Annotated in this window: 55 protein-coding genes, 1 tRNA gene and 1 pseudogene (2 of these 57 running past the window's edge); 22 read left to right on the plus strand and 35 right to left on the minus strand. The window is 62.4% G+C overall.

What is annotated here, in order from left to right:
- The 3 genes in view from AC3RCJ_RS23835 to AC3RCJ_RS23845 are tightly spaced (at most 60 nt apart) and all read left to right on the plus strand, a layout consistent with a single transcriptional unit that may run on beyond the window.
- Window positions 1-298, plus strand: partial view of an NUDIX hydrolase gene (locus tag AC3RCJ_RS23835; RefSeq protein ID WP_492963681.1) — the 3' portion only. The gene continues 281 nt to the left of window position 1, outside the view; the window shows 298 of its 579 coding nt (coding positions 282-579); its start codon lies beyond the left edge, outside the window; its stop codon occupies window positions 296-298.
- 30 nt (window positions 299-328) lie between these two features.
- Window positions 329-1045: a leucyl/phenylalanyl-tRNA--protein transferase gene (aat, locus tag AC3RCJ_RS23840; RefSeq protein ID WP_492963679.1), complete on the plus strand. Its 717-nt coding sequence runs from the start codon at window positions 329-331 to the stop codon at window positions 1043-1045.
- A gap of 60 nt (window positions 1046-1105) precedes the next feature.
- Entirely contained in the window at window positions 1106-1828 is a 723-nt protein-coding gene (locus tag AC3RCJ_RS23845) for an arginyltransferase (protein WP_492963677.1), read from the plus strand.
- A 114-nt stretch (window positions 1829-1942) separates the two neighbouring features.
- Here AC3RCJ_RS23845 and AC3RCJ_RS23850 read toward each other — a convergent pair whose 3' ends face one another.
- The gene (locus tag AC3RCJ_RS23850) at window positions 1943-5257 is read right to left on the minus strand and encodes a S41 family peptidase (RefSeq protein ID WP_492963675.1); all 3315 of its coding nucleotides are present in this window, start codon (window positions 5255-5257) and stop codon (window positions 1943-1945) included.
- Between the two features lie 203 nt (window positions 5258-5460).
- Between AC3RCJ_RS23850 and AC3RCJ_RS23855 the strand changes: the two genes are divergently transcribed.
- The 3 genes from AC3RCJ_RS23855 to AC3RCJ_RS23865 all read left to right on the plus strand — a co-directional run bounded on the left by AC3RCJ_RS23855 (window position 5461) and on the right by AC3RCJ_RS23865 (window position 10274).
- Window positions 5461-6510 (plus strand): quinone-dependent dihydroorotate dehydrogenase, encoded by a 1050-nt coding sequence (locus AC3RCJ_RS23855; protein ID WP_492963673.1) that lies wholly within the window; start codon window positions 5461-5463, stop codon window positions 6508-6510.
- Entirely contained in the window at window positions 6510-7556 is a 1047-nt protein-coding gene (locus tag AC3RCJ_RS23860; RefSeq protein ID WP_492963687.1) for an aldo/keto reductase, read from the plus strand. Before AC3RCJ_RS23855 ends, AC3RCJ_RS23860 begins: the two co-directional genes overlap by 1 nt.
- A 294-nt stretch (window positions 7557-7850) precedes the next feature.
- A complete protein-coding gene (locus AC3RCJ_RS23865; RefSeq protein ID WP_492963671.1) occupies window positions 7851-10274 on the plus strand; it encodes a TonB-dependent receptor plug domain-containing protein in 2424 nt (807 codons plus the stop codon).
- Window positions 10275-10358: 84 nt separating this feature from the next.
- Here the strand turns inward: AC3RCJ_RS23865 and AC3RCJ_RS23870 are convergent.
- Window positions 10359-10454 (minus strand): annotated as a pseudogene (locus tag AC3RCJ_RS23870) (FxDxF family PEP-CTERM protein); the annotation flags it as partial.
- Between the two features lie 355 nt (window positions 10455-10809).
- On the opposite strand from AC3RCJ_RS23870, the gene AC3RCJ_RS23875 reads away from it, so the two are divergent.
- The 3 genes from AC3RCJ_RS23875 (at window position 10810) to AC3RCJ_RS23885 (ending at window position 12238) form a co-directional block, all read left to right on the plus strand.
- Entirely contained in the window at window positions 10810-11142 is a 333-nt protein-coding gene (locus AC3RCJ_RS23875) for a hypothetical protein (RefSeq protein WP_492963669.1), read from the plus strand.
- Between the two features lie 134 nt (window positions 11143-11276).
- Window positions 11277-11888: an immunity protein Imm33 domain-containing protein gene (locus tag AC3RCJ_RS23880; RefSeq protein ID WP_492963667.1), complete on the plus strand. Its 612-nt coding sequence runs from the start codon at window positions 11277-11279 to the stop codon at window positions 11886-11888.
- Window positions 11885-12238, plus strand: coding sequence for an MmcQ/YjbR family DNA-binding protein (locus tag AC3RCJ_RS23885; protein ID WP_492963665.1), 354 nt, complete (start codon window positions 11885-11887; stop codon window positions 12236-12238). Before AC3RCJ_RS23880 ends, AC3RCJ_RS23885 begins: the two co-directional genes overlap by 4 nt.
- On the opposite strand, the gene AC3RCJ_RS23890 is transcribed toward AC3RCJ_RS23885, so the two are convergent.
- From AC3RCJ_RS23890 to AC3RCJ_RS23925, 8 genes are all read right to left on the minus strand, one after another.
- A complete protein-coding gene (locus AC3RCJ_RS23890; protein WP_076568188.1) occupies window positions 12235-13167 on the minus strand; it encodes a CysB family HTH-type transcriptional regulator in 933 nt (310 codons plus the stop codon). The two genes, AC3RCJ_RS23885 and AC3RCJ_RS23890, sit on opposite strands and share 4 nt — an antisense overlap.
- 12 nt (window positions 13168-13179) lie before the next feature.
- Window positions 13180-14253 (minus strand): sulfate/molybdate ABC transporter ATP-binding protein, encoded by a 1074-nt coding sequence (locus AC3RCJ_RS23895; protein ID WP_492963663.1) that lies wholly within the window; start codon window positions 14251-14253, stop codon window positions 13180-13182.
- A 1-nt stretch (window position 14254) separates the two neighbouring features.
- Entirely contained in the window at window positions 14255-15181 is a 927-nt protein-coding gene (cysW, locus tag AC3RCJ_RS23900; protein ID WP_492963661.1) for a sulfate ABC transporter permease subunit CysW, read from the minus strand.
- Window positions 15178-15987, minus strand: a complete 810-nt coding sequence (gene cysT, locus AC3RCJ_RS23905) for a sulfate ABC transporter permease subunit CysT (RefSeq protein WP_492963685.1) — start codon at window positions 15985-15987, stop codon at window positions 15178-15180. The genes cysW and cysT overlap by 4 nt, the downstream gene beginning before the upstream one ends.
- 322 nt (window positions 15988-16309) lie before the next feature.
- Window positions 16310-16948, minus strand: coding sequence for a peroxiredoxin (locus AC3RCJ_RS23910; RefSeq protein WP_492963659.1), 639 nt, complete (start codon window positions 16946-16948; stop codon window positions 16310-16312).
- 43 nt (window positions 16949-16991) lie between these two features.
- Complete coding sequence (locus tag AC3RCJ_RS23915; RefSeq protein WP_492963657.1) at window positions 16992-17558, minus strand: RBBP9/YdeN family alpha/beta hydrolase; 567 nt, start codon at window positions 17556-17558, stop codon at window positions 16992-16994.
- 51 nt (window positions 17559-17609) lie between these two features.
- Complete coding sequence (locus AC3RCJ_RS23920; RefSeq protein WP_492963655.1) at window positions 17610-18614, minus strand: sulfate ABC transporter substrate-binding protein; 1005 nt, start codon at window positions 18612-18614, stop codon at window positions 17610-17612.
- Between the two features lie 130 nt (window positions 18615-18744).
- Window positions 18745-19128, minus strand: a complete 384-nt coding sequence (locus tag AC3RCJ_RS23925) for a diacylglycerol kinase (RefSeq protein ID WP_070281337.1) — start codon at window positions 19126-19128, stop codon at window positions 18745-18747.
- A 154-nt stretch (window positions 19129-19282) separates the two neighbouring features.
- Between AC3RCJ_RS23925 and AC3RCJ_RS23930 the strand changes: the two genes are divergently transcribed.
- Window positions 19283-20062 carry an IclR family transcriptional regulator gene (locus AC3RCJ_RS23930; RefSeq protein ID WP_046685991.1) on the plus strand — a complete coding sequence of 260 codons (780 nt, stop codon included), beginning with the start codon at window positions 19283-19285 and terminating at the stop codon, window positions 20060-20062.
- A 153-nt stretch (window positions 20063-20215) separates the two neighbouring features.
- On the opposite strand, the gene pbpG is transcribed toward AC3RCJ_RS23930, so the two are convergent.
- The 3 genes from pbpG to AC3RCJ_RS23945 all read right to left on the minus strand — a co-directional run bounded on the left by pbpG (window position 20216) and on the right by AC3RCJ_RS23945 (window position 23139).
- A complete protein-coding gene (pbpG, locus tag AC3RCJ_RS23935) occupies window positions 20216-21289 on the minus strand; it encodes a D-alanyl-D-alanine endopeptidase (protein ID WP_492963653.1) in 1074 nt (357 codons plus the stop codon).
- A 177-nt stretch (window positions 21290-21466) separates the two neighbouring features.
- Complete coding sequence (locus AC3RCJ_RS23940) at window positions 21467-22186, minus strand: nitroreductase (protein ID WP_492963651.1); 720 nt, start codon at window positions 22184-22186, stop codon at window positions 21467-21469.
- A gap of 35 nt (window positions 22187-22221) precedes the next feature.
- Window positions 22222-23139, minus strand: coding sequence for a DMT family transporter (locus tag AC3RCJ_RS23945; protein WP_492963649.1), 918 nt, complete (start codon window positions 23137-23139; stop codon window positions 22222-22224).
- Window positions 23140-23488: 349 nt separating this feature from the next.
- Here AC3RCJ_RS23945 and phaP point away from each other — a divergent pair, with 349 nt between their 5' ends.
- Window positions 23489-24052, plus strand: coding sequence for a TIGR01841 family phasin (gene phaP, locus AC3RCJ_RS23950; RefSeq protein WP_492963647.1), 564 nt, complete (start codon window positions 23489-23491; stop codon window positions 24050-24052).
- 120 nt (window positions 24053-24172) lie between these two features.
- On the opposite strand, the gene AC3RCJ_RS23955 is transcribed toward phaP, so the two are convergent.
- The 7 genes from AC3RCJ_RS23955 to AC3RCJ_RS23985 form a co-directional block, all read right to left on the minus strand.
- Window positions 24173-24892, minus strand: a complete 720-nt coding sequence (locus tag AC3RCJ_RS23955; RefSeq protein WP_492963645.1) for an ABC transporter ATP-binding protein — start codon at window positions 24890-24892, stop codon at window positions 24173-24175.
- Window positions 24889-25662: an ABC transporter ATP-binding protein gene (locus tag AC3RCJ_RS23960; protein ID WP_492963643.1), complete on the minus strand. Its 774-nt coding sequence runs from the start codon at window positions 25660-25662 to the stop codon at window positions 24889-24891. Before AC3RCJ_RS23960 ends, AC3RCJ_RS23955 begins: the two co-directional genes overlap by 4 nt.
- 14 nt (window positions 25663-25676) lie before the next feature.
- Complete coding sequence (locus AC3RCJ_RS23965; protein ID WP_492963641.1) at window positions 25677-26894, minus strand: ABC transporter permease subunit; 1218 nt, start codon at window positions 26892-26894, stop codon at window positions 25677-25679.
- Window positions 26895-26915: 21 nt separating this feature from the next.
- Complete coding sequence (locus tag AC3RCJ_RS23970; protein ID WP_492963639.1) at window positions 26916-27845, minus strand: branched-chain amino acid ABC transporter permease; 930 nt, start codon at window positions 27843-27845, stop codon at window positions 26916-26918.
- Window positions 27846-28145: 300 nt separating this feature from the next.
- A complete protein-coding gene (gene ispH / locus AC3RCJ_RS23975) occupies window positions 28146-29093 on the minus strand; it encodes a 4-hydroxy-3-methylbut-2-enyl diphosphate reductase (protein WP_492963637.1) in 948 nt (315 codons plus the stop codon).
- A gap of 11 nt (window positions 29094-29104) precedes the next feature.
- Entirely contained in the window at window positions 29105-29560 is a 456-nt protein-coding gene (locus AC3RCJ_RS23980) for an FKBP-type peptidyl-prolyl cis-trans isomerase (RefSeq protein WP_492963635.1), read from the minus strand.
- A gap of 334 nt (window positions 29561-29894) precedes the next feature.
- Window positions 29895-30146: a hypothetical protein gene (locus tag AC3RCJ_RS23985; RefSeq protein WP_492963633.1), complete on the minus strand. Its 252-nt coding sequence runs from the start codon at window positions 30144-30146 to the stop codon at window positions 29895-29897.
- Window positions 30147-30320: 174 nt separating this feature from the next.
- Between AC3RCJ_RS23985 and radC the strand changes: the two genes are divergently transcribed.
- From radC to rpmG, 3 genes are all read left to right on the plus strand, one after another.
- Window positions 30321-30995 carry a RadC family protein gene (gene radC / locus AC3RCJ_RS23990; RefSeq protein ID WP_492963631.1) on the plus strand — a complete coding sequence of 225 codons (675 nt, stop codon included), beginning with the start codon at window positions 30321-30323 and terminating at the stop codon, window positions 30993-30995.
- 246 nt (window positions 30996-31241) lie between these two features.
- Window positions 31242-31478, plus strand: a complete 237-nt coding sequence (gene rpmB / locus AC3RCJ_RS23995) for a 50S ribosomal protein L28 (protein ID WP_010400928.1) — start codon at window positions 31242-31244, stop codon at window positions 31476-31478.
- Window positions 31479-31500: 22 nt separating this feature from the next.
- Entirely contained in the window at window positions 31501-31668 is a 168-nt protein-coding gene (gene rpmG / locus AC3RCJ_RS24000) for a 50S ribosomal protein L33 (protein WP_010400929.1), read from the plus strand.
- 140 nt (window positions 31669-31808) lie between these two features.
- Here rpmG and AC3RCJ_RS24005 read toward each other — a convergent pair whose 3' ends face one another.
- From AC3RCJ_RS24005 to AC3RCJ_RS24025, 5 genes are all read right to left on the minus strand, one after another.
- The gene (locus tag AC3RCJ_RS24005) at window positions 31809-33017 is read right to left on the minus strand and encodes a DesA family fatty acid desaturase (RefSeq protein WP_492963628.1); all 1209 of its coding nucleotides are present in this window, start codon (window positions 33015-33017) and stop codon (window positions 31809-31811) included.
- A gap of 133 nt (window positions 33018-33150) precedes the next feature.
- Window positions 33151-34509: a mechanosensitive ion channel family protein gene (locus tag AC3RCJ_RS24010; protein WP_492963626.1), complete on the minus strand. Its 1359-nt coding sequence runs from the start codon at window positions 34507-34509 to the stop codon at window positions 33151-33153.
- Window positions 34510-34631: 122 nt separating this feature from the next.
- The gene (locus tag AC3RCJ_RS24015; protein WP_492963624.1) at window positions 34632-35951 is read right to left on the minus strand and encodes an RsmB/NOP family class I SAM-dependent RNA methyltransferase; all 1320 of its coding nucleotides are present in this window, start codon (window positions 35949-35951) and stop codon (window positions 34632-34634) included.
- A gap of 21 nt (window positions 35952-35972) precedes the next feature.
- Window positions 35973-36581 carry a phosphoribosylglycinamide formyltransferase gene (gene purN / locus AC3RCJ_RS24020; protein ID WP_492963622.1) on the minus strand — a complete coding sequence of 203 codons (609 nt, stop codon included), beginning with the start codon at window positions 36579-36581 and terminating at the stop codon, window positions 35973-35975.
- 156 nt (window positions 36582-36737) lie between these two features.
- A complete protein-coding gene (locus AC3RCJ_RS24025; RefSeq protein WP_492963620.1) occupies window positions 36738-37136 on the minus strand; it encodes a barstar family protein in 399 nt (132 codons plus the stop codon).
- Between the two features lie 401 nt (window positions 37137-37537).
- Between AC3RCJ_RS24025 and AC3RCJ_RS24030 the strand changes: the two genes are divergently transcribed.
- The 4 genes from AC3RCJ_RS24030 (at window position 37538) to AC3RCJ_RS24045 (ending at window position 40895) form a co-directional block, all read left to right on the plus strand.
- Window positions 37538-38050, plus strand: a complete 513-nt coding sequence (locus AC3RCJ_RS24030; protein ID WP_492963618.1) for a glycine zipper 2TM domain-containing protein — start codon at window positions 37538-37540, stop codon at window positions 38048-38050.
- A 97-nt stretch (window positions 38051-38147) separates the two neighbouring features.
- On the plus strand, window positions 38148-38936 hold the full coding sequence (locus AC3RCJ_RS24035) for a class I SAM-dependent methyltransferase (RefSeq protein WP_492963616.1): 789 nt from the start codon (window positions 38148-38150) through the stop codon (window positions 38934-38936).
- 47 nt (window positions 38937-38983) lie between these two features.
- Window positions 38984-40750 carry a GspE/PulE family protein gene (locus AC3RCJ_RS24040; protein ID WP_492963614.1) on the plus strand — a complete coding sequence of 589 codons (1767 nt, stop codon included), beginning with the start codon at window positions 38984-38986 and terminating at the stop codon, window positions 40748-40750.
- Window positions 40751-40819: 69 nt separating this feature from the next.
- A tRNA-Lys gene (locus AC3RCJ_RS24045) sits at window positions 40820-40895 on the plus strand.
- A 71-nt stretch (window positions 40896-40966) separates the two neighbouring features.
- On the opposite strand, the gene AC3RCJ_RS24050 is transcribed toward AC3RCJ_RS24045, so the two are convergent.
- The 4 genes from AC3RCJ_RS24050 to AC3RCJ_RS24065 are packed head-to-tail and all read right to left on the minus strand — an operon-like array spanning window position 40967 to window position 43732.
- Window positions 40967-41773: an aldolase/citrate lyase family protein gene (locus AC3RCJ_RS24050; RefSeq protein ID WP_492963683.1), complete on the minus strand. Its 807-nt coding sequence runs from the start codon at window positions 41771-41773 to the stop codon at window positions 40967-40969.
- 5 nt (window positions 41774-41778) lie between these two features.
- Window positions 41779-42582, minus strand: coding sequence for a 2-oxo-hept-4-ene-1,7-dioate hydratase (gene hpaH / locus AC3RCJ_RS24055; protein WP_492963612.1), 804 nt, complete (start codon window positions 42580-42582; stop codon window positions 41779-41781).
- A gap of 14 nt (window positions 42583-42596) precedes the next feature.
- Window positions 42597-43283, minus strand: a complete 687-nt coding sequence (locus tag AC3RCJ_RS24060; protein ID WP_492963610.1) for a flavin reductase family protein — start codon at window positions 43281-43283, stop codon at window positions 42597-42599.
- Complete coding sequence (locus tag AC3RCJ_RS24065; protein WP_492963608.1) at window positions 43283-43732, minus strand: VOC family protein; 450 nt, start codon at window positions 43730-43732, stop codon at window positions 43283-43285. Before AC3RCJ_RS24065 ends, AC3RCJ_RS24060 begins: the two co-directional genes overlap by 1 nt.
- A gap of 185 nt (window positions 43733-43917) precedes the next feature.
- Here AC3RCJ_RS24065 and AC3RCJ_RS24070 point away from each other — a divergent pair, with 185 nt between their 5' ends.
- The 3 genes from AC3RCJ_RS24070 (at window position 43918) to AC3RCJ_RS24080 (ending at window position 46509) form a co-directional block, all read left to right on the plus strand.
- Entirely contained in the window at window positions 43918-44481 is a 564-nt protein-coding gene (locus AC3RCJ_RS24070; protein ID WP_492963606.1) for a MarR family winged helix-turn-helix transcriptional regulator, read from the plus strand.
- Between the two features lie 84 nt (window positions 44482-44565).
- Entirely contained in the window at window positions 44566-46032 is a 1467-nt protein-coding gene (gene gabD / locus AC3RCJ_RS24075; RefSeq protein WP_492963604.1) for an NADP-dependent succinate-semialdehyde dehydrogenase, read from the plus strand.
- 66 nt (window positions 46033-46098) lie between these two features.
- Window positions 46099-46509, plus strand: a complete 411-nt coding sequence (locus tag AC3RCJ_RS24080) for a hypothetical protein (protein WP_492963602.1) — start codon at window positions 46099-46101, stop codon at window positions 46507-46509.
- On the opposite strand, the gene AC3RCJ_RS24085 is transcribed toward AC3RCJ_RS24080, so the two are convergent.
- A complete protein-coding gene (locus tag AC3RCJ_RS24085) occupies window positions 46510-47013 on the minus strand; it encodes a hypothetical protein (RefSeq protein ID WP_492963600.1) in 504 nt (167 codons plus the stop codon). It lies immediately after the preceding gene.
- A gap of 3 nt (window positions 47014-47016) precedes the next feature.
- The gene (locus AC3RCJ_RS24090) at window positions 47017-48063 is read right to left on the minus strand and encodes a lysozyme inhibitor LprI family protein (protein ID WP_492963598.1); all 1047 of its coding nucleotides are present in this window, start codon (window positions 48061-48063) and stop codon (window positions 47017-47019) included.
- A gap of 174 nt (window positions 48064-48237) precedes the next feature.
- Here AC3RCJ_RS24090 and AC3RCJ_RS24095 point away from each other — a divergent pair, with 174 nt between their 5' ends.
- Complete coding sequence (locus AC3RCJ_RS24095) at window positions 48238-50391, plus strand: prolyl oligopeptidase family serine peptidase (protein ID WP_492963596.1); 2154 nt, start codon at window positions 48238-48240, stop codon at window positions 50389-50391.
- Between the two features lie 59 nt (window positions 50392-50450).
- Here AC3RCJ_RS24095 and AC3RCJ_RS24100 read toward each other — a convergent pair whose 3' ends face one another.
- The 4 genes from AC3RCJ_RS24100 to AC3RCJ_RS24115 form a co-directional block, all read right to left on the minus strand.
- Window positions 50451-51743, minus strand: a complete 1293-nt coding sequence (locus AC3RCJ_RS24100; RefSeq protein WP_492963594.1) for an MFS transporter — start codon at window positions 51741-51743, stop codon at window positions 50451-50453.
- Window positions 51744-51899: 156 nt separating this feature from the next.
- Entirely contained in the window at window positions 51900-52631 is a 732-nt protein-coding gene (locus AC3RCJ_RS24105; protein WP_492963592.1) for a BON domain-containing protein, read from the minus strand.
- A gap of 93 nt (window positions 52632-52724) precedes the next feature.
- Window positions 52725-53408 carry a hypothetical protein gene (locus tag AC3RCJ_RS24110; RefSeq protein ID WP_492963590.1) on the minus strand — a complete coding sequence of 228 codons (684 nt, stop codon included), beginning with the start codon at window positions 53406-53408 and terminating at the stop codon, window positions 52725-52727.
- A 153-nt stretch (window positions 53409-53561) separates the two neighbouring features.
- Window positions 53562-54840 carry the 3' portion of a dipeptidyl-peptidase 3 family protein gene (locus AC3RCJ_RS24115; protein WP_492963588.1) on the minus strand. It continues 455 nt past the right edge of the window, so the window shows 1279 of its 1734 coding nt (coding positions 456-1734); its start codon lies off the right edge, out of view; it ends in the stop codon at window positions 53562-53564.

Below are 54840 nucleotides of genomic sequence, written 5' to 3' on the forward strand. Positions count from 1 at the left end.
GGGCGCGCATATCGAACTGGGCCCCCTGTTTTCGCTGCTCAACGTGCAGCGCGTGCACCAGGTACACCTGTTCTACCTGGCGCGCTTGCGCGACCTCGATTTCGCGCCCGGCATCGAAAGCCTGGAAGTGCAGCTGTTTACGGAAGCGCAGATTCCCTGGGATGACCTGGCCTTCCCCACCATCCGCGCCACGCTGGAGCTGTTCTTTGCCGACCGCGTGAAAATCCGCGAGGGCGGCAGCTACGGCTTCCATACGGGCGACATCACGCGGCCGATGGCGCGCGCCGACGCCGAGTAAGTCCCCTTCACCCGCCATCCTTGACGCCGCATGATTCCCTGGCTCGACATCCATACCCCGTTTCCCGACGTTGCACGCGCCCTGAAAGACGAGGCGCCCGGCCTGCTGGCGGCCGGCGCCGACCTGTCGCCCGCGCGCCTGCTCGACGCCTACCGGCACGGCATCTTCCCCTGGTTTTCCGAAGGCCAGCCCATCCTCTGGTGGAGCACCGATCCGCGCATGGTGCTGATGACGGACGATTTCAAGGTCTCCGACAGCCTGCACAAGGCCATCCGCAAGGTCGAGCGCAGCGCCGCCACGGACGGGCGCTGGCAGCTGCGCTTCGACGGCGATTTCGAGGCCGTCATGCGCGCCTGCGCGGCGCCGCGCAAGGATGGCCCGGGCACCTGGATCTCGGACGAGATCATCGCCGGCTATACGGGCTTGCACAAGCTGGGTTACGCGCACTCGTCGGAGCTGTGGCTGGACGGGGAACTGGTGGGCGGCGCCTACGGCGTGTCGATCGGGCGCATGTTCTACGGCGAATCGATGTTTGCCAGGGTCTCGGACGGCTCGAAGATCGCGCTGGCCCACCTGGTCCGCTTCCTGAAGGCGCGCGGCGTGGCCATGATCGATTGCCAACAAGAAACACGGCACCTGGCTTCGCTGGGCGCGGCGCCCATTTCGCGCGCGCGTTTCCTGGCCCACCTGCGCGGCGCGATTGAAGCAGCGCAAATCACCGACTGGCATGCTGCGCCATCCGCCTAAAAAAGCTATGATATCTCCAAGCAGACTTCCATTGCCGCGGACAGCGCAGACAGGATCAGCATGACGCACCTGAACGAATTACCGTTTGCCACCCTGCAGTTCTACACGACGGCGCCCTACCCGTGCAGCTACCTGGACGACCGCCAGGCCCGCTCGCAGGTGGCCACGCCCTCGCACCTGATCAACAGCGACGTGTATTCGGAACTGGTGCGCAATGGCTTCCGGCGCAGCGGCATCTTCACCTATCGGCCGTATTGCGACGGCTGCCAGGCCTGCATCCCCGTGCGCGTGGTGGCCGGCCAATTCGCGCCCAACCGCAACCAGCGCCGCGCCTGGAACCGGCACGCCAGCCTGCAGGCGGGCGTGGCCACCCTGTCCTTCCTCGACGAACACTACGAGCTGTATCTGCGCTACCAGAGCACGCGCCACGCGGGCGGCGGCATGGACCAGGACAGCCGCGACCAGTACGCGCAGTTCCTGCTGCAAAGCCGGGTCAATACGCGCCTGGTCGAGTTCCGCGAGCCGGACGGCACCCTGCGCATGGTCAGCATCATCGACGTGCTGGCCGACGGCCTGTCGTCCGTCTACACGTTCTTCGATCCCGACGTGGCGGGCGCCTCGTACGGCACCTACAACGTGCTGTGGCAGATCGCCCAGGCGCGCGAACTGAACCTGCCGTATATCTACCTGGGCTACTGGATCGAACAAAGCCCGAAGATGGCGTATAAAATCAATTTCAAGCCGCTGGAAGCGCGCATCAAGGGGCAGTGGGTGGTCCTGTAAAATCGGGTAGGTCGGATTAGCGGCGGTACGCCGCGTAATCCGACGCTGCAAAGCCAACAATGGTGTCGGATTACGCTGCGCCTCGGCGGCGCCGCTAATCCGACCTACGCCTTGTTACCTGCTCTTGTCCGGAAACGCCGGACGCGGCGGCCGCGCGGGTGACGGATTCTTCGCCAGTTCGGCCTGGATCACCTCGATGGCCTTTTCCAGCTGCGGATCGCGGCCGGCGATCACGTCGGCCGGCGTTTGCTCGACTTCGATATCGGGCGCCACGCCTTCGTTTTCCACGCCCCAGCCGTTTTCGCGCGTCCAGAACGCCAGGTTCGGCGCCGTGATCGTGCCGCCATCCATCAGCACGGGAAAGCCGAGGATGCCCACCAGGCCGCCCCAGGTCGCCTTGCCGATCAGCGGACCCATATTATTCTTGCGGAACATCCACGGCAGCAGGTCGCCGCCCGAACCGGCCGTCTCGTCGATCAGCATGGCGCGCGGCCCCTGGATCGACGCGGACGGCGTCTTCATGTCGGCGCCATAGCGCATGGTCCACCAGGCGATTTCCTTCTTCTGCAGGATCTCGAGGTAGTAATCGGCCAGACTGCCGCCGCCATTGAAGCGCTCGTCGACGATGATGGCCTGCCTGTCCGCCTGCGGGAAGAAATAGCGCTTGAAGTAGGTATGGCCCAGGCTGGCCGTGTTCGGCACGTAGACATAGGCCACCTTGCCGCCCGTGGCGGCGTTCACCTTGCGCATATTGCCTTCGATCCAGTCGCGGTTGCGCAGCGCATCCTCGGTGGGCACGGGCACCACGGTGATGGTGCGCGCGCCCTTGCCGTCGGCCGACGGCCCCACGGTGAGGTCGATGGCCTTGCCGGCCGTGTTTTCAAAGGCGCTGTACAAGTTGGTGGGCGGCGCCAGCGGACGGCTGTCGACGGCCAGCAGGTACTCGCCCGCCTTGACGTTCAGGCCCGGTTCCGTCAGCGGCGCGCGCAGGGCGGGATTCCAGTTCAAGCCGCCGTACACCTTCTTGAAGCGGTAATGGCCGTCGCTCACCTCGTAGTCGGCGCCCAGCAGGCCCCCGGGCACCTTCTTCGCCTCGATAAAGTCGTCGCCGCCGCCGCCGCGATGGTGGCCCACGGCCAGTTCGCTGCACATCCACTGGATCAAACGATTCAGGTCCGCGCGGCTGGACAGCTCCGGCAGGAACACGGCGTACTTGTCGCGCATGGCCTTCCAGTCCACGCCATGCATGCCCGGATCATAGAAATAATCGCGGTTGATGCGCCACACCTCGTTGAAGATCTGCGTCCACTCGGCGCGCGGGTCGGCCTTCACCTCGATGGCGTCGACCTTGATCTTGCCTTCGCCGGGCGCCAGCAGCTTGCCCGTGGCGGACCCCATGGCCCAGTTGTCCTTCTGGCGGTACAACAGCTTCTTGCCGTCGGCCGACACTTCGAAGTCGTCCGCCTCGGCCACCACGGTTTCCGCCTTGCGCTCCTTCAGGTCGAAGCGCTGCACGGCCTTCTTGCCGTCGTTTTCACGCAGCAGGAATATCTGGCCGGCGGCGCCCGCCGCCAGGCCGGAGAACTGCGCGGCCGGCAGCGGCAGGTCGACGATGCGCGTGGCGATGCCGTCGAAATCGATGCTGATCGGCGCTACCGGCGCCACCACCACTTTCGGGTCGTCGCGGCCCGTCTTCGGATCGATCTTCGGCTCGTTCTTCGGCTCCGCTTCCGCCTTCGCCATGTCTTTCCTGGTTTCCGCGCTGGCGGCCTTCTCCTCGTCGCTTTCCTTGATCAGCGGCGACGGCAGGTCGCGCCGCAGCACGGCCATCCATACCGTGCGCGTCACCAGGTTGTCTTCGTTCTGCTGCGAGAACCAGTTGTTGCTGGGGCCAGCATTCGTCGAGGCGAAGAAGTACAGGTACTTGCCGCTCTTGTCGAACACGGGTTCGGCCACGTCGGACAGGCCATCGGTGACGGGCATGGACTTGTTCTGCTCGACGGAATAGATATAGGCGCTGCGCGTGTAGGTGGGCGAATTGAGCGTGTAGGCCAGCCAGCGCGAATCGGGCGCCCACGAGGCGCGCATGCTCTTGTCGATGCCATACATCGGCTCCGTGGCTATTCTTTGCACCTTGCCGTTGCCGATGTCGATCACGTACATGCTCCAGCCATTGTCGGCAAACGCGATCTTTTTGCTGTCGGGCGACCAGACGGCATTGTCATAGAAGCCGCTGCCATTGAGCTTGAACTTGCGCACGGCGCCCTTGCCGTCCTGCGCGCGCACATGCAGTTCATATTCACCCGACTCGTCCGAGAAATACGCGACCGAGCGGCCATCGGGCGACCAGATCGGCGTGCGCTCGTTGGCACCGGCCGTCTGCGTCAGGTTGCGCACGTCGCCCTTGTCGGCCGGGATGGTGACGATCTCGCCCCGGTACTCGAACGCCACCCTGGCGCCCGACGGCGAAATCGACGCGTCGCGGATGTACTTCGCATTCTTCACCCAGCGCGGGCGCGTCAGCCCCAGGTCGCTGGCCACGGCTATGCTCAGCTTGTGCGCCTGGCCGCTGGCGATGTCGAACGAGTGCAGATAGCCGGCCTGCTCATAGACGATCCTGCCGCCCGCCGCCGACGCATTCAGCACGGGGAAATCCGTGTGCCGCGTCAGCTGGCGCACGGCTTTCGTCTTCACGTCATAGGCGAACAGGTTGAATTCGCCGTTGCGGTCCGAGCGGAAGTACACGCTGTCGCCTATCCACATCGGATCGACGTCGTTCGAGCGCGTGGTCGGCTGGGGGATTTTCTCGATCGACTTGTCGCTCGACGAAAACAGCCACAGCCAGGAATTGGTGCCGCCCCGGTAGCGCTTCCACTGCTTGAAGGCGGGCATCAGCGGGTTGTAGGCGATGCGCTTGCCGTCCGGCGAATAGGTGGCGCGCGAAGCATTCGGTATCTCCAGCTGGGTTTCCACGCCGCCCGTAACAGGCACGGTAAACAGCTTCTGGAAGCGGTTGTTGAAGGCGGCGCGGGGCGAGGTAAACATCACGGCCTGGCCATCGGGCGTAAACGATTGCGCCAGATCAACCCCCGGGTGGAAGGTCAGGCGGCGCGGCACGCCGCCCGCCGCGGCGATCACATACACATCGGTATTGCCATCGATTTGCGCGCTATAGGCGATCAGGCTGCCGTCGGGCGAAAACACGGGGTTGGATTTTTCACCCAGGTCGGACGTCAGGCGCCGCGCGCCGCCGCCGTCCAGATTCGACAGCCACAGGTCGCCCGCGTAGATGAAGGCGATGTGCCGGCTGGAGACGGCCGGTTCGCTCAGCATGCGGGTGTCCTGGGTATTGGGCAGGGCGAGGGCCGGGTGGCTCAGCAGCAGTGCGCTGGCAGCGGCGATGGCCGTAAGGATGCGTGTCTTTTTCAATCGATGTCTCGCTTATGAAGTCAACAGAACAGAGAAAAAACAGGAAGGTCCATGGCCGGATGCGGATTATCAGGGAATCAATGTTGCATTCGACCAAAGAGAACTATACACCCGGCAGCCGCGCGGAACACGGTAAAATACCGCAAATTACATACCGGCTGCCAGCCCTTCCCGGCAGCCCGCACCCCTACTCAAAGCGCCCCATGTCTGAAAAATTCCTGTATTCCCTCGCCCGTCCGCTGCTGTTCTCGATGGATGCCGAAGCGGCCCACCATCTCACCCTGCCGGCCCTGAAACGCGCCAGCGCGCTGGGGCTGACCAAGCTGGCCGGCAAACCGGCGCCTGACCCGCGCACGGTGATGGGCATCACGTTCCCGAACCCGGTCGGCCTGGCCGCCGGCCTGGACAAGGATGGCGCCTACATCGACGCGCTGGCCGACCTGGGCTTTGGCTCCATCGAAGTGGGCACCGTCACGCCGCGCGCGCAGGCGGGCAATCCGAAACCGCGCATGTTCCGCCTGCCGCAGGCGCAGGGCATCATCAACCGCATGGGCTTTAACAATGGCGGCGTCGATGCGTTTGTGGCCAATGTGCAGGCCTCGAAGTTCTACCAGGAGCGCGCCGGCGTGCTGGGCCTGAACATCGGCAAGAACGCCGACACGCCCATCGAGCGGGCCGCCGACGACTACCTGCTGTGCCTGGAAAAAGTCTACCCGTATGCCAGCTACGTGACGGTAAACATCTCGTCGCCGAATACCAAGAATCTGCGCCAGCTGCAGGGCGCGTCCGAACTCGACGCCCTGCTGTCGCAGCTCAAGGAAGCGCAGGCGCGCCTGGCGGACAAGCACAAGCGCTACGTGCCGCTGGCCCTGAAGATCGCGCCGGACATGGATGGCGAACAGGTGAAAAGCATCGCCGACTCGCTCACGCGCCACCGCATCGACGGCGTCATCGCCACCAACACGACCCTGTCGCGCAGCGCCGTCGAAGGCATGCCGCATGGCGCGGAAGCGGGAGGGTTGTCCGGCGCGCCCGTGTTCGAGCTGTCGAACAATGTGATCCGTTTGCTGAAGGCGGAACTGGGCGAGGCCCTGCCCATCATCGGCGTGGGCGGCATCATGCAAGGGCAGGACGCGGTGGCCAAGTTCGAGGCGGGCGCGCAGCTGGTGCAGCTGTATAGCGGCCTGATTTACGCCGGTCCGGCCCTGATCAAGGATTGCGCGCGCGCGCTGCACGGCAAACAGGCGAAATGATCAACAAGATCAAGCTGGGCGCCAGCAGCCTGGAAGTGAGCCGGATCTGCCTGGGCACGATGACCTTCGGCGAGCAGAATTCGGAAGCCGAAGCGCACAGCCAGCTCGATTACGCGCTCGAGCGCGGCATCAACTTCATCGACACGGCCGAGATGTATCCGGTGATGGCCAGCGCGCAGACGCAGGGCAGCACGGAACGCTACATCGGCAGCTGGCTGAAGAAAAGCGGCCGGCGCGGCGATATCGTCCTGGCCAGCAAGGTGGCGGGACCGAACTCGCGCATGCACTGGATACGCAAGGGCAAGACGGACCACGACGCGGTCAACCTCCGCGCCGCCGTCGAAGACAGCTTGCGCCGCTTGCAGACGGAGCACATAGACCTGTATCAGTTGCACTGGCCCAGCCGCAACCTGCCCATCTTCGGCGCCAGCGTCTATAACCCGCGCAAGGAACACGCCTCGGTCGCCATCGAGGACACGCTGGCCGTGCTGGGCAAGCTGGTCGACGAGGGCAAGATCGGCCACATCGGCGTGTCGAACGAATCGTCGTGGGGCGTGTGCGAATGCATCAAGCAAGCCGAACTGAAAGGCTTGCCGCGCATCGTGTCGATCCAGAACCTGTACAACCTGACGGCGCGCCATTTCGAGACCAGCCTGCTCGACGAAACCTGCCACCGGGAAAATGTCAGCTTGCTGGCCTACAGCCCGCTGGCATTCGGCCAGCTGACGGCGAAATACCTCGACGATCCGCAGGCCAAGGGCCGCCTGACGCGCTTTCCGGCCGGCTGGAGCCCCCGCTACGTGCGCCCCGCCACCATCGCGGCGGCCAGCCAGTATGCGGCGCTGGCCCGCGCGCACGGCTTGACGCCGGCGCAGCTGGCGCTGGCCTGGTGCTACTCGCGCTGGTTCGTCGCCTCGACCATCATCGGCGCCACCAGCGTGGCGCAGTTGCAGCAAAATATCGACGCGCATCAAGTCAGCTTGTCGCCGGAACTGGTGGCGGCCGTCGACGCCATCCACGCCAAGCTGCCCAATCCGGGGCAGTAAGCGCCCTGCGCCTGGCGGCGCATGCCGCCGCCAGGCGAGCAACTCTCACGCACATAGTCGTTTTTATACAACAGCCAGCAATTTACTGCTGTGCAGCATTGCAGCCTTGCCAAGCCGGTCGTATGCTGGAAACGAGGCCATATGCGCTACGCGCGCCATGGCGGCGTGGTTCAGACATTTATTGCATATCAATAGACAGAACTATTCGTAAGCACGCCATGTGCCCACTGTTAATCTGATTGCATCACCGGACCGCCATGGTCCGCGCAACCACCAACCGAAGAGATATTGTCGATGAGTTCAAGCACCGCCCGCTCCCAGCTTCCCGCCGTCCCCGTGAAAACCGTGCTCGCCGCCAGCCTGATCGCCTGCTTCAGCCTGCCCATGCAGGCGCAAGCGCAGCAGGAACTGCCGGCCGAAGGCGAACTGCAATCGGTGGTCGTCACCGGCACCTTCGCCAAGAACCGCCGCACCATCGATTCCGAGTCGCCGATCGACATCCTCACTTCGCGCGACCTGCAAAGCACGGGTTCGGGCGAGCTGGCCACCGTGCTGGCGCGCCTGCTGCCATCGCTGAACTTTGCCCGCGCCACGGGCGCCGACGCCAGCGACGCCGTGCGTCCGGCCCAGCTGCGCGGCCTGTCGCCCGACCAGACCCTGGTGCTGGTGAACGGCAAGCGCCGCTACACGTCCGCCGTGGTCAACGTCAACGGCTCGCTGGGCCGCGGCTCGGCGCCCGTCGACCTGAACGCCATTCCCCTGGCCGCCATCGACCACGTGGAAGTGCTGCGCGATGGCGCGGCGGCCCAGTACGGTTCCGACGCGATTGCCGGCGTGATCAACATCATCCTGAAAAAAGGCGCGGCCGGCGGCGACATCGAAGTGGGCTATGGCCAGACGCAGGAACGCGACGGCAAGCAGAAATCCATCAAGGGCTCGGCCGGTTTCGCCCTGGGCGACGACGGCTGGGTGCGCGTTTCGGCCGAAGTGGCCGAACGCGACCCGACCAACCGCGCCGGCGCCGATTTCCGCAATCCGCTCGAGCCGCGCTACGGCAAGGTCAACCAGCGCTACGGCGACCCGGAAAGCAAGCCGGCGACGATATTCCTCAACAGCGAATACCGCATCAATGACAATGTGGACTGGTACGCCTTCGGCAACTATGGCAAGCGCGACACCTCGGCCGCCGCCACCTGGCGCACGGCCCTGATCACGGACCCGAATAATGCGAAGCTGTTCGTCCAGCGCACGCCGCTCTTCCCGGAAGGCTTTTTGCCATTGCAAAACAGCACACTGACGGACCAGTCCCTGGTGACGGGCTTGCGCGGCGAAGCGGCCGGCTGGCGCTGGGATGCCAGCCTGAACTACGGCAGCAACAAGTTCGAACTGGACCTGGACAACACGGTCAACCAGTCGCTGGGCGCCAACAGCCCCACGCATTTCCATGCGGGCTCGTTGAAAAACGAACAGACCGTATTGAACCTCGATGCGGCGCGCGAATTTCCCGTGTCTTACTTGACGGGCCCGCTGACGGTAGCCGTGGGCGCCGAAGCGCGCCATGAAAAGTACAGCATCGGCGCCGGCGATCAAGCATCGTACACGGGCGGCGGATCGCAAGGCTTTGCCGGCTTCCGTCCTGTCAACGCGGGCAGTCACTCGCGCCACAACGAATCGGTCTATGTGAACCTGGAAGCGGAAGCGACGAAAAACCTGTCCGGCGGCGTGGCCCTGCGCCATGAGCGCTACAGCGATTTCGGCAGCACCACCTCGGCCAAGGGTTCGGCCCGCTATGCGTTCACGGACGCGCTGTCCCTGCGCGGCACCGTGTCGAGCGGCTTCCGCGCGCCGTCGCTGGCGCAGCAGTACTACACCATTACCACCACCAACTTCCAGGTCGTCAACGGCGTCAACACGCCGATCGAAACGGGCACCTTCGCCGTCAACACGCCGCAGGCGCGCGCTCTGGGCGCCCAGGATCTGAAACCGGAAAAGGCACGCAACTACAGCCTGGGCCTGCAGTTCCAGCCGACCCGCAACTTCACGACGACGGTGGACGCCTACCGCATCGACATCGACAATCGCATCCTGTTCTCGGCCAATCTGGTCCTCAACAATGCATTGAAAAACGTCCTGGCCGCACAAGGCACGCCTGTGGGTTCGGGACGCTATTTCACCAACGCCGTCGATACGCGTACGGAAGGCGTGGACATCGTCAGCACCTACCGCATCGACCTGCAGGACAAGGACCGCCTCGACCTCACCGTGGCATACAACCACAACAAGAGCACGGTACGGAGAATCGCCGACAATCCGGCCATCCTGACGGCCAACAACCTGAAACTGATCGACCGCCAGAGCATCGACCGCATCACGGTGGCGTCGCCGAAGGACAAGTTCAGCCTGGCCGCCGATTATGGCTTCGGCATCTGGAACGTACATGGCGTCGTGACGCGCTACGGCAGCTTCACCGTGCCGCAGAACGACGTCAAGCTGGACCAGACCTACGACCCGCAATGGGTGCTGGACGTATCCGGTTCCGTGAAACTGGGCAAGAACTGGCGCCTGGTGGCCGGCATCGACAACGTCAGCAACCGCTACCCGGCGCAAGTGACCAGCAACGGCAACCTGAACGTCAACGGTACCCAGCCCTACAGCATCTTCGCGCCGAACGGCTTCAACGGCCGCTATTACTACGCCAAGGCTGGCTATAGCTGGTAAATACGGCTCCGCCATGCAAAAAGCCCGCGCATCGTGCGATGCGCGGGCTTTTTTTCATGTCTTGCGCCCGCGGGCGCAGCAGGCTCAGGCGCGGCGGCGGCGCGCGACAAAACCGACCAGGCCCAGGCCCAGCATCAGCATGCCGTAGGTCGCTGGCTCAGGCACCGCCGAGACCGAACTGTAGGCGCGGAAATTGCTCAGGCCACGCGGCAGGTTGCCGATGCTGAAGACCGTATTGGCGGCAACAGGGCTATCCCAGTGGAACAGCAATTCGCCACGGCCATAATGCACGGCCAGGTAGTCAAAGCTGGAGCTGATCTTGAACGAACCGGACTTGCCGCTTTCCAGATCGCCCTGGGCGGTAGGGAGCAAGGAGCCGGTGCCGCTCGATGGCAGGCCAAACTGCGTATTGAGCAAGGACCTGATCGCGGCCGCGCTTTGCGCGTTGGGCGGGTTGGCACCGTCGTAGACCCAGACCGTAGCGGCGGCCACCGGGCCATAGGTAACGGCTTTTCCGCCCACCAGGAAACCGCTCATGGCCGGATCCGTGATTTCCACCCATTTCGCCGCTTGGGCCAAAGGCGCCACGCAAGCCGATATGCCCAGGCAAAGACCCAGCAAAGCATGTTTGGTCGTGTTCATATATTCCCCTAATTCAAATATTTCAATAAATACAATCTTGATTATTTTTTTGTCATATTACGTAGCGCTGAGCAAAAGATATCACCCAAGAAATCAAAATGCAATAAAAGAAACTTATTTGACCATTGGCATTTCCAATCGAACCCATCAATATACGTCCAAGCCGGGCTATGGCAAGGGCATGCTTCAGGCCGGCGAAGGCCGGACACCGCCGCTGGCAGCATGACTGTTGTAGATCCGCACAACCTCAGCCCGGCAATCGTGCCAGCCAGGCAGCGGGCTGGCCTGGACGGTATCTGTGGTCATCCTGGCATGTAATCGGCTACCATGGACAGTCCTCCACTTTGACGACGGATAACCATGCCCAGCTGGCATCTGGCCGACGCAGCCGACCTGGCGGCGCGCCACCGCTACACCTTCTACAAATCGCCACCGGAAGCCATCGCCCGGGTGCGCCCCGGCGAGGTGGTCAAGCTGATCTTCGCCTTCCACAGCGACGACCCGCAGGCGCCGGGCGCCGAGCGCATGTGGGTACTGGTCGAGACGGTGGACCCCAGCGGCCGCTTCACGGGCAAGCTCGACAACATGCCCGGCTACATCGCCGATTTGCAGGCGAAAGACCCCATCGCCTTCGAAGCGCGCCACATCATCAATACGCAGCATGACGATGACGATAACCTCGTCAACCGCTATGCGGGCCTGTGCTTCGTGACAAAAAGAGTGCTGGAAGACGGCGCGCCCGTCGGCTATCTGTACCGCGAGGAGCCGGACAACGACGACGACAGCGGCTGGCGCTTCACGGCCAACGACGAGAGCGACGATTACGTCAACGACAGCGCCAACGTGGCCCTCGTCTCGCTCGGTGCCGTGCTCGGCGTGGACGACCGCTTCATTGCGCTGCTGGACGCTCCCGCCGGCGCGGCCTATGCCTTCGACCACGACACGCAACAATTCATGGCGGTGAACGAATGACGACAGATGAACTGAAAGACTTTTGCGCGGCGCAGCCGGGCGCGCAAGCCGTGCTGCACGGCGCGCCGTCGAATATCCTCGTGTTTGCGGTGGCGGGGAAAAAATTTGCGTATTTCAAGACCAGCGCACCGGAACAGTGGCGCTTCAGCCTGCGCGCCAGCGCGGAACGCTTCATCGAACTGACGGACATGCCGGGCGTGAAACCGGCCCGCTACATGGGCCGTTTCCACTGGGTCAGCATCGTCGACGTGACGCGCTTCCCTTCCGCCTATCTGACGGAGCTGGTGCAGGATTCCTACGCGCGCGCCGTCGCCAGCCTGACCCGCGCGCAAAGGGCGGCCATCGCCTAGAGCGCTTCCTCTCCCGCCATGGCGCGGTCGATATCGGCGCGCGTCAGGTCCGGCGCCAGCTGCAGGATGAATTCATAGGCATACGAACGCAGGTAGGCGCCGCGGCGCACGGCCAGGCGCGTCGTGTTCGTGGCGAACAGGTGCGACGCTTCCACGGCCCTTAACCCCTTGTCGCGGCCATGGTCGAAGGCCATCGAGGCGACGATGCCCACGCCCAGGCCCAGCGCCACGTATTGCTTGATGACGTCGGAATCCATGGCCGTGAGGATGATGTCGGTGGCCACGCCCGCCTTGGCGAAGGCGTCGTCGATATGGCCGCGGCCCGTGAAACCCTTGTCGTAGGTAATCAAGGGATACTTGGCCAGGTCTTCCAGGCGGATGGGCGAGTGTTCGAGCAGCGGATGGCCGTCCGGCACGACGATCAGATGGCTCCAGCGGTAGCACGGGAAGGACACGAGGTCGGGGAACTGGCTCAGGCCTTCCGTGGCGATGCCGATGTCGGTCTTGCCCGAGAGCACCCATTCCGCGATATGCTCGGGAGCGCTTTGTTGTAGCGCAATGCGCACGTCGGGATAGGCGGCGCGGAAGCTCTGCACCACTTTCGGCAGCGCATAGCGCGCCTGCGTGTGCGTGGCCGCCACCGATAACGTTCCGCTGGTCTGGCCGCTGTATTCGAGGCTGGCCTGCTGCAGGTTTTCCGCCTCGATCAGCAGGCGGTCGACGATCTTCAAGATACCCTTGCCCGGCTCCGTCAAGCCCGTCAGGCGCTTGCCGTTGCGCTCGAAAATGACCACGCCCAGCTCGTCCTCGAGTTCGCGGATTTGCCGGCTCACGCCCGGCTGCGAGGTGAACAGGGCGTTCGCCACTTCCGTCAGGTTATAGCCGCGGCGCGCCGCTTCGCGGATCGAGCGCAGTTGTTGAAAGTTCATGGCATTCCAATATTAAGTTCTTGATGTGGGTTCGACAAAGACATGCAGGCGTTTCGGGCGGACAACTAACGTCTCGCCTTCCTTCAGCTGCAGATGCGTAAACCGCTCGTTCGACATCACCGCTTCGATCAGTTCGCTGTTATCGACGCGCTGCAAGTCCAGCTGGGCCAGCGGGCCGATCGCATGGGCGCGGCTCAGTTTCACGACGATGCCTTCCGCGCCCTGCGTGTAGCGGTCGATTTCCAGGTCGTGCGGACGCACATAGGCCGTGCCCTTGCTGTCGCTCACGCCCGCGTAATCAGGCACTTCGAAGCTGGCGTCGCCGGTGGCCATCACGCCGTCATGCACGCGGCCGTGGAACAGGTTGACGTTGCCGAGAAAACCGTAGACAAACGGCGAGGCCGGGTGGTTGTAGACTTGCTCCGGGGAACCGAGTTGCTCGACGGTACCCTTGTTCATCAGCACCACCTGATCCGCCACTTCCAGCGCCTCTTCCTGGTCATGCGTGACGAAAATGCTGGTCACATGCAAGTCGTCATGCAAACGGCGCAGCCAGCGGCGCAATTCCTTGCGCACCTTGGCGTCGAGCGCGCCGAACGGCTCGTCGAGCAGCAACACGCGCGGTTCGACAGCCAAGGCGCGCGCCAGGGCAATGCGCTGGCGTTGCCCACCCGACAATTGCGGCGGATAGCGGTCGGCCAGCCAGTCCAGCTGCACCAGCTCCAGCAAATCTTTCACTTTACGGCGGATCTGGTCTTCCGACGGGCGCTCGCTGCGCGATTTCACGCGCAAGCCAAAGGCCACGTTTTCGAAGACCGTCATGTGCTTGAACAGCGCATAGTGTTGAAACACGAAACCGACCTGCCGCTCGCGCACGTGGCGGTTCGATGCATCTTCCGCGTCCAGCAGCACCTGGCCGCTGTCCGGGTGTTCGAGGCCGGCGATGATGCGCAGCAAGGTGGTCTTGCCGCAACCGGACGGTCCCAGCAGGGCCGTCAATTCGCCGGCGGGAAAGTCCAGCGAGATATTGTCGAGGGCAACGAAATCGCCGAAGCGCTTGTGGATGTTCTTAACTGCGATGGTCATATCAGTGCTCCGTGGAACGTAAGGCGGAATCGTCGGCGTCGCTCTCGTTCAAACGCCACTCAATAAAGGCTTTCAGGGCCAGGGTCACCAGCGCCAGCAAGGCCAGCAGGGAGGCGACGGCAAACGCGGCGGCGAAGTTGTACTCGTTGTACAGAATCTCCACCTGCAAGGGCATGGTGTTCGTTTCGCCGCGGATGTGGCCGGAGACCACGGACACGGCGCCGAACTCGCCCATGGCGCGGGCATTACACAGGATCACGCCATACAGCAAGCCCCACTTGATATTTGGCAAAGTGACTCTGCGGAAAGTGTTCCAGCCCGAGGCGCCCAGCACGATGGCGGCTTCTTCCTCTTCGCTGCCCTGCGACTGCATCAGCGGGATCAGTTCGCGCGCCACGAAGGGAAAAGTAATGAAGATGGTGGCCAGCACGATGCCGGGCACGGCAAACAAAATCTTGATGTCATGCGCCTGCAGCCACGGGCCGAACCAGCCCTGGGCGCCAAACATCAGCACATAGATCAGGCCGGAAATCACGGGCGAGACGGAAAACGGCAAGTCGATCAGGGTCAATAAAATGCTCTTGCCGCGGAATTCGAACTTGGCGATGCACCAGGAAGCGGCCACGCCAAAGACCAGGTTCAGCGGCACGGCGATGGCGGCCGTGATCAAGGTCAACTTGATGGCGGAAATCGCGTCCGGGTCGATGATGGCGGCGATATACGCTTCCCAGCCCTTCTTGAACGCTTCCGCAAACACGGCCACCAGGGGCACGATGAGGAACGCCGTCAGGAACAGCAGGGCGATGCTGATCAATACCGTGCGCACCCACAAGGGTTCGAGCACGACGGGGCCGACGTTCGGCTCGAAGCGGCGTGCCTTCGGCAGCGCATCGTCTACCTTGGTGATGGCAGTCATATTCGTACTCATGATTTCTTCGCCTTTCCGCGCGTCCATGCTTGCAGCAGGTTAATCGTCAACAGCAGCAGGAAGGAAGCCACCAGCATCACCACGGCGATGGCCGTGGCGCCCGCGTAATCGTATTGTTCCAATTTGGTAATAATGAACAGCGGCGTGATTTCCGACACCATCGGCATATTGCCGGCGATAAAGATCACCGAACCGTACTCGCCCGTGGCGCGGGCAAAGGCCAGCGCAAAGCCCGTCAGCAAGGAGGGTAAAATCGTGGGGAAGATGACGCGGATAAACGTTTGCAACGAGGAAGCACCGAGGCTGGCGGCCGCCTCTTCCAGCTCCTTTTCCGCGTCTTCCAGCACCGGTTGCACGGTGCGCACGACGAAGGGCAAGCCGATGAAGGTCAGCGCCACCACCACGCCCAGCGGCGTGAACGCCACCTTGATGCCCAGCACGCCTTCGATGAACTGGCCGAACCAGCCGTTCGACGAATACAAAGCCGTCAGGGTGATGCCGGCCACGGCCGTCGGCAAGGCGAACGGCAAGTCGACCAGTGCATCGATGATGCGCTTGCCGGGAAACTTGTAGCGCACCAGCACCCAGGCCAGGATGCCGCCGAATATCACGTTGAGGAAGGCGGCGATCAGCGAGGCGCCGAAGGTCAGCCGGTACGAGGCCATCACGCGCTCGGACGTGACGGCGCTGAAGAAGGCGTCCCATGTCATGGTGAAGGTCTTCAGGAACACCGACGACAGCGGGATGAGGACGATCAGGGCCAGGTAAAAGAGCGTGAAGCCCAGTGACAGCTTAAACCCCGGCATGACCCGAAACGGCGCGCCGCGCGCCTTGAACGGTGCTGCTGATGCTGCAGACATAGAAACCCCTTCTTATTACATTTTTGAGTTATAGGGCGCAATAATCACATGCAACCGTTATAAAAAGAACTAACCATTTCTCATTTGCTTAGATGGATTTTGCATACTTGCCGGCGGAATCCATGGACGAAAAAAAACGCACCGGCGAGGTGCGTTTTTTAGGAACAAGAGTGCCGAATAAAACGTTCAGGGCGAGGCGCGTTGCCGAAGACAGTACGAATGTACGGCGAGGCAATGCCACAACGCCATGGACGTTTTTTCGGTGCTCTTACTTGTTGGGCTGCGGCGTCAAGCGCAAGTACGGTTTGGCGGCCGTAAATCCCTTCGGATATTTCTGCTTGATCACGTCCGGGTCTTGCACGGTCAAGGGGATGATGACGTCGTCGCCATCCTTCCAGTTGCCGGGCGTGGCCACCGTGTAGCCGTCCGTCAGTTGCAGGGCGTCGATGACGCGCAGGATTTCATCGAAGTTGCGGCCCGTGCTGAGCGGATACGTGAGGATCAGGCGCACTTTCTTGTTCGGGTCGACGATGAAGACGGAGCGCACGGTGGCCGTGACGGACTGTTCCGGGTGGATCATGTCGTACAGCACCGACACTTTCTTGTCGACGTCGGCGATGATGGGGAAGCCCACCACCGTGTTTTGCGTCTCTTCGATATCCTTGATCCAGCTCTTGTGCGCCTCGGCCGCGTCCACGGACAGGGCGATGGCCTTCACGTTGCGCTTGTCGAATTCCGGCTTGAGCTTGGCCGTCAGGCCCAATTCCGTCGTGCACACGGGCGTGAAGTCGGCAGGGTGGGAAAACAGCACCACCCAGGAATTGCCCGCCCACTCGTGGAACTTGAGCGTGCCGATGGAGCTGTCTTGTTCAAAATCAGGGGCGACATCGCCCAGGCGTAAAGTCATCGTGATCTCCTTGAGAAGTTGTGTAGCGAAGATGTTCGTCGTATCAGGCTGCCTGACGGTGGCGTTTGTCGCTTTGCGCCAGATCAAACAGCGTCTGCAATTGCGCCTGGCCGTAAATCCAGTCGCCCAGGCCAGATTCCGCGTTGATATGGCCGAGTTCTCCACCATCAATATACTTGCAATTCCAGCGCCGCGCCCACTGCGTGGCATGCTCGGCCGTCATCCACGGGTCCGTCCGGCTGGCGATCAGGATGCCGGGACACGGCAGGCGCTTTTGCGGCAAGGCCTTGGCCACGCCGAACCTGTCCGGATCGGCCGGCCCCACCAGCAGCACGCCCGCCACGCCCTGCGGGTCGCGGGCCAGGCTGTGCGCCGCCGTCAGGCAGCCGAAGCTGTGGGCGACGATCAGGGTCGGGCGACCATCCTGGCGCCGCACCTGGTCCAGGCGCGCCGACCAGGCGGCCAGGTCGGGATGGCTCCAGTCATCCTGCTCGACCCGCTCGAATTGCGGATACAGGCGCTGCCAGCGGCTCTGCCAGTGCTCGGGGCCGCTGTTATGCAAGCCCGGCACGATCAGTACCCGGTAATCGGAAAAGCTGCGCAGCGCCATGATGGTTCCTTCAAAAATCAGCACAGGCAGGCTTGCGCCTGCCCTGCTTGATTATTTCGGTTGATAAATCTGGTCGAAGATGCCGCCATCGGCAAAGTGCGCCTTCTGCGCCGCCGTCCAGCCGCCCGCCACTTGCTCGATGGTGAACAGGTTGACCTTGGCAAACTGCGACGCGTATTTCTTGGCCGCCTTGTCCGTAGCCGGACGGTAGTAGTTCTTCGCGATGATGTCTTGCGCTTCATCCGTGTACAGGTAGTGCAGGTAAGCCTCGGCCACCTTGCGCGTACCGTGCTTGTCGGCAAACTTGTCGACGACGGCCACGGGCGGCTCGGCCAGGATGCTGACGGACGGCGTGATGATGTCGAACTTGGTCGGGCCCAGTTCCTTGACGGCGAGATAGGCCTCGTTTTCCCAGGCGATCAGCACGTCGCCGATGCCCCGTTCGACGAAGGTGGTGGTGGCGCCGCGCGCGCCGGAATCGAGCACGGGCACGTTTTTATACAGTTTGCCGAGGAAATCCTTGGCCTTGGCTTCGCTGCCGCCCGGCTGACGCAAGGCGTAGCCCCAGGCAGCCAGGTGGTTCCAGCGGGCGCCGCCCGAGGTTTTCGGGTTCGGCGTGATGACGGAGACGCCCGGCTTGATCAGGTCGTTCCAATCCTTGATGCCTTTCGGGTTGCCCTTGCGCACCAGGAACACGATGGTCGAGGTGTACGGCGAGCTGTTGTGCGTCAGGCGCTTTTGCCAGTCGGCGGCCAGCAGCTTGTGCTCGGCCAGCGCATCGATGTCGTAGGCCAGGGCCAGCGTGACCACATCCGCTTCCAGGCCGTCGATGACGGCGCGCGCCTGCTTGCCGGAACCGCCATGCGATTGCTTGATCTTGACGTTGTCGCCCGTCTTGCCCTTCCACTCCTTGGCAAATGCCGTATTCACATCCTGGTACAGCTCGCGCGTCGGGTCGTACGACACATTGAGCAGGGTGATATCGGCAGCCTGCGCCGTTTGCAGGACGGCAAACGCGCTGAGGGCGGCGGCAATGATGATTTTTTTCGACAGCATCTAAGATCCCCGTATGGTTGAACTTTCAGAGCCACCAGAGTACGGCGCCACGGCCGCAAAGAGAACGAAGCGTTTCGCCGTTTGATATACATTTTTCGCATATGGACGGCGTGCAACGGGGATTTAGTGCTTAATAAAAACGGTTGAACAGCACCACGGCCCAGGTGGCAAAGGCCAGGATGCAGGTCAGCAGCACGGCGGCGCTGCCGAAGTCCTTGGCGTTTTTCGACAGCGGATGGCGCTCGAGCGAGATGCGGTCGACCACGGCTTCCAGCGCGGAGTTGATCAATTCGACGATGAGGACCAGCAGCAGCACGCCGATCAGCACCAGCTTTTCAAAGGCGGAAATGCGCAGCAGCAAGGCGATCACCGTGCCGACGACGAACAAACCGAGTTCCTGGCGGAACGCATGTTCATGGCGCCAGGCCGCCTTCAAGCCGTCCAGCGAATAAAAAAAAGCGGAAAAAATCCGTTTCAGGCCGCTTTTACTCTTGAATTCATTTACAGGTTGCATAGTTTTCCATGGTTCAAAGCCTATCCGGTGTACGCATTATGACGGGCGGCGTAGGGATTGTGACAATTTAATCGCTTTATATCTCGGAACATTTCACTATTTTTTCACATCATGGTATAAAGAAGGATGAATACTGCATTGCACCAAATCCATCATGAAAATTGAACCGGTCGCAGCCCCGAAGACGACGATCCAGGTGATCGAGCGCATGGTCGCCCTGCTCGACGCCCTGGCCAAATATTCCGACCCCGTCAGCCTGAAGGAATTATCGAAGGTTTCCGGCCTGCATCCGTCGACGGCGCACCGCATCCTCAACGACATGGTGCTCACGCGCTTCGTCGACCGCATCGAACCGGGCACCTACCGCCTGGGCATGCGCCTGCTGGAACTGGGCAATGTGGTGAAAAGCCGCCTCAGCGTGCGCGAAGCGGCGCTGGACTTCATGCGCCAGCTGCACAAGAAAACCCAGCAGACGATCAACCTGTCCGTGCGCCAGGGCGACGAGATCGTCTACATCGACCGCGCGTTTTCCGAGCGCTCGGGCATGCAGGTGGTGCGCGCCATCGGCGGCCGCGGCCCGCTGCACCTGACCTCGACGGGCAAGCTGTTCCTTTCCGTGGACGAGCCGAAAGCCATCCGCGCCTATGCCACGCGCACGGGCTTGGCCGGGCACAACAAGAATTCCATCACGGATCTGCAAAAGCTCGAGCGCGAGCTGAGCCTGGTGCGCGAACGCGGCTATGCGCGCGACAATGAAGAGCTGGAACTGGGCGTGCGCTGCATGGCCGCCGGCATTCGCGACGACTCGGGCAAGCTGATCGCCGGCCTGTCGATCTCGGCCCCCGCCGACCGCCTGCAGGATGAGTGGCTGGTGGACCTGGTGGAAACGGCGAACCAGATTTCCGTCACACTGGGATTCATTCCCCAAGACTGAGAACGCCTGACCAAACCTACTACGCGGCGCGCTTTGCGGCCTGCGATGCTCACCGGCTCGGCGCCCCCGTACAGAGTACGGTTGCGCTTCTTAGCCACAAATCACTACCGCTCGCTACGGTTTTGTCAGGCGTCGTAACGATAACCCTCTGCATTAACCGCCGGGCAAGCTCATGTTGGCAGGCTTGAGTGCTTCCAGCCACTTGCGCATGCGTCCCGCATCGGCCGTACGCGACTGTTTCCCCTTGGAATCAAGGAAGACCATGATCACGGCCCGTCCTTCGATGACGGCCTGCATCATCAGGCAACGTCCCGCCTCATTGATGAAACCCGTCTTTTGCAAGCCGATTTCCCAGCCGGGATTGGCCACCAGGTGATTCGTATTGCCAAACTGCATGGGCTGGCCGCTGGCTTCGACGATGGCTTTCGGGTCCGTCGAGTACTGGCGCAGCAGCGGATGGCGGAAGGCGGCCATGGCCAGCTTGCCCAGGTCGCGCGCGCTGGCCACGTTCATTTTCGACAGGCCGCTGGAATCGACGTAATGCGTATCGAGCATGCCCAGCTGGCGCGCCTTGCTGTTCATGGCGTCGACAAAGGCGGGCAAGCCGCCCGGATAGTTGCGGCCCAGCGCCGAGGCGGCACGGTTTTCCGAACTCATCAGGGCGATGTGCAGCATATTGGCGCGTGTCAATTGCGAGCCCACTTTCAGGCGCGAGCTGCTGAACTTGGCACGGTCGACATCGTCGTCCGTGATCGTCAGCAGCTCATCCATGTCCTGGCGCGCTTCGACCACCACCAGGCCCGTCATCATCTTGGTGATGGAGGCGATGGGCAGGGCCACGTTGGAATTCTTTTCAAACAGCACTTCCGCATTGGCCTGGTCCAGCACCAGCGCCACGCTCGACTTGAGGTCGAGCGGATCGCGCGTCAGGTTCAGGCCCGCCAGGTCGCCCATGGTGGGCATGGGCGCGGCCATGGGCACGGCCACGCTGCTGACTTTTTGATAGATGACCTTGCGTTTGCCGCGCACCATGACGACACGGCGCACGCTCTTTTCGCGCGGCGCGGCCGTCGCGCCCTTGCGCAGCACGACCTTGACTTTCTTGGTGTTGTGTTTCTTGGAGGCCGAGGATTTGCCGTTCGCTTCCTTGGCGTGCACGGCCGCAGCCGGCGCCAGCGCAAACAGCAGGGAAGCCAAGACACCCAGCGCAAGTTTAAACTTAGCCATTCGATAATTCCCCGTGAAGCTGTTGCCTTATTGCAGTGTAGCGAAATGCAGAGTAATCGCAAGCTCATTTAACAGTTGGGACAGTATTTATTGCGGCAACGAAAGACAAATCGTTGACCGTCGACAAACAAACTCATCCTTAAACCGCCGTTTACCTGTGCATGGCGCTATACATGACTAGACATCCATGAATTTAACAAAGCCGGACAGCGGCTCGCGTTCCGTACTCAGCCGGTTTTCAATCTTGTCCGGGTCCGCATGGCCGAGGGCCATGCCGCACACGACCATTTCACTGGCCGGCAAGTGCAACTCATCGCTGATGATGTCATGGTAATGGATGAAGGCCGCTTGCGGGCAAGTATCGAGTCCCCGCGCGCGCGCCGCCAGCATGATGTTTTGCAAGAACATGCCGTAGTCCAGCCAGGAGCCCTGCTCCAGCACGCGCTCGATGGTGAAGATCAGGCCCACGGGCGCATCGAAAAACTGGAAATTGCGCCCATGCTGGGCGGCCATGCCGGCCGTGTCGCCACGCTCCAGGCCCAGCAGCTGATACAGGTCCAGGCCGATCTTGCGGCGGCGCTCGATGAAGGGCGCCGTCCATTGCCGCGGGTAATAGGTATACGAGGCCGTGCGCGCGGGCGCCTCGGGCGCCGTCGGCGTCGCATACGCCGCGAGGATGCGGCGCGACAGGCGCAGCCGCGCCTCGCCCGACAGCACGTAGACTTTCCACGGCTGCATGTTGGCGCCCGAGGGCGCGCGCGCGGCCACTTCCAGGATGCGCGCGATATCGTCCTGCGCCACCGGCGTGGGCAAAAAGGCGCGGATCGAGCGGCGCGACAGGATGGCCGCATCGACGGCTTGCCGCGTCGACGGTGTTTCGGATGCTTGCTTGCTCACTGCCCGGCTCTCCTGCTGGTTTTCCACTACATGCACTATTTCTTGACAACAAACACTACGCCGACCACGGCCACCAGCATGCCGGCGATGCCCAGCATATTGAACGCTTCGCCGAACATCAGCCAGGCCATGACGGCCGTCGTGGGCGGCGTCAGGTACAGCAAGCCCGTCACTTTCGTCGCGTCGCTGCGGCGTATCAGGGCGAACAGCAGGAAGATGGCGCCGATGGACAGCACGAGTACCGACCACAGCAAGGCACCAATAAAATTTCCCGTCCATTGCACGTTACTAAAATGCAAGTCCAACCCTTCGTAATACAGGGCGAACGGCAGCACCACCACGATGGAGGCGGCAAACTGCACCACCGTGCCGGTGCGCAAGTCAAACTGCGGACAGTGGCGTTTTTGATACATGGTGCCGGCCGTCATCGACAGCAGGGCGAACACGCACAGCAGCACGCTTTCCACGGTCAGGCCCACGAGGTTGATCTTCGCATACACGACCAGGGCCACGCCCAGCAGGCCGAAAAACAGGCCCAGCCACTGGCGCGGGCGCACGGATTCGCCGATCAGCGGCGCGGCGCAGGCCGTCAGCACGGGCTGCATGCCCACGATCAGCGCGGACAGGCCGGCCGGCATGCCCAGCTTGATGGCGCACCAGACGCCAGCCAGGTAGCCGGCCTGCATCAAAATGCCGGCCACGGCGATCTGGCGGAACTGCCCCACGGGCCACGGCGCGCGCAATACCAGCACCAGCGGCAGCAGGATCACCAGCACGCCCAGGAAGCGCAGCAGCAAGAAGGTCAGCGGCGGCGCATACGGCAAGCCGAACTTGGCGACGATAAAGCCCGTACTCCATAACAACACGAAGAACGCAGGCAAGGCCATCGGCGTCAGCGTGGCGAGAAAGGGGGCTTTGCCGCTGGCGCCAGCCGCGGCGGGAAGATTGGACATATTTTCAACTCGGGAAACGGGGTCGGCACCGGTGCGCTGCGCCAGTGCGGGAGGCAAAGTCTAGCATGCTGCGCCGCGATCGTCCCGGCAGGGCGTGGAAAAGGCAATTTGCGGCAAACAATTAACACGCAGGAATCAAATATTATTCTTTAGAAACAAAGGCTTTTGACCCAAATCTATTCAATTGTTGCATCGCACAAGATTCGCTTGACTTAACTTTTTTTAACCGTAGAATAGGGTTTGTTGCGTTGCACAATTTATTGTTCAGCTTGAAAATTTAGAGTCACCTGCTTCCCAAACGGTACACGCAGCATCAAATTAACCAGATTTCAACATTTTGGAGATTTATATGTTTTCAATTCCTGAGCAGTTTTCGTCCGCTACCAAAGCCAACCTGGAAGCCCAGTTCGCCCTGTTCTCGTCGCTGACGGGCAAGGCCTTCGAAGGCATCGAAAAGATCGTCGAACTGAACCTGACCGCCGCCAAGGCCACGCTGGAAGAATCGACCGCCGCCGCAAAACAATTGCTGGCTGCTAAAGACCCACAAGAATTTTTCTCGCTGACCGCTGCCCAAGCCCAGCCTAGCGCCGAAAAGGCCATCGCCTACGGTCGTCACCTGGCTGCCATCACGTCCGGCACGCAAGCCGAATTCAGCAAAGCGGCTGAATCGCAAATCGCCGAAACGAACCGCAAGGTCATCTCGCTGGTCGAAGAAGTCACCAAGAACGCGCCAGCCGGCTCGGAAAACGCAGTGGCCATCTTCAAAAGCGCGATCGGCAATGCCAACGCAGGTTACGAGCAATTCACGAAGACCAGCAAGCAAGCCGTGGAAGCCATCGAAGCCAACCTGGCATCGGCCGTGAACCAGTTCACGCAAGCGGCTGAAAAAGTCGTGCCGCGCGCTGCCAAGTAATTGTAGCAGGGGCCGCCAAGGCGCTCCCGCCCTACCTGCTCCTCCGGCATCCGCCTTGTACTCCTCCACGGATGTCTCTTGCCCCGGCCTGCGCCGGGGTATTTTTTTGCGTGCCTCGTCCTACTCGCCCAGATACGCCGCCTTCACGCGCGGGTCGTCGAGCATGTCGGCCGCATTGCCGCCCATGGTGACCAGGCCGGAATCCATCACATAGCCGCGGTGCGCCGCCTGCAGGGCCAGGCGGGCATTCTGCTCGACCAGCAAGATGGTGATGCCCTCGCTGGAAACCTTGCGGATCACCTCGAAGATTTTCTCCACCATGATGGGCGACAGGCCCATCGACGGCTCGTCGAGCAGCAGCAGCCTGGGATGGCACATCAGGGCGCGCGCCATGGCCAGCATCTGCTGTTCGCCGCCCGACAGGGTGCCGGCCATCTGCGCCGCCCGCTCCTTCAGGCGCGGGAACACGTCGAACCACTTGGCAATGTCATCCTCGACACCGGCCTTGTCCGTGCGCGTGTAGGCGCCCATCATGAGGTTTTCGCGGATCGACATGCGCGTAAACACGCCCCGCCCTTCCGGCACCATGGCCAGTTTTTTTTCCACCAGGTGGAACGACTTCGTGCCCTTGAGCGACTCGCCCAGGTAGCTGATCGTCCCCTCGACCTTGCAGGCCGGCAAGGTGCCGGTGATGGCTTTCAGGGTCGTCGTCTTGCCGGCGCCATTCGCGCCGATCAGGGCGATCAGTTCGCCCTCGTTGACTTCCAGGTCGATGCCTTTCACCGCCTTGATGCCGCCGTAAGCCACGTGCAGGCCCGCCACCTTCAATATATTGCTCATGCGTGCGATCCCCCCAGGTAAGCCTCGATGACGGCCGGGTTTTGTTGTATTTCGGCCGGCAAGCCTTCCGCGATGCGCTTGCCATATTCGAGCACCGTGATGCGGTCGCACAGCCCCATCATCAGTTTCACGTCGTGCTCGATCAACAGCACGGTCTTGCCTTCGGCCTTGATTTTTACCAGCAATTCGCGCAGGGCCAGCTTTTCCGTGGCATTCATGCCGGCCGCCGGCTCGTCCAGGGCCAGCAGGGTGGGATCGGTGGCCAGCGCGCGGGCGATTTCCAGGCGCCGCTGGTCGCCGTACGACAAGAAGCGCGCCGTGCGGCTGGCGAACTGGGCGATGCCGACGAAATCGAGCAGTTCCATGGCGCGCCGGCGGATAGCCGCCTCTTCCTCGCGCGCCGCCCTGTGGCGGAAAATGGCGCCGAACACGCCCTGGTGCGAGCGCACGTGGCGCCCCACCATGACGTTTTCCAGCGCCGTCATGTCGCCGAACAGGCGGATGTTCTGGAAGGTGCGCGCAATGCCCGCCTTGGCCACCTTGTGCGGCGCCGACGGCGAGTACGGCTTGCCGGCCAGCTCGAAGGTGCCCGTGTCGGGCTGGTACAAGCCCGTGATGACGTTAAAGAAAGTGGTCTTGCCAGCGCCGTTCGGTCCGATCAAGCCATAGATCTGGCCTTGCCGGATGGTAATGCCCACGTCGGTCAGCGCCTGCAGGCCGCCAAAACGTTTATTTACGCCGGCGATATTGAGAATGATCTGTTCGCTCATGGTGTTTCCTCCCCTTAAGCGGACACGACGCCGGTGGATTTATTGGGCTGGTCGACATCGTGGTCGGGCCGGTCCTCGTGCTTGGGCGACGGCCACAGGCCCGCTGGGCGATTGAGCATGATCAATACCATGGCCAGGCCGTACAGCAACTGGCGCAATACTTCCGCCTCGATCACCACGTGGCCGAACAGCGCCTGCTGGGCCGGCTCCACCACGTGGCGCAGCACTTCGGGAATGGATGCCAGGATCACGCCGCCCAGGATCACGCCCGGAATGTGGCCGATGCCGCCCAGCACCACCATGGCCAGCACGGCGATCGATTCCGTCAGCGAGAACGATTCCGGCGAGACAAAGCCCTGGAACGAGGCAAACATGGCGCCGGCCACGCCGCCGAACGAGGCGCCCATGGAAAAGGCCAGCAATTTCACGTTGCGCGTGTTGATGCCCATGGCCTTGGCGGCGATCTCGTCTTCGCGGATGGCGACCCAGGCGCGGCCCAGGCGCGAATGCTGCAGCCGCTTGGTGACGAACACGACGGCGATGCACAGGAAGAGGAATAGAAAATAATAGGCGTTCACGGACGGCATGGAAAAACCGGCCACCGTGACGGTGCTGTTGGTGCCCGCCTCGCCCGCCAGGTTGACGCCGAAGATGCGGATCGGATCGATCAAATTGATGCCTTGCGGACCATTCGTGAAATTGATCGGGTCGTTCAAATTGTTCATGAAGATACGGATGATCTCGCCAAAGCCCAGGGTCACGATGGCCAGATAGTCGCCGCGCAGCTTGAGCGTCGGCGCGCCCAGCAGGGCGCCGAACAGGCCCGCTACCGCGGCGGCCAGCGGCACGATGAGCCAGATCGACAAATGAATGCCGTTCTCGCGGATTTCCGGCCCCATCAGCTGCACCAGGGTTGCGCCCAGCACCGGATACTGGTTCACCACCGATTCGAGCAGGATGGCGAACTGGGGCGAGGCCAGCAGGGCCGTCAGGTAGGCGCCCACGGCATAAAACGCGATGTAGCCGAGGTCGAGCAGGCCGGCGAAGCCGACGACGATGTTCAGGCCCAGGGCCAGCATGATGTACAGCAAGGCCATGTCGATGATGCGCACCCACGAGTTGCCGAACTGCGCGGCAAAAAACGGGAACACCATCAGCAGCGCGGCCAGGCCCAGCATGCCGGCGTAGGCCTTGGCGGGATTCTTTTTTGCGTCGAAATCGAGTAGTGCCATGATTAATCTCCCAGTGTCACATCAGGCACGGTCGGCCACGCGTTCGCCCATGATGCCGGACGGGCGCAGGGTCAGCACGATGATCAGCACGACGAAGGCAAAGATATCCTGGTAGTGGCTGCCCAGGAAACCGCCCGTGATGTCGCCGATATAGCCGGCGCCCAGGCTCTCTATAATGCCCAGCAAGATACCGCCTATCATGGCGCCATAGATATTGCCGATGCCGCCCAGCACGGCCGCGCAGAAGGCCTTCAGGCCGGGAATGGCCCCCATGGAAAACTGGATCGAGGCATAGTTGGCACCCCACATCACACCCGCCACGGCCGCCAGCGCGGCGCCGATGGCAAACGTGGCGACGATGACCTTGTCGGAATCGACGCCCATGAGACCCGCCACGCGGGGGTTTTCCGCCGTGGCGCGCATGGCGCGGCCCATCCTGGTTTTTTCCACCAGCAAGACCAATCCACCCATGGAGAGCGCGGCCAGGGCCAGCAGCAGCACTTGCGTTTGCGAAATGACGGCGCCGCCCACATTAATGGGGTCGGTCGACAGCAGTTGCGGGAAAGGCAAGGGATTGCGCGTCCAGATCATCATGGCAAAGGTCTGCAGCAGGATGGACACGCCGATGGCGGTGATCAGGGGAGCGAGGCGGGGGGCGTTGCGCAGGCGGCGGTAGGCGACCCGCTCGATGAGGATATTGACCAGGATACAGATGGGAATGGCGCCGAGGATGGCGGTGGCCAGTTTCAAATAGCCTGGCCAGTCGGGCACGTAGATGCCCAGCAGCTTGAGGATGCTCAAGCCTACCATGGCGCCGATCATGAGCACGTCGCCATGGGCGAAGTTGATCAGGTTCAGGACACCGTACACCATCGTGTAGCCGAGAGCGACTAAGGCATACATGCTGCCCAGCACCAAGCCATTGATGATTTGCTGGATGAATGTATCCATGGTCAGATTGCCCTATCAAATATGCATTTTTCGGGAACAACTTCCGCTTGAACCCTTGCCGCTGATACAAAAACGGCACCGGAGGAAAATTTCCTGCAGTGCCATCCCTGGACCGTTCTCGCCAGCTTGGTGCACGCACTGAAAACAGGCGTGACCGTACTTGGCTATAACGACAACATATTCAAGCTTGAGGCAATCATAACGATCTTTTGCGAAAACTAAACTTGGAATAAATAGACTATTTCCAAATTAAATTCAGTTTTTACGCGACATTCTCACTAATACTCACGCGCACGGCACTCAGGCGACGTCGCGCTTGATGCCATCGAGGCCTTTCGGCATGGGGAAAGTCACGGCTTCCTGCACGCCATCGAGGGGCCGCACGCTTTTCACGCCGCACTCTTTCAAGCGGTCGATGACGGCCTGCACCAGCACCTCGGGCGCCGAGGCGCCAGCCGTCACGCCCACGCGCAACTTGCCTTCCAGCCAGGCTGGATCGATCTGCGAGGCATTATCGACCATGTAGGCGGGCGTGCCCATCTTCTCTGCCACTTCGCGCAAACGGTTCGAATTCGAACTGTTCGGACTGCCGACGACGATCACCAGTTCCACTTGCGGGGCCATGAATTTCACGGCTTCCTGGCGGTTCGTGGTGGCGTAGCAAATATCGCCTTTTTTCGGCTCAGAAATATTCGGATATTTCTGTTTCAGGGCCGCGATAATGTCGCGAGTGTCGTCAACTGACAACGTTGTTTGCGAAACATAGGCCAGGCTGTCCGGATTGGCGACCTGCAAGGTGGCCACGTCGTCCAGCGTTTCCACCAGATGCATGCCCATGTCGGCCTGGCCCATCGTGCCTTCCACCTCGGGATGGCCGTCGTGGCCGATCATGATGATCTCGCGCCCTTCGCGGCGCATCTTGCCCACTTCCATGTGCACCTTGGTCACCAGCGGGCAGGTGGCGTCAAAAATGCTCAGGCCGCGCGCTTCCGCCTCGGCGCGCACGGCTTTCGACACGCCATGGGCGGAAAACACGAGGGTATTGCCAGCAGGTACGTCATCGAGGTCGTCGATGAAGATGGCGCCCTTGTTGCGCAAATCGGCCACCACGTAGGCGTTATGGACGATTTCATGGCGCACGTAGATCGGTGCGCCAAATTGCTGCAGGGCACGCTCGACGATTTCGATCGCCCGGTCGACGCCAGCGCAAAAGCCGCGGGGCTGGGCCAGTAACAGTTCCTTGTCCATCGCTTGCCTCCTTACAGCACCGAGATGAGTTGGACTTCAAAACGCAGCGGCTGGCCGGCCAGCGGATGGTTGAAGTCGAACAGGGCCGAATCGTCGCGCATTTCGCGCAGCACGCCGGCAAAGCGGCCGCCGCCCGGCGCGGCGAAGTCGACCAGGTCGCCGATCTTGTAGTCGGCGCCCGGTACGGAGTTCTCGTCCAGGGTGGCGCGCGAGACCGACTGCACCAGCTCGGGATTGCGTTCGCCAAAGCCTTCGCCGGCGGCCAGCTCGAAGGTCTGGTGCGTGCCTTCAGGCAAGCCCAGCAGGCGCTGCTCGAGGAAGGGCGCCAGCTGGCCCTGTCCCAGCATCAGGGTCGCGGGATTGCCGTTGAAGGTGGTGACAATATCAGTCCCGTCCACCGTGGCAAGACGATAATGCAGGGTGAGGTAAGCCGCTTCGGTGACGACTGCTGGTTGCTCGTTGGACATAGTGAGTTTTCAAGTAGCTGGTGCAAAACGATATTGTAAGCCACACTGGCTGCGCCTGCCCCATGGCATCGTCAAAGAAGAGCGGGTCCGCGCACCAGAAACAGGGAAACTGGGCAGGCAGGCGCGCGGCAGCACCCGCTTGAAGGGCAAGGATCCGTTGGCAGCAGCCTCGGCAGCATTGGGCAGGCTGTCGAGCAAGGCGGCCACGTCCTGCCTCGGGCGCGATGATAGTCGTCGTGCCATGGCCGGGAAGTTAACGGAATCCCGTATTGTGCGGGCATCACGCAGCCGCGCGACGACGGCATCAGGCGGTCGCCGTTGAACTTTTTGCCCGTCACCGTGGTGACTTGCCACAACGCCCCTGCTTTTGTGCCGTGGCGATGGTCATCGGATCGGCATTGGACAGTGCGCGGCCGACCTTCACCACCGATTCACCGGGACGGGTTTCCGCCAGATACGCCAGATCGCCCGACTGCGCATCGAAACCGTCGCTCGTGATCTTGCCTTCCGGATCGATATAACGCTGACCATCGATGGCAAAACCATCGCGGAAGCGCTCGAATTGCACGCCGGGCGTCAAGGTCAAAATCAACTGCGTGGCAACTCATGCCGATACGTCCGCCACAGCGCGTCTTAGGCCCATATCAGTACGGCACGCTGCGTCATGACGATAATGCAGTGTGAGACCGGCGATCACGGCACTGGCCGGTCTCGGATTTATCACTGGCAAACCCCGCAAGGCGCGACGAGGGAGTACAGCATGGGTATCAAGGATTGGCCGGCCAGCGAACGGCCGCGCGAACGCCTGATCGAGGATGGCGCGCACTCGCTGTCGGACGCGGAATTGCTGGCCGTGTTCCTGCGCACTGGCGTGCGCGGCAAGAGCGCGGTGCAACTGGCGCGCGACACGGTCGAGCACTTCGGCTCGCTGCGGGGACTGTTTGGCGCCAGCCTCGTGAGTTTTTCCGCCGTGCACGGCATGGGCAGCGCCAAGTTCGCCCAGCTGCAAGCCGTGCTGGAACTGGCGCGGCGCGCCATCGTCGAGGACCTGCAGACCGGCCAGGCCTTGCATACGCCGCATGCCGTCAAAGACTATCTGCGCCTGGCGCTGGGCAACCTGGGGCATGAATCCTTCCATGTGTTGTTTTTGGACGTCAAGAACCGCCTGATCACCACGCAGGAAATGTTTCGCGGCACCCTCACCCACACCAGCGTCTATCCGCGCGAAGTGGTCAAGCAGGCGCTGCTGCACAACGCGGCCAGCGTCATGCTGGCCCACAACCACCCCTCCGGCAGCCCCGAGCCCAGCGAATCGGACTTGCTGCTGACGCGCGCGCTGGTGCAGGCGCTGTCGCTGGTCGATGTACGCATCCTCGATCACTTTGTCGTGGCCGGGCGCCAGGTGCATTCGTTCGCCGAACACGGGCAACTCTAGTCCCGGCGCGGCAGTGTCGCAGTTAACCTTGTGTAAACAAGGACATACGTGACACGGCCCAGCGTCTTATCTAGCAGTAAACACGCTGGTTTACAAGCGCGCGCCGCATGAAAACCTGGAAAAGTCAAATTGTTAAATTTATTCACAACAACAAGACACAATTGTTTTTCGCAAGTCATTGATAAATCGGCTTATTTTGGATATACTCTCGTTTTTCCAATTTGGAATATCTTTAAGGAGTGCGCCATGGCACGTGTTTGCCAAGTCACTGGGAAGAAGCCGATGGTCGGCAACAATGTTTCCCATGCAAACAACAAAACCAAACGTCGTTTTTTGCCTAACTTGCAGAATCGTCGTATTTTTGTTGAATCTGAAAACCGCTGGGTCTCCCTGCGTTTGTCCAACGCCGGTCTGCGCGTCATCGATAAAGTCGGCATCGACGCCGTATTGGTCGATATGCGCGCTCGTGGCGAAAAAGTCTAATTAGCAGAATAAGGGAGCTATCATGGCAAAATCAGGCCGCGACAAAATCAAGTTAGAATCGACCGCCGGTACGGGTCACTTCTACACGACCACCAAAAACAAGCGTACGACGCCTGCGAAAATGGAGATCATGAAATTCGATCCTAAAGCACGCAAGCACGTCACGTACAAAGAAACCAAAATCAAGTAATTGATCTTGTGTTCTGTAAAAAGAGCCGCTCCGCTGAGCGGTTTTTTTTCGCCCTGATTTTCCGCCGGCCTCCCGCCCCTTGTGCCGGGGCGAAAAAAAGGCCCTGGAATCCAGGGCCTTGATATGGTGCGGCAGGCTAATCAAGCATAGCTGCGCAGGCGCAGTGAAAAGTCTTGCAGCGACTTGATGCCCGACGCTTCGGCGCGCGTGCACCAGTCTTGCAGCTTTTGCAGCAATTGCTCGCGCGTAAAGTGCGAACGCTCCCAGATGGCGCCCAATTCCACGCGCATGTGGTGCATGGTTTCCAGCGCCTTGCTGTGCTGGAACAATTCCGACAGCTGTTCATGGTGCGCATCGGCCAGCTTGCCCGGCTCGCGCTGCATCAGCTTGCGCGATGACTTCAGGAAGCGCTTTTCCAGCTCGGCCTTGTGCTTCAGGTGTTCCAGCTCTTCTTTCCAGGCATGCTTGATCGATTTCGCATACTTGGCCATCACGTCATAGCGGTTGGCGATGACCGACTGCAAGGTCTCGAAGTCCGCTTCCAGCTTGCCGTGCGAGAACTTCGGCTCCGGCGCCAGCTTTTTCACCTTGGCCAGGCCCAGCATTTCCAGCGCGCGGATATACGCCCAGCCGATATCGATTTCATACCATTTCGACGACAGCTTGGCCGACGTCGCGTACGTATGGTGATTATTGTGCAACTCTTCGCCGCCGATCAGGATGCCGAACGGAATGATATTGGTGGCCGCGTCGGCGCAATCGTAGTTGCGGTAGCCCCAGTAGTGGCCGATGCCGTTGATGATGCCGGCCGCCGTGATGGGGATCCACATCATTTGCACGGCCCACACGGAAATGCCGATCACGCCGAACAGGATGAAATTGATGACGAACAAGGACACCACGCCCAGCCAGCTGTATTTGGTGTACAGGTTGCGCTCGATCCAGTCCGTCGGCGTGCCATGGCCGTACTTGGCCATGGTTTCCAGATTCTTCGATTCGGCGCGGTACAGCTCGGCGCCTTCCCAGAAGACTTTCTTGATGCCGCGCGTCACGGGGCTGTGCGGATCTTCTTCCGTATCGCACTTGGCGTGGTGCTTGCGGTGGATGGCCGCCCATTCCTTGGTGACCTGGCCCGTCGTCAGCCACAGCCAGAAACGGAAGAAATGGCTGGGAATCGCGTGCAATTCCAGCGCCCGGTGGGCCTGGTGGCGGTGCAGGTAGATCGTGACGCTGGCGATCGTGATGTGGGTGACCACCATGGTGTACAGGAAAACTTGCCATGCGGACAGATCGGTAATACCAGTGGCCATGAACTGCAAAACGTCGTGTAAAACGGAACTCAATGTCATTACTGCTACTCCAAGTGGACAGGGCGTGCGCACGGTCGCTCCAGTGACTCTGGAGGTCCGGCAGAGTTAATTTTAGGCGTGATTGTACGCCCTAATGGGTGCGATCAGGCAAATTCGGAGGCAGGCAGCGAGGTTAAGGCTGGGTGCCGGATGGCGCGGACTCACCGGCTGCCGCGCCGACGAGCGGTGCAGGAGGCGTAGCAACAATACGCAATTCGCGTTGCGGAAACGGTACAGTGACCTTATGTTCCTGCAAGGTGCGCCAGATGGCGCGGTTCACATTCGACTTCACGCCGCCGGTGCCGTTTTCCGGGTCCGCGATCCAGAAGCCGATCTGCACATCGAGGCCGTCGGCGCCAAAACGCACGAGGGTCGCCGAGGGCGGATTGCTTTGCGACACACGCGGCACCTTGGCCGTCGCCGCTTCCAGCAAGGGAAAGATAACGTCGAGGTCGGTTTCATAGCCGACCGACACGGCCGTTGACAGCCAGACCATGCGGTTGCTCAGCGACATGTTCTGCACGCCGCCGGAAATCAGCATTTCATTCGGCACGATCGATTCAACGCCATCGCCGCCCAGTAAGACAGTATAGCGCGTATTGATCTGCGTCACCTTGCCGCTGAATTGGCCCACCGTGATCATGTCGCCGATGGTCAGGCTGCGGTCGAGCAGGATGATGAAGCCGGAGACGAAGTTCGCGGCGATCTTTTGCAGGCCAAAGCCCAGCGCCACGCCGAAGGCGCCGCCAAACACGGACAGCACCGTCAGGTCGATGCCCACCAGCGACAGGCTGACCAAGACGGAAACGAGGATCAGCACGGCGCGTCCCATGCGCGAGACGACCACGCGCAAGGAAGTGTGCAGGCCCTGCATTTTCATCAGCCGTTCGTCGAGCGAGGTGCCGGCCCACATGGCCAGCACCAGCAACACGGCCACCGAAATAGCGGCTTGCAAGATGGCAGCCACCGACACCTTGTTGCGCCCCAGCGGCACGACGATGCTTTCCAGGAAGGCATGCAGATCCGGCCACAGGCCCGTGATGTACAGGGCCATGCCGGCCCAGACCACCACGGTAAACACTTTTTCCAGCAGCAGCATGGTGGGACTGATCTCGCCATGGCGGGCAAAAATGCGGCGCAGCACATAAAAACCGAAGCGCACCAGCGCCATTGAGGTGCACAGCGGAATGGCGATATTGAGCAGGTTGACCGTCTGGAACTTGGCCAGGAAATGCTGGGCAATGCCCAGCAGCATGGCCGCCAGCACGGGCGTCAGGATGCGGATGAAACTGTCCGTGCGCTGCAGGGTTTCCGGACTCGCCGGCGTCGTCGCCGCTTCCGCCCGCTTGTGCAGGAAGACGCGCAATTGCCGCACCAGCAGCCAGCTCAGGGCCAGGCAGGCAAGGATGGCCAGCGCCTGCCACAGGATGGCCGGTTGACGGAAATCGTCGACGAAGTCGGTGATCAGGTTGAGCAGCGGGGTTTCATTCATGGCGGATGCGGTCCGGAAGGTGGGGCGAAGGTGGTACGGATGGGGAGTGATCCCATGCCGCCAGGCGGGCTGGCGGCATTGAAGGCCGCCGCTGCAGGGTGCGGCGGCGGCCCGTGACAGGCTTACTCGGCTGCTTCAGCGTCAACGTCGTCGGCCGGTTTTTCATCGGCGTAGACTTTTTTCGGCATGACCTTGCGTTCGAATACGGCGGCAAAGAAACCGTCCGTCTGGTGCAGGTGCGGCAGCAACTTCAGGTAGTCGCCCATTTCCAGCTCGATCTTTTGCTCGGCCAGTACCTTGCTCATTGGCACCAAGGTAAAGTCCGGATGCGCGGCCAGGAACTGCTCGGCGATCTGGTCGTTTTCTTCGTTCAGGAAGCTGCAGGTGGCGTACACCAGGCGGCCGCCGCCCTTGACCAGGCGCGCCGCGCCGGCCAGGATGGCTGCCTGCTTGGCTTGCAGCTCGACGATGGAATTCGGTTGCTGGCGCCATTTCACGTCCGGATTGCGGCGCAGGGTGCCCAGGCCGCTGCACGGCGCGTCGACCAGCACGCGGTCGATCTTGCCGGCCAGGCGCTTGATCTTGGCATCGCGCTCATGCGCGATCTGCACCGGATGCACGTTCGACAGGCCGCTGCGGGCCATGCGGGGTTTCAGCTTGGCCAGGCGTTTTTCCGACACGTCGAACGCATACAAGCGGCCCGTGTTGCGCATCAGGGCGCCCAGCGCCAAGGTCTTGCCGCCCGCGCCGGCACAGAAATCGACCACCATCTCGCCGCGCTTGGCGCCGACGATCTGCGACAGGATCTGGCTGCCTTCATCCTGCACTTCGATGGCGCCGCTCTGGAACAGGGGCATGTTTTGCAGCGACGGCTTTTTCAGCACGCGCAAGCCCAGCGGCGCGTAAGGCGTTGGCGTGCTCAGGATAGGTGCTTCTGCCAGGGCCAGCATCACGTCGTCACGCGTGGCCTTGAGCGAATTGACGCGCAAGTCCAGCGGCGCCGGCGCGTTCAGCGCATCGGCCAGCAACATGGTTTCCGCTTCGCCGAACTGGGCGATCAGCTTGTCGAACAGCCATTTCGGCATGTTGGCGCGCATGTTCGCAGGCATCAGGCTGCGGTCGATCTGCTTGATGCGCTCCAGCCACTCCACTTCTTCTTCCGTCAGGCCGCCCAGCGAATCGGCGCCCATCGCTTCGGCCAGGCCGAGGATGGTCAGGCGGCGCATGGTGGGGCCATTGCCCGCTTCAGCGAAGTCCGTGAAGAACGATTTGTTGCGCAGCACGGCATAAATGCCTTCGGCGATGGCGCCGCGCTCGCGCGAACCGAGGCGCGGATGGTCGCGGAAATAGCGCGACAGGGTGGTGTCGGCCGGGGCCGTGAAACGTAAAATTTCGCGCAATACTTCTTCAGCATTGGCAAGTATCGCTGGTGGCAATCTCATTGTTATTTTTCCTGTAATATTTTATTGAGGGTCCACGCGGACCTGGCCATGCTCGAGCGACAGTTTATCGTCAATGAACAGGCGGATGGCGCGCGGGTAAAGCAGATGTTCCTGTACCAGCACGCGCGCCGATAAGCTGTCTTCTGTGTCGCCCGGCAAGACGGGGACGGTCGCGCTCGCCACGGCCGGGCCATGGTCAAGCTCGGCAGTCACGAAATGCACGGTCGCGCCATGTTCCGTCACGCCAGCCTTGAGCGCCTGGCGGTGCGTCGCCATGCCCGGGAACAGCGGCAGCAGCGACGGGTGGATATTGAGCATGCGCCCCGCGTAATGCTCGACGAAGGGCGGCGTGAGGATGCGCATGAAACCGGCCAGCACGACCAGGTCGGGGGTGTAGCCGTCGATCACGGCTTGCAGCGCCGCATCGAACTGTTCGCGGCTGGCATAATCCTTGTTGGCAACGACTGCCGTCGCTATCCCGTGTTCCGCGGCAAAAACCAGTCCCTGGGCATCGGCCCGGTTACTGATGACGGCGGCAATACGGGCAGGCCATTGCTCGGCTTGCGCCGCGCGCACGACCGCTTCCATGTTGCTGCCGCGTCCGGAAATGAGGATAACGATATTTTTCATAGCGCGCATTGTACCCGCTATGGCGGTGCGAATCTAGAAAGGCCGGTATTATTGTTGCGGCGCAACATACCTCGCCTATCGCCGTTAGCGTCAGAAAAAAATGCCTGTCATGGCGCCGCCAGGCCCGCTACAGGCGAGCGCGGCGAGAGTGAGCGCCTACTCGAACGAATAGAAGACGCGGAACGGGACTTTCTTTTCAGCCCAGTAGTCGGCCGCATCGCGGAACACGTCGAGCAGGATCTCGCGTGCTTCCTTGTCAAATTTTTGCGTATTTGGCAATTGCTCGAGCACCACCAGAAAACCTGTCTGCGGTCCCGCCTTGTACATGGTCTCTGTCAGGCAGAGGCGCAATGCATCGAAATTCTTGGAGAGACTTTTCGGAAACAGGAAGGCTTCCGCAATAATGCCGATGACTTGTTGCTTGGTCTGTCCCGCATTGCAATGCGCATATAAAAAGTGCTGCCCGAGACGGATCGCCTCGTCTTGTAACTCGGTCACGCGAAAGGCACGGATGGACTGGACAAGGTTGGGCGGCACGGTTAGTAACAAACTCATTTTTCCCTCAAATCGACCTGTTATGTATGGATCTGTTCTGGCAGCTCTTCTTATTGCATCCCCGCACGCGGGTCAATGCGCACGCGGCGATTCGATCTGTATCATCTTTTATGCGATTCAGTGCGATTTTATCTAAGCCATACGCGTATTAGGGTAACGTGTTGTCCTGCATGAATCAACCCGAATATGATGTCAAACGCAAGATTTGTTACAAACCACCAGTTTCAAGTCACTTCAACATCTTGTATCGAATGAAAGCGCATGTTACAGACTCCGGGGCGAGACCCCCTGGCTGTTACATTTTGTTGCCAGGCCGACGACAAGCCGGGGCCAAGGCGGATTACTATAGCTTCAAGTTGCAAAAAATACCCTGAAAGATTCTCTACATAACGAGGTAACAAATGAACTTCCCAGCCAAATTGATGATGTCAGCCCTTTGTATCGGTGCATTGCCACTTGCCCAGGCAGCGGACTTTGAAGATTTCGGCAAAGTCGTGCGCGTCGTGCCGCAAGTAGAACAGATCAACCGCCCGCGCCAGGAATGCCGCACGGAATACGTCCAGGTGCAGGCCCCGCCGCAACAGCGCAGCGCGGGCGGCTCCATCGTCGGCGGCATCGCCGGCGCCCTGCTCGGTAGCCAGGTAGGTGGCGGCAATGGCCGCACGGCCGCCGCCGCGGCCGGCGCGATTGCCGGTGCCGTCGTCGGCGACCGTGTCGACAACCAGAACAACTACCAGGGCGGCGTGCAGGAGCAGGCCGTCAAGCAATGCCGCCAGGTCGACCACTGGGAAAGCCGCAACAACGGCTACCAGGTCACCTACGACTATCGCGGCCGCAACTACACGAGCATCATGTCCTACGATCCGGGCGAACGCATCCGTCTGCGCGTCTCGATCGAGCCCGCTCAGCAGTAAGCGCCGCAACCGGCCCCTACCATGCCAGCCCCAGCGGCTGGCATTTTTTATGGCGCTCCGGCACGGGCTATAATGCGGCACACTTTCAGGCCGCCTTATGCTTATCAAACGAAAATCCATCGAACAAGTCGAATCCTCGCGCCCCGCGCGCAAGCCCCGCTACGCCCCAGTCACCCTGTCGGAGATGGATGGCGTGCGCTATCTGCATTTCGGCACGGAATGGGTGCAGGGCGCCATGCGCATCCGCAAGCCGGACTGGCCGGAGCTCGAATACGCGCAGCAGATGATGGCGTGGATGTTGTGGATCGAGCAACCGCAGCGCCTCGCCCAGCTGGGCCTGGGCACGGCCGCGCTGACCAAGTTCTGCTATCGCCAGTTCCCGCAGGCGCAGGTCGAGGCGATCGAACTCAATCCATCCGTCATCACCATCTGCGCCTCGATGTTCAAGCTGCCGCCGAACGACGAACGCCTGCACGTGCGCGAGATGGACGCGCTCGACTACGTCAACGACGACGCCAAGCACGGCACCCTCGATGCCCTGCAGGTGGACCTGTATGACGCCACCGCGCGCGGCCCCGTGCTCGACAGCGCCGACTTTTACAGCGCCTGCTGCGCCTGCCTGGCACCGCACGGCATCATGACGGTGAACCTGTTTGGCGACCATCCCAGCTATGCAAAGAACATCAAGGCGATGAAATTTGCGTTTGAACAGGTGATCTGCCTGCCTGAAGTCCATGATGGGAACGTGGTGGCGATCGCCTTCAAGCGCAAGGTGGCGCTCGATGCCGAAGCGCAAGCGGCCTTGCTGGAACGGGCCAAACAGATCGTCGCCGACACCAAGTTGCCCGCCAAGAGCTGGCTCAAGGGCATCCAGAGCACCCTGTAAACCGCCGGCATCGCCATTGCGGCCGGCAGCCATGAAAGGCGCCGGCCATGTCTTCCCCGCTCCCCTGCACCACCAAGGCCATGCTGGACTTGCCGCAGCTGCTAGCCTGGCTGCAAGACGACGGCCTGCTCGACAGCACGCAGGCGGCCGCCGCGCGCGCCCACGCCGCCCGGCAGCACAGCGCTCCCATCCATCCGCTCTGCAGCGTGGCCGACTGCCTGCCGCGTTCGGCCACGCCGCAGCTCACGCTTGACGCCCTGTGCGCATGGCTGGCGCGGCGCACGGGGCTGCCTTATCTGCGCATCGATCCCCTGGGCATCGACTTCAGCCAGGTGGCCGACGTCATGACGGCCGGCTATGCGGCGCGCTTCAACATCCTGCCCGTGGAACGCACGCCCGAGCGCATCGTCATCGCCACGGCGCAGCCGTATGCGCTGGATTGGCAGGCGGAACTGGGCAGCGTGGCGCCGCGCAAGCTGAGCCTGGTCATCGCCAATCCGCTGCATATCGCCGACTACATCGCGCAGTTTTTCAGCCTGGCAGGTTCCGTCAAGGTGGCAAGACTGGCGTCCACGCAAGACCTGGCGCTGCGCCAGAACTTCGAGCAACTGGTGGAACTGGGCCGCCACAAGAGCAGCCTCGATGCCAACGACCAGCACGTGGTGCGCATCGTCGACTGGCTGTGGCAATACGCATTCGCGCAGCGCGCGTCCGACATCCACCTGGAGCCGAAACGCGAGGCGGGCCTGGTGCGCCTGCGCATCGACGGCGTGCTGCACCAGGCATATCAAGTACCGCCCGTGGTCATGCTGGCCATGACGGCGCGCATCAAGCTGCTGGGACGCATGGACGTGGTGGAAAAGCGCCGCCCGCAGGATGGCCGCATCAAGACGCGCAATGCGCAGGGCCAGGAAATCGAACTGCGCCTGTCGACCTTGCCGACGGCCTTCGGCGAAAAGCTCGTCATGCGCATCTTCGACCCCGAGATCGCCATCAAGAGCCTGTTCGAGCTGGGTTTTCCGCCTGTCGACGCGCAGCGCTGGCAAGCGCTGACGGCACGCACGCACGGCATCGTGCTGGTCACGGGGCCGACCGGTTCGGGCAAGACCACCACCCTGTACAGCACCCTGAAGGCGCTGGCCGGCAGCAGCGTCAACGTATGCACGGTGGAAGACCCGATCGAGATGGTGGAGCCGGCCTTCAACCAGATGCAGGTGCAGGCCGAGCTGTCGTTTGCCGATGGCCTGCGCGCGCTGATGCGGCAAGACCCCGACATCATCATGGTCGGCGAAATCCGCGACCTGGCCACGGCCGAGATGGCCATCCAGGCGGCGCTGACAGGCCACCTGGTGCTGTCGACCCTGCACACCAACGATGCGCCGTCGGCCGTCACGCGCCTGCTGGAACTGGGCGTGCCCGCCTATTTGCTCGAAGCGAGCCTGGCCGGCGTGCTGGCACAGCGCCTGCTGCGCTGCCTGTGTCCCGAGTGCAAGCGCCTCGATGGCGCGCCAGGCGAGGCGCCATGGCAGAGCCTGGCCGGCGGCCAGCTCGCGCGCCCCGACGCCAGCTACCGTCCCGCCGGTTGCGCCCAGTGCCGGCAAAGCGGCTACCGGGGCCGCGCCGGCATCTATGAACTGCTGCACGTGACGGCACGCTTCAGCCAGCTGATCAAGGCGGGCGCCGACCTCCACGCGCTGCGCCAGCAGAGCATTGCCGACGGCATGACCCCGCTGCGCCTGGCCGCTGCGCGCAAGATCATCGATGGCGTCACCAGCATCGAGGAAGTGCTGAAGATCACGGCGGCCCTGCCTTGACATAGTTCACACTTTCTCACAGGAATACTTTGCATTCCATTTCAACTGATATATAATGCGGCCTCTTTCGGGTCGTTAGCTCAGCTGGTAGAGCAGCGGACTTTTAATCCGTTGGTCGCAGGTTCGAATCCCGCACGGCCTACCACGAATGCGCAGTACTAAAAAGCCCCTCCACACGGAGGGGCTTTTTTCGTTTACACCTCGCAATACTGCCGCCTAATACACCTGCCCCTCGCGCGGCAACGGGGTGGCGGGCACGGCGCGGTAGCGCGCCGCCAGCGCCTGCGCGCCCTGCACCAGCAGCGACACGTCCGTACCGACAGCGACGAACAGCGCCCCCAGCTCCACGTAGCGCCGCGCCAGTGCCTCGGCCCCCATCAGGATGCCGGGCGCCTTGCCATGCGCGGCGATGGTCGCGATGGCCGTCCCGATGGCCAGCTGCACCTCGGGATGCAGGGGATTGCCCAGGTGGCCCATGTCGGCCGCCAAGTCCGCCGGGCCGATGAAGACGCCGTCGACGCCATCCGTACGGCAAATATCGTCCAGCGCGGCGAGGCCGGCGCGGCTCTCCACCTGCAACAGCACGCACACGCCATCGTTCGCCCGCGCCAGGTAGTCGTGCTGCCGGTTCCAGCCCGATGCGCGCGCCAGGGCCGCGCCCACGCCACGCCGTCCCTGCGGCGGATAGCGGCAGGCGGCGACGGCCCGCGCCGCCTGCCCGCCACTGTCGATCATGGGAATAAGCACGCTTGTGGCACCGATGTCGAGCAGGCGCTTGAGCTCCACGGGATCGTCGGAACCGCTGCGCACCACGGCGTGCGCGGCATGCCCGGCCAGCGCCTGCAGTTGCGCCAGGATGACGTCGACGGTATTCGGCGCATGCTCGCTGTCGATCAGCAACCAATCGAAACCGCTGCCGCCCAGCAAGTCGGCAGTGTAGGCATTGGCCAGGCCCAGCCATAAGCCCGTTTGCAGCCGCCCCTCGCGCAGGGCCAGCTTGAAGCCATTTTGCGCCAGGTCAATGCCGCTCATGCGAAACTGCAGGCGACGCTGCCCAGCTGGCCGTAATCGGCATGGAAGGCATCGCCGCGCCGCGCATACACGGGACGCGTAAACGAGCCGCCGAGAATGACCTGGCCCGCCTCCAGCGCCACGCCATGGGCCGCCAGACGGTTGGCCAGCCACACGACGCCATTGGCCGGGTGATTCAGCACGCCGGCAGCCAGGCCCGTCTCTTCGATGACGGCGTTGCGCGATAAAATGGCGCCCACCCAGCGCAGGTCCAGCGCATCGGCGCGCACGGGGCGCCCGCCCATCACCACGCCGGCGTTGGCGGCATTGTCGGCGATGGTGTCGAAGACCTTGCGCGGCCTGCCGCTGGCACTGTCGACCTGCTCGGAGCGGGCATCGATGATTTCCAGCGCCGGCACCACGTAGCGCACGGCGTCGAGCACGTCGAACAGGGTCACATGCGGCCCCTGCAGGCGCTTGCCCAGGATGAAGGCCAGCTCCACCTCCACGCGCGGCACGATGAAGCGCTCGACGGGAATGGCCGCACCATCGTCCCAGAACATATCGTCGAGCAGCGCGCCGAAGTCGGGCTCCTCGATTTGTGACGCCATCTGCATGGCGCGCGACGTCAGGCCGATCTTGTGGCCCATCAGGGTGCGCCCGTCCGCCAGCTTCATGTCCATCCAGCGGCGCTGGATGCGGTAGGCGTCGGCAATGTCGATCTGCGGATGCTCCAGCGAGATCTGGCGTATTTGTTGTCTGCTGCGTTCCGCCTCGTACAGGCGGTGAGCCAGTTGCTCGATCAATGCAGGTTCCAGCATGTGGTTTCCTTTCGTTATGACTGCGATTGCTGGCCGGGAACACCGGCCAGGTAGTCGTGCGCCTCGCCGGCGGCCTGCATCTGGCGCCAGCGCTCCGGCGTCGGCGTGGGCATCTGGAACGCCTCGCCGATGCCGCAGTACCAGCCCGGGTTGTGCAGGCGCGCGATCAGCTGCATGGGCGCGGGATCGATGTACAGGCGCGCGCTGTCGCTGACGGCGGCGTCCATCACGTGCATGCCGGCAATATCGGCCAGCACCAGGGTGCGCCGGGCATCGATGTCGATCAGCTGGCGCGTGCGGCATTCGAACGAGGCCGGACTGTCCGCCAGACGCGGCACGGCCACCTGGCGGCTGGGCGCCAGCGCCAGCTGGGCTTCCAGCGATTCATCCACATCTGCGTCGAAATCGATGGCCGTCACGTTCATGCGCCGGGCCAGCGGGCGCGACACCAAGTTGACGACGAACTCGCCGCGCGCGGCGATATTCGCCGCCGTGTCCTTGGGCTTGCCGTTGCGCGCGCCGATGCACAGGCACAACAGCGGCGGATCGCCCGACATCAGGTTGAAAAACGAGAACGGTGCCACGTTGACGGCGCCGTGCTCGCCGAGCGAGGTGACCCAGGCGATAGGCCGCGGAATGATGGTGGCGTGCAGCAGCTTGTTGCGGCCGGCCCCATCGAGCGTGTCGAGATCGAAATACATCAGAGATCCACGGGCGCCGGCGCCGGCCTGGAGATGCCGGGGCGGCGCGCATTTTTCTGGTGCAGCTCGACCATGTTGCCGGCCGGGTCATGAATGAACAACTGCTTCAGGCTGGGCGATGCGACGTTGTCGAGCGTGAAATAGGCGATGCCGCGGCGCTGCAATTCGGCTTCCGCCGCCAGCACGTCTTCCACGCCCACGGCAATATGGTTATTGACCGGATCCAGACCAGGCCCCTTGGCATACGGCGACGGGCCGTCGCTGCCCAATATGTGCAGCTGCGTGCCGTTGGGCAGGTTGATCCAGTAGCCCTGGATGCCGGGGATATGCCAACGCGTCTGGTCCTGTGGCAACGCCAGCAAGCCATGATAAAACGCCAGCATCTGCTCGGCCTGCGCATTGCTGACACCAAAGCCGACATGGTGCAACTCCAATACCTTGATACCCATCTTGTCTCCTCATTCATCATTGAAAAACCGGCCGCGCCGGACGCTCTGTTATAAACGCTCTTTTCAAATATAGTACGCCTGACGTACTAAGTCAATATGATACGTCAGGCGTAGTATATTGAAATGCCCTCGCCATCGCTGGCGGACGATCTATAATCGTCCATCCTTCCCTGCCCCATACCGCCATGACCGCACGTCCCCGCAATACCGAATCGATCCCGCCGACAGCGGCGCGCAGCGCCGAGCAGGCGCTGGCACCCCACCTGGAGCTGATGAAAGAGACCGCGCGGTGCGGCACCGACCGCAAGATGGCGGCCACCGGCATGCTGATGCTGTGGCTTGGCGACGACATCAACGCCGCTGTGAATGACGGCCTGGCGGCACACGGCGTATCGGAAAGCAAACTCGATATCCTGATGCTGTTCGACCTGGCCGAGCGCGGCCTGCTCGAAGTCGAGGCCCTGACGCCGTCCTTCATCTCCACCTACTTCGGCGTGACCCGCTCCAGCGTGACAGGCTTGATCAACTGGCTGGAACAGCGCGGACTACTGGCGCGCAAGGCACGCGAAGAAGACCGGCGCAGCCTGCGTCTGGAGCTCACGCCGCAAGGCCGCGCGCTGCTGCATGGCGCCATGCCGGACTTCTGGCACGCCTGCGCCGACATCGTCGCACCGCTCAGCGAAGCGGAACGCGAGGCGCTGCACCGCGCGCTGGCCAAGATCTGGCTGCACCACAAACAGAAAAAATAAACGCGGCACCCTCCGAGAATAGTCTTGACAAAAAATAGTACGTCAGGCGTACTATAAAAAGGAACATTCACGATGGAGGAGACCATGCAACATTCCACACTGCAACTGAACGACCCCACCTTGCTGCGCCAGCAAGCCTATATCGACGGCCGCTGGTGCGATGCCGACGACGGCGCCAGCATCGAGGTCACGAACCCGGCCACGGGCCAGACGCTGGGCCGCGTGCCGAAGATGGGCGCGGCAGAAACGCGGCGCGCCATCGCCGCGGCCGACACGGCATGGTCGGCATGGCGCAGGCAGACGGCGCAGGCGCGCAGCACCATCCTGCGCCGCTGGCATGCGCTGATCCTGCAGCATGCGGAGGACCTGGCGCGCATCATGACGGCCGAACAGGGCAAGCCGCTAGCCGAGGCAAGAGGGGAAATCGCCTACGCCGCCTCGTTCATCGAATGGTTTGCGGAAGAGGCCAAGCGGGTCAGCGGCGAGACACTCGCCTCGCCCGCCGCCGACAAGCGCTTGCTGGTGACCAAAGAGGCGATCGGCGTCTGCGCCGCCATCACGCCGTGGAACTTCCCTTCGGCCATGGTCACGCGCAAGGCGGCTCCCGCGCTGGCGGCCGGCTGCAGCATGGTCCTGAAACCGGCAGAATCGACGCCGTACTCGGCCCTGGCGCTGGCCGTGCTGGCCGAACGTGCCGGCGTGCCGCCCGGCGTCTTGAATGTGCTGACGGGCGCCGCGCGCGCCATCGGCGGCGAATTGACGTCGAATCCCGTCGTCCGCAAGCTGACGTTTACCGGCTCGACGGAAGTGGGCAGGACGCTGATGCAGCAGTGTGCGCCGACGATCAAGAAGCTGTCGCTGGAACTGGGCGGCAATGCGCCCTTCATCGTCTTCGAGGACGCCGACCTGGACGCCGCCGTGGAAGGCGCCATCGCCTCGACATTCCGCAACGCGGGCCAGACCTGCGTGTGCGCCAACCGCCTGTACGTGCACGACGCCATCTATGACGTCTTCGCCCATAAACTGGCCGTCGCCGTGGCCAGCATGCAAGTTGGCAACGGCATGCACGCGGGCGTGACGCAAGGTCCGCTGATCGACTTGCGCGCCGTGGAAAAAATCGAGGAGCACATCGCCGACGCCACGGCGCGTGGTGCGCGCCTGCTGGCCGGCGGGCGCCGCCATGCGCTGGGCGGCAGCTTTTTCGAACCCACGGTGCTGGCCGGCGTCACCGCCGACATGCGCGTGGCGCGCGAGGAAACCTTCGGCCCGCTGGCGCCCCTGTTCCGCTTCCACACGGACGACGAAGTGCTGGCGCAGGCGAATGCCACCGAGTTCGGCCTGGCCAGCTATTTTTATACGCGCGATATCGGCCGCATGTGGCGCATCGCGGAGGGCCTGGAGAGTGGCATGGTGGGCGTCAACACGGGCGCCATCTCGAACGAAGTGGCGCCCTTCGGCGGCATCAAGCAGTCCGGCCTGGGCCGCGAAGGATCGCACTATGGCATCGACGACTACCTGGTGATCAAGTACCTGTGCATCGGCGGCGTGTAGCGTGGCAGCGATGCGGCAAGTATGGGTATACTGCCCCATTCCCATGTCGCTCCGGAAAGACGCACCGTGAAACCTGCCGCCCTGCTGTGCCCCGCCCTGCTGCTGTGCGCCCTGCCCCTGTTTGCCCAGGCGCAGCCGCCCATCGTGCTCGACGGCCAGTACAGCCTGCGCACGGACGAGATGAGCCTGGAAATCATCGGCAACCGCGTCTGTTTCGCGCCCGACAAGGCGCAGTGGGGCCGTTTGCCCCGCCCTGCCGCCACGCACGACGCGTGGTTTTGCTTCAGCAACGACGCCCAGGCGCGCCGGCTGCTGCGCGTGCCCGCGCGCCAGGCCGACAATTGCGGCTGGCAGGCGCGAGCGCGCATCGTCATCGATACGTATCAACCATACGTCGAGCAAGGCGACGGCAACGACATGGCGCGCCTGGCCTCCGTGGTGAAAGTGGCGCAGCCGAACGCCATCGCCTGCGAATAATCAATCCAGTTCGTATTCGCGCAGATAGCGGGCGAACAAGTCGCCGTCGGCCAGCGGACACGCAAAGCCCGCGCCCCAGTCGGCCAGCAGCAGCTGCTCCTTCAAGGGCAGCAGCAACAGCTCGGGCAGGCCATCGCTGCACCACAGGTCGCACACGATGCCCTGCTCGTCCAGGCCGGCAAACAGGGTCTCCGTCTTGTCGCCGCCAAAGGCCAGCACGTTCTTGCACTCCACGCGGTAACTGCTGTAGCCCGTGTACACGGCGTCATACGGCGGCAAGGCATCGGCCAGCGCGAGGCGCAGCCGGTCGGCCGTGAGGCCCAGCGCGCGCATCTGCGACGGCGGCGCCTCGGGCACGAACATGTCGGTCCAGCCGGCGCCACTGCGGTGCGCATCGGCGAACGCCTGCTGCTCGCCCATCTGCGTCAAACAGTGCTGCAAGTTATCCAGCGGCAACAGTTCGATCATGCAATAGTCATCTTCGTGGTAATAGGCTTCGCGCATGCGTCAATTCTCCAGCAAATCTTGCAATTGGGCATTGCGCCGCGCCGTCAGCAGGCCGGCCCAGGTGTCGCCCGTCACGGACGGGTAGCGCACGGCGCCAAGATTCATCCAGGCATCGCGGTAGGCGAGCCACAGGCGCTGGGTGGCGCGGATGCCATCCTTGTCCACGGCGCCCGCATAGGTGGACGCGGGCTTTTTCATCAGCTTGCCATAGAGGGCGTTGAGCTGCTTGTCGAGCGCCGCCGCCTGCTCCTTGGACATGCTGGCCGGCAACTTGCCCGCTTCGTACTCGCGCAGATCGAGCGCCAGCAGCTCCAGCTCGGCCGTGCGGGCGGCGATGCTCATGGCGGCCCGCGCCGTGCCGCTCAAGTCCGTTTCATGGGCCGCGCGCGCGTCGGCAAACTTGCTTGCGGCCGCCTGCAGCTTTTGCAGCGACGCTTGCGCCACGGCCGGCCAGCCATCGCTGAGCTTGCCGCTTGCCTGCGCGCGCACGCGCTGCTTTTGCCGCGCATCGATGGCGCTGCACACGCCCATCATGTAGCCGCTGGTGATGTCGTCGCACCAGTCCATCATGCCGCGTCCGCTGGCATTGATCTGCTGCAAGTGTTCGATGCGGCCCTGCATCTCGGCCGGCGCCGCATCGATGCTGCACGCATACTTGAGCGCCAGCAACGGGTCTTTCTGCACGCCCTGCCCGTTCTGGTACAGCATCATCAGCACGGCGCTATTCTGCGTGGCCATGGCGCAATGGCGCACGGAACGCCAGTCGGCAGGCTTGGGCGAGGACATACTCTTGGTATCGTAATACAGGTCTGTCGCCTGGCATGGCTGCAAGGCGGCCACGGCGGACGGCGCCGGCAGGTCGGCCGGCGGCGGCGCCGCATCCTTGACCTTCAGGCAAGCCGCATACCAGGCCGTGCTTTCCGCGTGGCCCACGCCCATGGCGCTGGTGTTCGGGTAGGGAGTTGCCGCAGCGGCAAAAACCGGAGCGGCCAGCAGGCAGCTCGCGCCCAGCAATGCCGTTTTCAATAAGGGTAGACAAATTTTCATGTTCAGGCAGCGCCAGCGTGCGTAAAGCGGCAAGTTTAACTGATCAGCCAGGAGCCACCCGCCCGATACGTGGCCGTCCGGCCTGGTAAGTAACGGTCCATGGCCTTGGCAGTGGCCGAATCGATGGGCAATAATGTTGCTCGCTGTACTTTTTTCACTACCCGGACCACGCCCATGACCTTACCCCGTCTTCGCCGTTCCCTCGGCTCCCTGCTGATCGCAGCGGCCTGCGCCTCGCTTGCCCATACCACCGCCGCCGCCGCGCCTGCCGCCACCCCGCAAACGCAAGCCAGACACGCCATCACGCACGAAGACGTGTGGCTGATGAAACGCGTGGGCGCGCCCGTCGCCAGCCCTGACGGAAAGTGGGCCGTGTTTTCCGTCGTCGACAGCGCCTACGACAACAAGGACCAATGGTCGGACCTGTGGATCAAGTCGCTGCTTGATGACAGCCCCGCGCGCCGCCTCACGTATTCCAAGGGCGGCGAAGGCGCCGTGGCCTGGTCGCCGGACAGCCGCCAGCTGGTGTTTGTCGCCAAGCGCGACGGCGATGAGGCGGGACAGATCTACCGCCTCGACGTGGCGGCTGGCGGCGAAGCGCAACGCCTGACCTCGCTCACCCTGGGCGCGCGCATGCCGAAATGGAGTCCGGACGGCAAGCAATTGCTGTTCATCAGCGACATTTATCCAGGCAACAAGACGGAAGCCGACGTCAAGCAAAGCGCGAAAGAGCGCAAGGAGCGCAAAGTCAGCGCCCGCTCGTATGAAACGACGGCCCCCCGCTATTTCGACAAATGGCTGACGGACAAGCAGGTGCGCCTGTTCATCGTCGATGCGCAGCCTGAAGCCAAGGGTGACAACACCGCGCGCGACATCCTGTCGGGCACGCAACTGGTCACTCTGCCCGGCTTTGGCGGCGGCCAGGGCGACGAGGGACAATCCTTGGACGCCGTCTGGACGCCCGATGGCAAGGCTGTCGTCTTCAACGCCGCCAGCAACCGCGACGCGGCCCAGCGCGAAGCCGTGGTCTCGCAACTGTATCTGCTGCCCGTGGCCGGCGGCGAAGCGCAGCGCTTGACGCAGGACAAACACAGCTACGGTTCCCTGAAATTCGCGGTCGACGGCAAGACCCTGTTCGCCCTCAGCGATGCGGAGACGCCCGGTAAAGTGTATGACGTGAAGCGCCTGGCCAGCTTCGCCTGGCCGATGAGCAACCCCGCGCCAACGATATTGACGGCCAAGCTGGACCGTTCGATTTCACGCTACGTGCTGCCCGCAGACGGCAAGCGCGTCCTCTTCAGCTACGAACATGCGGGCCTGGAAAAGCTGTACTCGATCGACGCCAAAGGCGGCGAGGTGCGCGAAGAACCATCCTTGCCGACGGGCAGCATCAACTCGCTGAGCAGCGGCGGCAAGGCGCTGGTCGGCGTGTGGGAGTCATCCATCAACCCGCCGGAAATCTATGCTTTCAACGGCAAGCAGCCGAAGCGCCTGACGGCCTTCAACACGGACAAGGCAGACAAGATCGACTGGCAGGCGCCCGAGCACTTCTGGTTCAGCACGGCCGACGGCCGCCGCATCCACAACATGCTCGTCAAGCCGGCCAACTTTGATCCGAACAAGAAGTACCCGCTGTTTACCGTCATCCACGGCGGCGCGGCCAGCATGTGGCGCGACCAGTTCGTGCTGCGCTGGAACTATCACTTGCTGGCCAAGCCAGGCTATGTCGTGCTGCTGACGGACTACAAGGGTTCCACCGGCTATGGCGAGGAATTTGCGCGCTCGATCCAGTTCGACCCCTTGAAAGGTCCGGGCGATGAAGTCAACCAGGGCGTCGATGAAGCCATCAAGAAATATCCATTCATCGACGGCACGAAACTGGCTGCCGGCGGCGCCAGCTATGGCGGCCACCTGGCCAACTGGCTGCAGGCGACCACCACGCGCTACAAGGCCATCGTCTCGCACGCGGGCGAAATGGATTTGATCATGCAGTGGGGCACCAGCGATGGCGGTTTCGGCCGTGAAACGAATGCGGGCGGCCCCGTCTGGTCGAACCTGCCCGTATGGCGCGACCAAAGCCCCGTCATGCAAGCGGGCAACCACGAAAAAGGCACAGGCTTTACCACCCCCATCCTGATTACCGTGGGCGAACTCGATTACCGCGTGCCGGCCAACAATGCCTTGATGAACTTTGCCGTGCAACAACGCCTGAACGTGCCGGCGAAATTGCTGGTCTTCCCGGACGAAAACCACTGGATCTTGAAGGGCGAGAACAGCCGCTTTTTCTATAGCGAAGTCGAAGGCTGGCTGGCCAAATACCTCAAATAAATCCTGAAACGTTCTTGATAAACAAAAGCCAGGCTCCGCTCACGCGGGCCTGGCTTTTTTCATGCGCTCTGGACAGCTGCCACGGCCGACTTCTGGCGCCGGATCGCCAGCACCAACAGGGCGGCGACCAGGCAGGCGGCGCCGGCTGCGAACAGGGCCGGATTGTAGGTCAGCATCAGGGTGCGGATGCGGCCCGCGCCATACGCGGCCACGGCGGCGCCCAACTGGTGGCCCGCGAAGATCCAGCCAAACACCATGCCCGCCCGCTCCTTGCCAAACGTGGCGCCCACCAGTTTCACGGTCGGCGGCACGGTAGCGATCCAGTCCAGGCCGTAGAACATGGCGAACAGCGACAGGCCGTACAGGGTGAATGCCGAATACGGCAGCCAGAACAGCGACAGGCCCCGCAAGCCGTAGTACCAGAACAGCAGTTTGCGGTTGTCATAGCGGTCCGACAGCCAGCCGGACAAGATCGTGCCGAACAGGTCGAACGCCCCCATCATGGCCAGCACGGAGGCGGCCGGCACGGCGGACAGGCCCGAGTCGCCGCACAGGGAAATGAAATGCGTCTGGATCAAGCCGTTGGTGCTGAGGCCGCAGATAAAGAAGGTGCCAAACAGTATCCAGAAGGTACGATTGGAAGCCACGCTGCGCAGGATCAAAAAGGGCGTGGCAAACGTCATCTTTGCCGCGGGCGGTGCCGCCAGCGGCGTGGCCGGGTCGGCGCCGTAGGGACGCAAGGCCAGGTCCTGCGGCCGGTTGCGCATGCACAGGAAGGCCAGCACGGCGACGATGGCGCAGGCGATAAACACGGGCAGGACGGCCGTGCGCCAGCCGTAGTGCTCGATCAGCCAGGCGCCCACGGGCAGGAACAGCAACTGGCCCGTGGCCGAGCTGGCCGTCAGCACGCCCACCACCAGGCCCCGGTGCGTGTCGAACCAGCGGTTCGCCACCACGGCACTCAAGACCAGCGCCGTCATGCCCGAGCCGAGCCCCAGCAGGATGCCCCACAGGGCCACCAGATGCCAGAACTGCGTCATGCGCGTGGCCAGCAGCATGCCGCAAGCGATCAGGCCCAGGGCCACGCAGATGATATTGCGCAAGCCGAAGCGCTCCATCAGGATGGCGGCAAACGGCCCCATCAAACCGAACAGCACGAAACGCACGGCCAGGGCCGAGGAAATCTGCTCGGCATCCCAGCCGAACTCGCGGCTCAGCGGCTGCATCAAGGCCCCGGGCAAGCCCAGCGCGGCCGATGACGTCAGCGCCGTGAGGAAGGTGATGGCGACGATGACCCAGGCGAAATGCATGCCGCGCCGCTCCAGCCATTGCGATACAGGAAGGGAAAGCATGCTGTCCTCATGAGAAAAAGTGGATGCCGACCGGCACCAGCCGATGGGAATTTTTCTCATGTTATATTATGATCGTAATTTATACAATCAAAAAAACTGGAGCGACACTGCTGCGTGCCGCTCCAGTCCTGGCTGCAAGCCTTGTGAAAGCGCCGCTTATTTCACTTTCAAGCCATTCTTCACGTCCTTCACGCCTTCCACGCCACGGGCCAGGTCGGCCGCTTTCTGCACTTGCGCCTGGGAAGGCACGAAGCCGCTGAGCATGACGACGCCGTTCACCGTTTCCACGTGCACGTCCAGCGCCTTCAAGTCGTTGTCCTTGACGAGGTCGGCCTTGATTTTGGTGGTGATGACGGAGTCGGACATGGCCGTCTTGGTGCTGCCGGCCGCATTGCGCGTCACGCAGGCGGCCTTGGCCGTCGCATCCATGGCGTCGCAGTTTTCCTTCGTGGTGGCGGGCGGATTTTGCGCCACGTTGGTGCCGGCCTTGGCGCCCGTGTTGGCGTCGGCCAGCGCGGCTGTTTTCGCCGCCTTGGCATCGTTCATGCACGTGGTCTTGTCGGCGCCCGTACGGTCGCCGCACTTGGCCTTGGCCAGGTCATACTCGGCATTGGCGACGTCCTTGCGCGCCTTGCCCAGTTCGCGCGGCGTGTTGCGGTATTGCGCCACGGCGTCCGATTCCGCCTTGGCGCGCGCTACCTTGGCTTCTTCCACGCAGACTTTTTTCGCGTTGCCGCTCTGCGCATCGCAGGCGGCCTTGGCCTGCTTGTAGTCGGCCGTTGCCTTGTCCGTCAAGCTCTTGTACGAGGCATCCTGCGCATACGCGGGCGCGGCGGCAAGCAGGGCGCTGGCACTGGCGGCCAGCATGAGTGCGATCATTTTGTTCATGATGGTTCCTCTCTGGTTAGTTGATGCCCAGATTAGACCCCTGCCGCGTTCAAAGCTCCGTGCGACAGCACACGCTACACCTGAAAATCACCGTCATTTGTCGCTGCTCAAGCCCATCCGCCATAAAACTTGCGCCTGTTCAAATGGTGAAGCAGTCCCATCAAATGCCGTGTCGCCATCGGCCAGCGCCAGCCATGCCTGCGTATCGTGCGAACCACCGGCCACGTCGCCGCTGGCGCGCACGCCGCGCATCCAGGCCAGCACCTGCTGGTGCTGACCGGGGTGGCGGCCATACATCCACGCCAGGGCCACCAGGTCCGCATAGGCCTCTTCGCGGCGCGTCTCGCGCAGCTCCTGCGCCAGCGCTGTCAACTTGCCTTGCTGCCGGCTGCGCGGCTCGACAAAGCCGCGCGGCAAGGCGTGCCAGTCGCCCTGCGCATAGCGCTGGCAATGGCCGATTTCATGCGCCGTCATCGCTTCCATCATCAGGGCGTGGCGCGCGGATGGCACGCCTTGCAAGACGCTGTCCGCCTGCGCATTGCCACGCAAGGACAGCACCAGCTTGCAGCGCCCTGCTTCATAGCCCAGCGCCAGCGGCACGGCGCCGGGCGCATCCTGGGGCTGCACGATGATATCGATGGGCAAACCTTGCGCGCGCGCAAACGCGATGACGGGCTGGCCCGCCTGCAGCCAGCGCGTTTCCAGTTCAGTCAGCCCGGGACCAGCCACGGCGGGCAAAACGATGAGCAAGCTCATCAGCAAGAGCGGTTTCAACATGGGATAGACGGGAAGAAAGGAGGATTTACCACTGCAGAGTAAGCGGTGGACGTATTTCCACAAGGAAAAACTGGCAACTTTTTGCAAATAAAGTCGAAAAAAAACCGGTGCGCAAGGCACCGGCTTTTCAGACTGAGAATAATCAAGGTCAGCTTATTTCTTCGTCATCTTATCCAGCGCGCGGGCCGTGACGAATTCCGGGCGGATATCGTTGGGCACGGCCTTCATCTTGTCGAGCGCCAGCTGCACTTCAGGGCGGATCACCACGTATTTCGTCATCATCGCTTGCGCGCGCGCATAGTCGCCCGTCGCCTCGATGGTCAGGAATTCGCGGTCCAGGTCGATCACGGCTTGCTTGATCTTGGCAAAATCGACGCCGAACTTGCCATCGCCCAGCGAGACAAAGCCGCCCTTGTCGAGGATGTAATTGATCTGGATGGCCATGCCGCGCGCGTGCGAATCCGTCAAGCCGAAATGCAGCGTGCGGAAACCGGAGGCAAGGAAGGTGTTGTACAGCTTGCGCTCGGCCGCCTCGCCCTGGCCCAGAGTGTCGTTGAGTTGCCCCTTGTCCATCATGTAGCGCAGCGCAAACAGGCCCGTGATGTCGGCCTTGGCTTCTTCGATGGTCGAATAGGCTTCCTTCAAGTCCTGGCGCGGCGTCGATGGCTTGCCGTCGACGACGGTCGCGTGCGGGCCCAGGCCGTGCATGATTTCGTGCGCGAGGATGTGCGTGAAGAAGGAATTGAAATCCACGTCCTGCTGCGCTTCGGGCGTCAGCACCAGTTTCGAAATCGGCGTCAGGGTGGCCTTGAACTTGGCTTCCTGCACGTTCTTCAGCATCACGCGCTTGGAGCCGCGCGCGCTGATGATGCGCTCGTCGTTGGGCAGGTTGTAGGCGGCCGTCTGCACGGCCATGTTGCCGTCGCCGGCGCCATACACCTGGTTGACCACCACCATCGGCGCCAGCGCGCCCACTTTCGGGTTGCGGTACTGGGCGTCGAGCGGCAGGTTGTCTTCCAGCTCCTGCATGTGTTTGGCGAAGAAATTGAGCTTTTGCGTCTCGGCCTGGTCGCGGATGTTCACGTACGCCTCGAACGCGGCCTTGTAGCCGAACAGCTCGTCGTTGTACGTTTCATACGGGCCGATGGTGATGTCGACGGGCGAATCGAGGTCCATCCAGGCGAAGTCGGACGGCAGATAATCGTTGTCGAGGAAAGCCTTGGCGCGCAAGGTGAGGAATTTCTTCAGCGACGCATTGTCCGTGGCGGCCGCCGCTTCATCGAGCAATTTGGCCAGCTGTTTCAGCTCCACCTTGTATTCATCCGAATACTTGACGGTCTGGTATGTGCCGTCCTTGCCCGCGCGGATGGTGGTAAAAAACCATTGCGCCTGCTGCTTGTCGTCCGCCGGCAAGCCGTTCATCCACGTTTCC

This window comes from Janthinobacterium sp. GW822-FHT07H11, assembly GCF_058798615.1.

Bases quoted from the DNA above. Each gene is read 5' to 3' on its own strand.
- aat (WP_492963679.1), top strand. From the start codon at position 329: ATGATTCCCTGGCTCGACATCCATACCCCGTTTCCCGACGTTGCACGC.
- AC3RCJ_RS23845 (WP_492963677.1), top strand. From the start codon at position 1,106: ATGACGCACCTGAACGAATTACCGTTTGCCACCCTGCAGTTCTACACG.
- AC3RCJ_RS23855 (WP_492963673.1), top strand. From the start codon at position 5,461: ATGTCTGAAAAATTCCTGTATTCCCTCGCCCGTCCGCTGCTGTTCTCG.
- AC3RCJ_RS23865 (WP_492963671.1), top strand. From the start codon at position 7,851: ATGAGTTCAAGCACCGCCCGCTCCCAGCTTCCCGCCGTCCCCGTGAAA.
- AC3RCJ_RS23875 (WP_492963669.1), top strand. From the start codon at position 10,810: ATGGCCGGATCCGTGATTTCCACCCATTTCGCCGCTTGGGCCAAAGGC.
- AC3RCJ_RS23880 (WP_492963667.1), top strand. From the start codon at position 11,277: ATGCCCAGCTGGCATCTGGCCGACGCAGCCGACCTGGCGGCGCGCCAC.
- AC3RCJ_RS23885 (WP_492963665.1), top strand. From the start codon at position 11,885: ATGACGACAGATGAACTGAAAGACTTTTGCGCGGCGCAGCCGGGCGCG.
- AC3RCJ_RS23890 (WP_076568188.1), bottom strand. From the start codon at position 13,167: ATGAACTTTCAACAACTGCGCTCGATCCGCGAAGCGGCGCGCCGCGGC.
- AC3RCJ_RS23895 (WP_492963663.1), bottom strand. From the start codon at position 14,253: ATGACCATCGCAGTTAAGAACATCCACAAGCGCTTCGGCGATTTCGTT.
- cysW (WP_492963661.1), bottom strand. From the start codon at position 15,181: ATGAGTACGAATATGACTGCCATCACCAAGGTAGACGATGCGCTGCCG.
- cysT (WP_492963685.1), bottom strand. From the start codon at position 15,987: ATGCCGGGGTTTAAGCTGTCACTGGGCTTCACGCTCTTTTACCTGGCC.
- AC3RCJ_RS23910 (WP_492963659.1), bottom strand. From the start codon at position 16,948: ATGACTTTACGCCTGGGCGATGTCGCCCCTGATTTTGAACAAGACAGC.
- AC3RCJ_RS23915 (WP_492963657.1), bottom strand. From the start codon at position 17,558: ATGGCGCTGCGCAGCTTTTCCGATTACCGGGTACTGATCGTGCCGGGC.
- AC3RCJ_RS23920 (WP_492963655.1), bottom strand. From the start codon at position 18,614: ATGCTGTCGAAAAAAATCATCATTGCCGCCGCCCTCAGCGCGTTTGCC.
- AC3RCJ_RS23925 (WP_070281337.1), bottom strand. From the start codon at position 19,128: ATGCAACCTGTAAATGAATTCAAGAGTAAAAGCGGCCTGAAACGGATT.
- AC3RCJ_RS23930 (WP_046685991.1), top strand. From the start codon at position 19,283: ATGAAAATTGAACCGGTCGCAGCCCCGAAGACGACGATCCAGGTGATC.
- pbpG (WP_492963653.1), bottom strand. From the start codon at position 21,289: ATGGCTAAGTTTAAACTTGCGCTGGGTGTCTTGGCTTCCCTGCTGTTT.
- AC3RCJ_RS23945 (WP_492963649.1), bottom strand. From the start codon at position 23,139: ATGTCCAATCTTCCCGCCGCGGCTGGCGCCAGCGGCAAAGCCCCCTTT.
- phaP (WP_492963647.1), top strand. From the start codon at position 23,489: ATGTTTTCAATTCCTGAGCAGTTTTCGTCCGCTACCAAAGCCAACCTG.
- AC3RCJ_RS23955 (WP_492963645.1), bottom strand. From the start codon at position 24,892: ATGAGCAATATATTGAAGGTGGCGGGCCTGCACGTGGCTTACGGCGGC.
- AC3RCJ_RS23960 (WP_492963643.1), bottom strand. From the start codon at position 25,662: ATGAGCGAACAGATCATTCTCAATATCGCCGGCGTAAATAAACGTTTT.
- AC3RCJ_RS23965 (WP_492963641.1), bottom strand. From the start codon at position 26,894: ATGGCACTACTCGATTTCGACGCAAAAAAGAATCCCGCCAAGGCCTAC.
- AC3RCJ_RS23970 (WP_492963639.1), bottom strand. From the start codon at position 27,845: ATGGATACATTCATCCAGCAAATCATCAATGGCTTGGTGCTGGGCAGC.
- ispH (WP_492963637.1), bottom strand. From the start codon at position 29,093: ATGGACAAGGAACTGTTACTGGCCCAGCCCCGCGGCTTTTGCGCTGGC.
- AC3RCJ_RS23980 (WP_492963635.1), bottom strand. From the start codon at position 29,560: ATGTCCAACGAGCAACCAGCAGTCGTCACCGAAGCGGCTTACCTCACC.
- radC (WP_492963631.1), top strand. From the start codon at position 30,321: ATGGGTATCAAGGATTGGCCGGCCAGCGAACGGCCGCGCGAACGCCTG.
- rpmB (WP_010400928.1), top strand. From the start codon at position 31,242: ATGGCACGTGTTTGCCAAGTCACTGGGAAGAAGCCGATGGTCGGCAAC.
- rpmG (WP_010400929.1), top strand. From the start codon at position 31,501: ATGGCAAAATCAGGCCGCGACAAAATCAAGTTAGAATCGACCGCCGGT.
- AC3RCJ_RS24005 (WP_492963628.1), bottom strand. From the start codon at position 33,017: ATGACATTGAGTTCCGTTTTACACGACGTTTTGCAGTTCATGGCCACT.
- AC3RCJ_RS24010 (WP_492963626.1), bottom strand. From the start codon at position 34,509: ATGAATGAAACCCCGCTGCTCAACCTGATCACCGACTTCGTCGACGAT.
- AC3RCJ_RS24015 (WP_492963624.1), bottom strand. From the start codon at position 35,951: ATGAGATTGCCACCAGCGATACTTGCCAATGCTGAAGAAGTATTGCGC.
- purN (WP_492963622.1), bottom strand. From the start codon at position 36,581: ATGAAAAATATCGTTATCCTCATTTCCGGACGCGGCAGCAACATGGAA.
- AC3RCJ_RS24025 (WP_492963620.1), bottom strand. From the start codon at position 37,136: ATGAGTTTGTTACTAACCGTGCCGCCCAACCTTGTCCAGTCCATCCGT.
- AC3RCJ_RS24030 (WP_492963618.1), top strand. From the start codon at position 37,538: ATGAACTTCCCAGCCAAATTGATGATGTCAGCCCTTTGTATCGGTGCA.
- AC3RCJ_RS24035 (WP_492963616.1), top strand. From the start codon at position 38,148: ATGCTTATCAAACGAAAATCCATCGAACAAGTCGAATCCTCGCGCCCC.
- AC3RCJ_RS24040 (WP_492963614.1), top strand. From the start codon at position 38,984: ATGTCTTCCCCGCTCCCCTGCACCACCAAGGCCATGCTGGACTTGCCG.
- hpaH (WP_492963612.1), bottom strand. From the start codon at position 42,582: ATGCTGGAACCTGCATTGATCGAGCAACTGGCTCACCGCCTGTACGAG.
- AC3RCJ_RS24060 (WP_492963610.1), bottom strand. From the start codon at position 43,283: ATGTATTTCGATCTCGACACGCTCGATGGGGCCGGCCGCAACAAGCTG.
- AC3RCJ_RS24065 (WP_492963608.1), bottom strand. From the start codon at position 43,732: ATGGGTATCAAGGTATTGGAGTTGCACCATGTCGGCTTTGGTGTCAGC.
- AC3RCJ_RS24070 (WP_492963606.1), top strand. From the start codon at position 43,918: ATGACCGCACGTCCCCGCAATACCGAATCGATCCCGCCGACAGCGGCG.
- gabD (WP_492963604.1), top strand. From the start codon at position 44,566: ATGCAACATTCCACACTGCAACTGAACGACCCCACCTTGCTGCGCCAG.
- AC3RCJ_RS24085 (WP_492963600.1), bottom strand. From the start codon at position 47,013: ATGCGCGAAGCCTATTACCACGAAGATGACTATTGCATGATCGAACTG.
- AC3RCJ_RS24090 (WP_492963598.1), bottom strand. From the start codon at position 48,063: ATGAAAATTTGTCTACCCTTATTGAAAACGGCATTGCTGGGCGCGAGC.
- AC3RCJ_RS24095 (WP_492963596.1), top strand. From the start codon at position 48,238: ATGACCTTACCCCGTCTTCGCCGTTCCCTCGGCTCCCTGCTGATCGCA.
- AC3RCJ_RS24100 (WP_492963594.1), bottom strand. From the start codon at position 51,743: ATGCTTTCCCTTCCTGTATCGCAATGGCTGGAGCGGCGCGGCATGCAT.
- AC3RCJ_RS24105 (WP_492963592.1), bottom strand. From the start codon at position 52,631: ATGAACAAAATGATCGCACTCATGCTGGCCGCCAGTGCCAGCGCCCTG.
- AC3RCJ_RS24110 (WP_492963590.1), bottom strand. From the start codon at position 53,408: ATGTTGAAACCGCTCTTGCTGATGAGCTTGCTCATCGTTTTGCCCGCC.